The sequence below is a fragment of the Oceanisphaera sediminis genome, assembly GCF_039539745.1.
GTDB lineage: Bacteria > Pseudomonadota > Gammaproteobacteria > Enterobacterales > Aeromonadaceae > Oceanimonas > Oceanimonas sediminis.
In genome coordinates, this window is sequence record NZ_BAABDS010000027.1 from 56,669 (window position 1) to 114,339 (window position 57,671).

Below are 57,671 nucleotides of genomic sequence, written 5' to 3' on the forward strand. Positions count from 1 at the left end.
CAGCCATGGCCGTCACGGCCTGGAAAAACGGCTGCTGGGCTCCACCACCGAGCGCGTTATTCGTCAATCATCGATTCCGGTATTAACGGTACCCGAGCGCGGCTGAACGGCCGCCTCCCCTTTCTCGAGGGAAGACAACGAGAAATACAACCATAAAGAGGAAACAACCATGATACTGAATAAAATGTGCAAGCCTGCCAGGACGCTGACATCCATCACCCTCGTTGCCGTGACCACCCTGGGTACGGGCATGGCTCATGCCCAGACCGAGCGGCTGGCGTTTTCCGGTGGCCCGGACGGCGGCACCTTCCAGTATTTCTCCAACGGCATTGCCACCCGGCTGTCGCGCACCATGGCGGGTGTGGAAGTCTCCAACATGGCTTCCGCCGGCTCGGTGGAAAACCTGCGTCGGGTCAACTCCCGCGACGCCGACTTCGGTATCGTCTACTCCGGCGACATGTATCTGGGGCTGACCGGCAAGCTGACCAACGACACCCGCAAGTATCGCAATGTGCAGGCCATGTCCTATCTGTACGGCGCCCCGGCGCACCTGATAGTGCTGGACGGCTCCGGCATTACCGATGTAGCCCAGCTGGCAGGCAAGAACATCGCCGTGGGACCCGCCGGGTCCGGTGCGGCCGCCTCCGCCCAGCGCTTCTTCGAGGGAGTGGGGCTGTGGGACAAGATCACGCCCCAGTACATCGGCTACAACCAGGGCGCCTCGGCACTGGGCGACCGCCAGATCGACGCGCTCTGGGTATTTGCCGGCTTCCCCAATGCGTCGGTGATCCAGGCCGCCTCCAGCAACAAAATTCGCCTGCTGCAGGTGAACGAAGCTGCCGAAAAAGGCACCCTGTTCAATGACCACCCCTACTACGCCGCGGTTACCATTCCTGCCGGCACCTACGCCAACGTGGATTATGATGTGGTGACCATTCAGGACTCCGCCCTGTGGGTGGCCGGTCGCCATTTGTCCGAAGAAAAGGTGCGCGACAGCCTGCAGGAGATCTATTCATCCGACGGCCTGAAGTTCATGTCCTCCGTCTCCCAGGCCGCCAAGTCCATGAGTATCGACAGCGGCATCATGGGTATCGTGACCCCGATGCACGACGGCGCCAAGACATTCTGGACCGAACAGGGCAAGACGCTCACCGAAGCTCAGCAATAATCCCTTCACCTTCAGTCAGTTAAACCCCGCACTAGCGGGGTTTTTTATCACTAGACTGGCCGCTCAGGCTGTTTATCCTCCCTCTTTACTGCAATTTAATATATTGTTATTGCTGTTGTTTTTGTTGGAGTATCCCGATTTTTGATCAGCGTTGAGCGTAAAGATGGCTTCGCCCTCAAGGTATCTCGCATTCTGCGGGAGGCAACCGAACACCGGTTGGATATGTACCTCTTTATTCCCGGCGAACTGGGGCTGAACACCAATGTAGTGCCGGAAGAAGAGTTTTACCACAGCGCCATTCAGGTACAGCGCACCTATTTCAGTGACCAGCCGCTGCTGCCACTGGTACACAGCCGACTGGCCCGCCGGGGCAAGCTCACCACCGAGCAATACCGGCTCAGCCTCAGCCTCTATGCCTATCAGTACGTGGTGGGGCTGGAGCAGTCCTGTCACAAGCTGCGTAACGAAAAAGACGGCGCCGGCCAGGAGGCGATAGAAGAGGTGATCGCCCTGGCCCAGGATATTCTGCGCCGCCTGCGCCGCAATGTGCCCACCGATCAGACCCTGCTCAAGTACTACGCCAATATCGACAACTATCTGTCCTGGTTTACCGAGCAGCGGCTGTTGTCGCTGGTCGCCCATCTGCCCCGCAACGGCGACTACAAGACCACCAAGTCACTGCTGCTGGAAGTGTGTGATATCGAACGCCGGCATCGTGAACGGCAGCAATATAATTCCAGCCACACCACGGAGGCGCTGTCGCGCATCTCCAACAAGATGCGGCTGCTGCGCAGATTGATCGAATATCCGGTAACGCTCAAGGAGAAAACCCGGGAGCTGGGTGGCGGCGAGCAGAAGCTGCTCAAGGCCGGGGTCACCGCCGTGGTGATGACCTCGGTGTCGCTGGCCGCCTACGAGGTGCGCGAAACCCTGGGCGGTATCTCGCTGATGGTGATTTTCGCCCTGGCCCTACTTTATGCTCTGCGTGAACTGTTCAAGGACGACTTGCGCAACACCCTGTGGCGCTGGCTGCGCAAGGGGCGCCCCAAATGGCGACGACAGTATTTTGATGTGCACAGCACCCAACTGGTGGGCCGCCAGCTGGAGTGGTTCGACTACCGGCGCAGCTCGCGACTGGATGACGATATTCTGGCCGCCCGGCGCGCCACCATCAGCCAGCGGGAAGAGGTGATCATGCACTATGGCAGCCACTCCCGCATGTTGCCCACCCGTTTTCTGAGTGGCTACGAGCAGACACGCGAAGTACTGCAGCTGGACTTGAGTCTGCTGTCCAAGCTGATGGAAAAGGGCTCGCATCATGTCTATCAGTTGAACGAGGGGCAGGTGTCCCGCCAATCGGTGGAAAAACGCTATCTGATCAACCTGGTCACCCGCGAAATACAGGGCCAGAAGCCGCCGGTTATTCAGCGCTGGAAGGTGGTGATGAGCCGCTCCAAAATCGTGGAAATAGAGGAAATTCCGCAACGAAAACCCGCCGGCTCTTCTTCACAAGCATAATAACCCTCCTTGTCTCAACCCCGTTCGACCACGAACACCGGGCGACTCAATCATCCTGACTCGACTATTGGCCCTTACACTTTGGCATGATTAATGCCTGTTATTTTATGTGAGCGACATCACACGACACCTCGCACTATTCTGGCCAGGCAACAACGGCATTGCACCATAGTAATGCAACACCTGCACCACCACGGAGCATGAAGGAGAAGAGATTCATGGACAGTATCAGTACCGCCATCGACACCCTGGCACAGAGTGCCAACACCCTGTTTATTCTGATGGGGTCTGTCATGGTGTTTGCCATGCACGCCGGCTTCGCCTTTCTCGAAGTGGGCACGGTGCGCCACAAGAACCAGGTCAACGCCCTGGCCAAGATCATGACCGACTTCGGCTTTTCCGCCGTCGCCTACTTCTTTGTCGGCTACTGGGTGGCCTATGGCGTCACCTTCTTTCAGGACGCCGAAACCCTGTCTGCCGGTCAGGGCTACGAGCTGGTCAAGTTCTTCTTTCTGATGACCTTTGCCGCCGCCATTCCCGCCATCGTTTCCGGCGGCATCGCCGAGCGGGCCAAATTCTGGCCCATTCTGTGCGCGTCATCGCTGTCGGTGGCCCTGGTCTATCCGTTTTTCGAAGGCATCGCCTGGAACGGCAACTTCGGCCTGCAAGCCTGGCTGGAAAACACCTTCGGCGCGCCCTTTCATGACTTTGCCGGCTCTGTGGTGGTGCATGGCGTTGGCGGCTGGATAGCCCTGGTGGCGGTATTGCTGCTGGGTGTACGCCGGGGTCGTTACCGCAACGGCAAGCTGGTGGCCTTTCCGCCGTCCAACATTCCCTTTCTGGCCCTCGGCGCCTGGATACTGTCCATCGGCTGGTTCGGCTTCAACGTGATGTCGGCCCAGACTCTGGACGGCATTTCCGGCCTGGTGGCACTGAACTCCATGATGGCCATGGTCGGTGGCATTATCGCCGCGCTGATCCTGGGCAAGAATGACCCGGGCTTCATCCATAACGGTCCGTTGGCCGGCCTGGTGGCGGTGTGTGCCGGCTCGGATCTGATGCACCCCATCGGAGCCCTGGTGGTGGGCATGATCGCCGGCGGCCTGTTCGTGTGGCTGTTTACCCTGCAGCAGAACAAGTTGAAGATCGACGATGTGCTGGGTGTCTGGCCGCTGCACGGCATTTGCGGCGCTTGGGGTGGCATTGCCGCCGGTATTTTTGGCCAGCAGGCACTGGGTGGCCTGGGCGGCGTCAGCATTCTCTCTCAGCTGCTGGGCACCGCCGCCGGTATCCTGGTGGCCCTGTTGGGCGGCCTGCTGGTGTACGGCAGCATCAAGCTGCTGGTGGGTATTCGTCTGACCGAAGAGCAGGAGTTCAACGGTGCCGATCTCAGCATCCACAAGATTGCCGCCACCTTCAACGACTGAGTCATCCCAATCTAAATAAAGATATGATCTATTTTAGAACCGGACACGAGAGGCAACAGAGTCACCTCCCACAGGCGACGCCGCAGCAGAGGGGCGGATGAAGGGTTCTACTTCAGCGACCATCACATGACAGGACGTCATGTGCTGAGCGCCACATGGAGGTGCTTGCAGCGTGTCGGTGGAGTTGACCCTTCGTTCGACCTTTACCGGGCAGCTAAACAGACCCGTTAGTTTTACAGATTGATATAAGACCATCACGTCTTTCACAGCAGGCGCTACCTTAATGTAAAGGTGGCGCCTGTTGCGATTCGGACTATCAGCATGATCTCACACAAAGTTTGATTTCAGTAGTAAAAAAGAGAATCAATGAGCACTCACAAAGCAGAAAACTTCACGCCAAGACAAAAAAATGGCATTCTGCGCGCCGCTCCGCCACACCCGACCCGCTCGGTGTGACGAATCAGAGGCTCCAAACCTCACCTCAGGGCATCCTTGATGCCACCGTTTTGCTCCCTTATATCGGATAAGGAGAATCCATCTGATGACTACCGACAAGAAAAAAATGTCGCTGACCGGCAAGGTCCTGCTGGGCATGAGCCTGGGTATTGTGGCCGGCTTTATCTTCCGTACCCTGCTGGCCGACGTCACCTTCGTGCAGGAATATATCGTCAATGGTCTGCTGCAGGTGGGTGGCGAAATCTTTATCGCCAGCCTCAAGATGCTGGTGGTACCGTTGATTTTCGTGTCTTTGGTCTGCGGCACCAGCTCACTGAAAGACCTTTCCACCCTGGGACGCCTCGGGGGCAAGACACTGGCGTTTTATCTGGTCACCACCGCCATCGCCATCACCCTGGCGCTGTTGATGGGCAACCTGTTCAAACCCGGTGACGGCGTCGACCTGACCAGCGCCACCACCTTCGCCGCCAAGGAAGCGCCCAGCCTGGGCCAGGTGATTGTCGGCATGTTCCCCACCAACCCCATCAATTCGATGGCCGAGGGCAACACCCTGCAGATCATCGTGTTTGCGGTACTGTTCGGCATCGCCATCAGCCTGGCCGGCAAACCGGGCGAGCGCATTGCCGCCCTGTTCAATGACTTCAACGAGGTCATCATGAAGCTGGTGACGCTGCTGATGAACGTGGCGCCCTTTGGCGTCTTCTGCCTGATGGCCCAGCTGTTTACCAGCCTGGGACTGGATGCCATCGTCAACCTGCTGGAGTATTTCCTGGTGCTGGCCGGTACCCTGCTGCTGCATGGTCTGGTGACCTACTCCGTCATGTTCCGGGTCTTTACCGGCCTGAATCCGCTGACCTTCCTCAAGAAAATGGAAGATGCGGTGATGTTCGCCTTTTCCACCGCCTCCTCCAACGCCACCATTCCGGTGACCATGGAGACCGCGACCCGCCGCATGGGGGTAGACAACAAGGTGGCCGCCTTTACCGTGCCGCTGGGTGCCACCATCAACATGGATGGCACCGCCATCATGCAGGGCGTGGCCACCGCCTTTATCGCCCAGGCGTTCAACATCGATCTGAGCTTCAACGACTACCTGATGGTGATCATGACCGCGACTCTGGCTTCCGTTGGCACCGCCGGTGTACCCGGTGTCGGCCTGATCATGCTGGCCATGGTGCTGAACCAGGTGGGCCTGCCGGTAGAAGGCATAGCACTGATCATCGGTGTCGACCGTCTGCTGGACATGATCCGCACCGCGGTCAACATTACCGGCGACTCGGTAGTGACCTGCATCGTGGGTAAGAGCGAAGGTGCCATGGATGTGGCGCGCTTCAACAACCCCGACGCCGGCAAGAAAGAAGAAGAAATTCACTTTCCGCACCAGGCCCCGTCGCAAGCCAAAACCGAGGCCTGACCGCCGTTTTCAACCTGCATCACGCCCGGGCCTCGCCCGGGCTTTTTTATCCGCCACCTCCCCATGCCAATCGCATTTCTGCGCACCGACCAGCAAAATGACACTGACAAGCATTGCTCCGGCCTGTCTAACGTCGCATTATGGACTCATGCATCACCGCCTGAGGACAGGGATGAATTCAGTATTGATACTTGCTGTAGGCGGGCTAACGTCAATGTTTCACCGGTTATCCGGTTATCGCCTGCTGTCAGGTTTATGCCTGTTGCTTGCCTTCAGCCACGCTCTGTTGGCGAGCGAATCCCGAGTACCACTCAGCGTCACCCAGCAGGTCTATCTCAATGCCCATCCCACCCTGTCGATGTGCGTGGATCCGGATTGGCTACCGTTTGAAGCAATAGACAAAAACAACCGGCATGTGGGCATCGCCGCCGATCTTATCGCCCTGGTCGCCGCCAAAACCGGATTACGAATACAGCTGTATCCCACCTCCGGCTGGGAAGAGAGCCTGGCCGCCTCCCGTAACGGAGACTGCGTGGCGCTGAGTTTGCTCAACCAGACCCCGGAGCGTGAACAGTGGCTGATCTTTACCGACCCGCTGCTGGACGACCCCAATGTGTTGATCACCCGGGAAGAGTTTCCCTTTATCTCCGATGTCGCCGGCCTGACCGACAAGACCATTGCCCTGCAGCGGGGCACCGCCATGGCCGAATTCTTCGCCCGGGACTTTCCCAACCTGACCATTATCGACACCGATACCGAGCCCGAGGCCCTGCAACTGGTCTCGGATGGCAAAGCCGATCTGACCCTGAGATCCCTGGTGGTGGCCGCCCATACCATCAAGCAGCAGGGCTGGTACAACCTCAAGATTTCGGGACAGATTCCCGGTTACGAAAACCGGCTGCGCATGGGGGTATTGCAGTCGGAACATACCCTGCGCGATATTCTCAACCAGGGTATCAATGCCATTACCGCGCAGGAACGGCAAAAAGTGATGGATCGTCATCTGTCATTGCAGATGGTGTCGGAGGTGATTACCGATTACACCCTGGCCTACGGGCTGGGATTGCTGCTGATTGCCGTTATCGGCACCAGCCTGTTCTGGGCGCGTCGCCTGCGGGCACTGAACCGGCAGCTCGAGTTGACGGCACAGACCGACTCCCTGACCCGCTTGCCCAACCGCCACGGCCTGAATGCAACGCTGGAAAAAGACCTGCAACGCGCCCTGCGTTACCATCATCCACTGGCGGTGATCATGATCGACATCGATCACTTCAAGCACGTCAACGATCAATACGGCCATCTGGTTGGCGACAAGGTGCTGGTTCAATTTGGCGAGCTGTTAAAAACGCATCTGCGCGAAGCCGACTCCATCTGCCGCTGGGGCGGAGAAGAGTTTCTTATTCTCTGCTTTGATACCGACCTCGAGCACAGCCGACAACTGGCCGAACGGCTGCTGCACAGCATACGCCGGCATCGCTTTCCCTGTGGCGACCGCATTACCGCCAGCGCCGGCCTCGCTACACTGGCACCCGGTGATACCGTGGATACCCTGATACAACGAGCCGACGATGCCCTTTACCAGGCCAAGCACAAGGGCCGGGATCAGGCCTGTGCAGCCAGGCCGGCAGCTCGAACCAACGACCACGGCGATAGCGCCGAAAAGTCCTGAACACCGGCCTGCCCGACGAGCAATTCGGTACGACCAGACCCTCTTTAATCGAGTGACGCCACAGAATTCACTCAAGCCCCTTAAGTCCGAGGGGCGATATGTCATACAATGCCGGTCGGAAATTCAATCCAGCGGCGTTGGCCAGCGCCAGCGCCAGCCAAAAGTTGGTGCCACGCTGAGCCGTTGAACCCCCATCTATCAAGCAGGGACAGAGCGAAATAATGACCACCAAAGTACCCACTATCGTATATACCTTGACCGACGAGGCTCCCGCCTTAGCCACTTATTCTTTGCTTCCCATCGTACGTACCTTTGCCAGCTCCGCCGGCATTAACGTGACCCTGAGCGACATCTCGCTGGCCGGCCGTATTCTGGCCGCCTTTCCCGAGCGCCTGAGCGAAGCACAACGAGTGGCCGACGGCCTGAGCGAACTGGGCGAACTGACCCAGGATCCGCACGCCAACATCATCAAGCTGCCCAACATCAGCGCCTCTGTGCCCCAGCTGCGCGCCTGTATCAAAGAACTGCAGGCTCAGGGTTTCGATGTTCCCGACCTGCCGGAAGAAGCCAGAACCGACGAAGAGAAATCCGCCGCCGAACGCTATTCCAAAATCCTCGGCAGCGCGGTCAACCCGGTGCTGCGCCAGGGTAACTCGGATCGTCGTGCCCCGGCCGCGGTCAAGGCGTTCGTCCGCAAGTATCCCCATTCGATGGGTGCCTGGAGCAAGGCTTCCCGCTCTCACGCCGACTACATGAACGGCGGCGACTTCTTCTCCAGCGAGCAGTCGGTCACCATGGACACCGCCCAGACAGTGCGCATCGAGTTCATCGACAAGGCCGGCAAGATCGAGCTGAAGAAAGAGCTGCCGCTGCAGGCCGGCGAAGTACTGGACGGCATGTTCATGAGCGCCAAGGCGCTGGAAAGCTTCTTCGAGCAGACCCTGCAGGACTGTAAAGAGACCGGCGTGATGTGGTCACTGCACGTCAAGGCCACCATGATGAAGGTGTCACACCCCATCGTATTCGGCCATGCGGTCAAGGTGTTCTATCGCGAAGTATTCGAAAAATACGGTGAGCTGTTCGACGAGCTGGGCGTCAATGCCAACAACGGCATGAACAGCGTACTGGAGAAGATCAAGGCCCTGCCCCAGTCCACCCAGGATGAAATCGAGCAGGCGATTCACGACTGTTACGAGCACCGCCCGGAAATGGCGATGGTCGACTCCGTTAAAGGCATCACCAACCTGCATGTGCCCAGCGACGTGATCGTGGATGCCTCCATGCCCGCCATGATCCGCAGCTCCGGCAAGATGTGGGGCCGTGACGGCAAGCTGAAAGACACCAAGGCGGTGATGCCGGAAAGCACCTATGCCCGCATCTATCAGGAAGTGATCAACTTCTGCAAGACCAACGGCGCCTTCGATCCGCGCACCATGGGTACCGTGCCCAACGTGGGTCTGATGGCGATGAAGGCCGAAGAATACGGCTCGCATGACAAGACCTTCGAGCTGAACGAAGACGGCACCATGCGCGTGGTCGATGCCAACGGCCAGGTGCTGATGCAGCACGACGTGGAAAAAGGCGATATCTGGCGCGCCTGCCAGACCAAGGACGCGGCCATTCGCGACTGGGTCAAGCTGGCCGTTACCCGTGCCCGTCAATCCAGCACTCCGGCGGTATTCTGGCTGGATGCCGAACGCGCCCACGACAATGAGCTGCGCAAAAAGGTGGAAGCCTGCCTGCAGGATCACGATCTGACCGACCTGGACATTCACATCATGTCCTACAACGAAGCCATTCGTTTCTCGATGGAGCGCATGATGCGCGGCCAGGACACCATTTCCGTGACCGGCAACGTGCTGCGTGACTACCTGACTGACCTGTTCCCGATCATGGAGCTGGGCACCTCGGCCAAGATGCTGTCTATCGTACCCATGCTGGCCGGTGGCGGCATGTACGAAACCGGTGCCGGCGGCTCCGCGCCCAAGCACGTGCAACAGCTGATGGAAGAAAACCACCTGCGTTGGGACTCACTGGGTGAATTCCTGGCCCTGGCGGTGTCGCTGGAAGAGCTGGGCATCAAGGAAGACAACGCCCGCGCCAAGCTCCTGGCCAAGTGCCTGGACAAGGCCACCGAGCTGCTGCTGGACAACGGCAAGTCGCCGTCGCGCAAAGCCGGCGAGCTGGACAACCGCGGCAGCCACTTCTACCTGAGCCTGTACTGGGCCCAGCAAGTAGCCGCCCAGACCGACGATGCCGAACTGGCCGCCCACTTTGCGCCGCTGGCCAAGGCCCTGGCCGACAACGAACAGCAGATCGTCGCCGAGCTGAATGCGGTGCAAGGTCAGTCTGCCGGCTTGACCGGTTACTACCACGTCGATCAGGCGGCGGTAGAAAAGGTGATGCGCCCCAGCGCCACCCTCAACCAGGCACTGGCAACACTGAACGCCTGAAACTGACCGTCTGAATCGATTCGGTTAAAGAAAACCCCGGTATGCCATGCCGGGGTTTTTTATTGGCTGCAGCGAGAGGTGAAGCGCGCCACCCTGCGCTTGGTATCGGTATACCCACAATGGGCGATGCCATACCGCCATTCGTCGGTCACCCCATCAGACTCATGCTACACTGCCACAAGATCAGGTTCTGCTGATATACGTCGTTTTCGGCCGGTTAACAGTGGGCCTACAGACCTGATTCAAGACAAGCAGATACTCGCCCTGAATCTTTCAGGCTTGCCAGGGAACGGCCGTGACTTAGGGTCTGTTGACCTTTCGAGATGATCAAAAATAACAAGAGGATAGCCATTTTTATGTCTCGTTCATTTCTTTATTCTCTCGCCACCCTGGCTCCGCTACTGGCAGTGCCGGCCCAAGCCCAGTACACCTGGAGCGGCAGCCTGGGTGCTTCTGCCGTCATGGCGCCCGACTATCTGGGCAGTGACGACTACAAAGCGCGAGTATTACCGGATCTCAATGTTAGATATGGTGACCTTTTCTACCTGAACTGGCGTGATGGTCTGGGCTGGAATCTGATTCAGCAGCAGGACTGGTCGCTGTCGCCCTTTATCGGCTATCAACCGGGCCGCGACAACACCGGCGATTTGAGCCGTTTCGACCAGGTGGATGGCGGCCTCTCCGGCGGTGTCAGAGTCAGCTATCAACCGGGCTCCTGGCGCTACAGTCTGCAGGCCGAAACCCCGCTGACCGGCGATGTGGATGGCTACCAGCTGACCGCACGCGCCGGCTGGCGCGAAAAAGTAGCCCCCAACTTGCGTGCGAGCTTTGGCCCCAGTCTGGTTTACAGCAGCAAGGAATGGACGCAGGACATGTTCGGAGTGACCGCCGCCGATGCCGCCCGCAGCGGCCTGTCTCGCTATCGTCCCGACCAGGGTTATCTGCGTCTGGGCCTGAGTGGCAGTCTCAACTACCGTTTTGCCCCCGACTGGAGCATTACCGGCCTGGCCGGCATCACTCGGCTCACCGGTGATGCAAAAGACAGCCCCATCGTTAGTCAGGCGGGTGAGGCCACCCAGGCCCTGGCCGGCGCGGTACTCAGCTACCACTTCTAAGCGGACTTTCCGGTCGTCCATCGACAGGCGGCATACAGAGGCAACCGGGTTGCCTCTTTCATGCTTCCGAAGTCATAATGCGGTAAATACCACCAGCTTGTTTACCGCCGCCCACCGGTCAAATTCATTAGTAATGGAACCATATTGCACCACTCGTCACCCGCATTATTCCAAGCGTGGTCACTTTCGCCGAACAGACCACCTCTGCTAGCCTCCCAGTCAAAAAACATACAACCCCCCTTAAAAACACCAATCAAATATAAAATAAAGAATAATAATCTGCTTTATCAGACGCTTCTTCAGCCACCACCGTCCCGCAACATACACTTGCATGCGTCGACTCCTTGCGTCCTGCCTCGTCTTTTGCCAGTCTATAATGGCCTCAAATGAAATTAGAACTCGAAACGAAGGAGTGCATGGAATGAACAAGCAAAAAGGACTCAAGCTGGCGACCGGGCTGTCGGCGCTGGCGCTGTTCACCTGTAGTGCCGTCCAGGCAGACAACTGGCGCTATGCCCACGAGGAATACGAAGGCGACGTACAGGATGTATACGCGCAAAAATTCAAGGAATACATAGAAGAGCACTCGGATCATACGCTGCAAATCTATCGTTTCGGTGAGCTGGGCGAGTCTGATGACATCATGGAGCAAACCCAGGCCGGTATTCTCAACTTCGTGAACCAGTCACCCGGCTTCACCGGCTCCCTGATCCCCGAAGCCCAGATTTTCTTCATTCCCTACCTGATGCCTACCGACATGAAGACGGTGGTGAACTTCTTTCGCGAGAGCAAGGCCATCAACGAGGACTTTCCCGAGCTTTATGCGCAAAAAGGTCTGGAACTGCTGAAAATGTATCCCGAAGGCGAAATGGTCATCACCCTGGATGAAAAAGCCACCACGCCGGAAGAGCTGAACAACAAGAAAATTCGGGTCATGACCAACCCGCTGCTGTCGGAAACCTATTCCGCCTTCGGCGCCACGCCGACCCCCCTGCCCTGGGGTGAAGTCTATGGCGCCCTGCAAACCAACATGATTCAGGGGCAGGAAAACCCGATTTTCTGGATCGAGTCCGGCGGCCTCTATGAAGTGTCTCCCAACCTGATTTTCACCGGTCACGGCTGGTTTACCACCGCCATGATGGCCAATCAGGACTTCTACAACGGCCTGGCCGATGAGGACAAGGCACTGGTGCAGAAAGCGGCCGATCACGCCTTCGAGGAAATTATCGAGCACATCGATGGCCTCGCCGACCGCTCGCTGGAGAAAATTACCAGCAACAGTAAAAAGGTCACGGTAACTCGTCTGGATGACACCCAGATTGCGGCCTTCAAGGAGCGAGCTCCTCAGGTGGAAGACAAGTTTATCGATATGACCGGAGACAGCGGCAAGGCGCTGCTGAACCAGTTCAAACAGGATCTTGAAAACCTGCAAGCCAACTGATATTTGGCCACAGCCCCACTGCACCACGCCAGTGGGGCCTGACTTTAACCCCTACCCCCGACGTTTTGGCCAAGGGGGGCGAGACTGCTCCGGAGCATCATCATGTCTGAGCACACCCCTGAACTAGAAGATGACACCGCTTCCTATGACTCCGGCCTGCCCGGTGTTCTCGGCGTGATCGACGAGTGGATTGCCCGATTCGAGGCCGTCATGCTGGCATCCGGCGTACTGCTGATGGCCATCAACACCTGCGCCAATGTCATCGCCCGCTTCGTCTTTGGCGAGGGTTTCTTTTTTTCCGGCGAGATCAACCGGATTCTGATTATCTTCATCACCTTTGCCGGCCTCGGCTACGCCGCCCGTCACGGCCGTCATATTCGCATGTCGGCGCTGTACGACGCGCTGCCCGCCCGGGCGCGGAAGGTACTGATGATCTTCATCGCCATCGTGACCGCCCTGATCATGTTTTTTCTCAGCTATCACGCCTACGGTTACATCGAAACGCTACACAGCCGCGGCCGTATTCTGCCGGCCCTGGGCATCGAGATCTGGTGGATTTATCTGTGGGCTCCGGTGGGCTTCGCCGTTACCGGCATTCAATACCTGCTGACCGCCGTCAAGAACCTGACCAGCCCCCATGTCTATCTCTCCACCGGGGTGGTGGATGGCTACGGTGATACCGAAAACCATACCGAAACCAAAGTTTAATTCCGGGCGACAATCGAGCGCCTGGCGTCAATAACCATAAAAAGGCATAACGCATGGCAACGCTGTTAATGGCCATCATGATTGGGCTGCTGCTGTTGGGTTTTCCCATGATGATTCCGCTGATCACCGCCTCCGTGGTCGGCTTTGTGATGATGTTCGACGGCTTCGGCCAGATGGGTACCTTTATTCAGCAGATGATGGGCGGCATTCGTCCGGCCTCGCTGATTGCGGTGCCGATGTTTATTCTTGCCGCCGATATCATGACCCGCGGCCACTCTGCCGACCGACTGGTTAACATGGTCATGGCCTTTATCGGCCACATCAAGGGGGGCCTTGCCATCAGCACCGCCACCTCCTGCACCCTGTTCGGCGCCGTGTCCGGCTCCACCCAGGCCACTGTGGTGGCAATAGGCTCGCCGCTACGGCCGAAAATGCTCAAGGCCGGTTATTCCGACTCCTTTACCCTGGCGCTGATTATCAATGCCAGTGATATCGCCTTTTTGATCCCCCCCAGCATCGGCATGATCATCTACGGGGTTATTTCCGAAACTTCCATCGCCGAGCTGTTTATCGCCGGCATCGGACCCGGCCTGCTGATCCTGGTGATGTTTTCGCTCTATTGCCTGTATTACGCCCACAAGCACCAGGTACCCACAGAGCCGAAAGCCGGCTGGTCGGAACGTATGGTTGCGGTACGAGAAGCACTGTGGCCGCTGTTTTTTCCGGTGATTATCGTCGGCGGCATCTACGGCGGTATCTTCAGCCCTACCGAGGCGGCCGCGGTCTGCGTGCTTTATGCCTTTCTGCTGGAGTTTGTGGTGTTTCGCGCGCTCAAGCTCAAGGAAATCTATCGCATCGCCAAGTCCACCGGCCTGATCACCGCCGTGGTCTTTATTCTGGTGGCGGTTGGTAATGGCTTCTCCTGGATACTGTCGTTCGCCCAGATACCCCAGGCCATTCTGGAGTCGGTGGGGGTTAACGAGGCCGGCCCGGTCGGGGTATTGATTGCCATCTGTGTGGCTTTCTTCATCGCCTGCATGTTTGTCGACCCCATCGTCGTCATTCTGGTGCTGACCCCCATCTTCGCCCCGGCGATTCAAGCCACCGGGCTGGATCCGGTTCTGGTGGGGGTACTCATTACCCTGCAGGTGGCCATCGGCTCAGCCACGCCGCCGTTCGGCTGCGATATCTTTACCGCCATCGCCATTTTCAAACGGCCCTATATGGAAGTGATCCGCGGTACGCCGCCGTTTATTTTCATGCTGGTGGCCGCCGCCGGGCTGATTATCGCCTTTCCGGATATCGCCCTGTTTTTACGAGATATGGCCTTTCCAGATTGATGGCAATCCCATGGAGTCTCTAATCAGATATTCGTTCGGAGCACCAGAGGCGACACAGTCACCTCCCTCGACACGCCATAACCCCATCCATGGGGGCTCGGAAATTCCATCCCTGGCATTTCACGGTCGCGGGAGCCGCTCTCTGTTGCCTCTCTGTTTAGCACCGAGTTGTCTGCAGGTCGATCCACAGGCGACTCCGCAGCATTAGGGAGGATGAAGGGTTCTACTCCAGCGCCCATCACATGACAGGACGTCATGTGCTGAGCGTCGCAGGGATGCGGTTCAGCGTGTCGGTGGAGTGAACCCTTCGTTCGACCTTTACCGTAAATCCAAGCAGATCAGTTGGTTTTCCAGATTGTTATGATATGACAGTCAAAAAGATCGAATGTAATCCAATGGTATGATGCACCAACCTGAGACTCGAGAAGACCTGCAGCCCGATGCTGGGGGATCGAAAAAGGGCCCTTGAGGCCCCTTGAGAGTAACGCGGTTATGGTTCAGAAATGCCAGCTCAGGCCCAGCATAAGACCGTTGATGTCATAGTCGCTGCGGTTGATCAGCTGAGCGTATTCCGCGAAGAAGGCCACACCACCAACAGACATGCTCCCGCAAGACATGCGTTCAGTTTCATATAGACCGTCCTTGTGATTATTATTGGTTGTTGTTGCACCACTGTGCCTGGAAAGCGTAGAACAACAACCCAACTAGCTCCATATGAATTACTTCAATCCCAGTTTTTTCGCCAGCTTGTGCAGGTTGCTGGCGTCGATGTCCAGCAACCGGGCGGCGGCGGCCCAGTTGTTTTTGCTATGCACGAGCGCCTGCTCGATGGCCTGGCGCTGGGCCTGGTGGATAACCAGTTGCATGCTGGCCGGCGGTGGGACGGCCGTGGTTGTGCCGGTGGCCGCACCGGAATCGGGGACGGCGCCGGTCTCGGGGACGGTGCCTGCCGAGTCATGGGGAGCGCCGACCAGATCCAGCAGCTCCGGCTCCAGAGTGATAATGTCTTCCCGTGCCGCGCCGCGACTGAGGGCTTTTATTGCCGCCCGACTGATCACATGCTCCAGTTCACGCACATTGCCGGGCCAGTCATACTGGCACAGGGCCTGTTCCGAAGCCGGCGACAAACGCAGGCTGCGCACCCCCAACCGTGTCCGGTTCAGCTCCAGAAAGTGACCGGCCAGCACCAGCACGTCACCGCCCCGCTCGCGCAAGGGCGGTATCGGCACCGGGTACACCGACAGCCGGTGATAGAGATCGGCACGAAAATGACCATCACGCACGCTGTCGTGCAGTTGGCGGTTGGTGGCGGCAATCACCCGCACATTGACCTTGCGCGGCTTGTCTTCCCCCAATCGCTGGATTTCACCGTTCTGCAATGTCCGCAGCAACTTGGCCTGAATACCGAGCGGTAACTCGCCCACCTCGTCCAGAAACAGGGTGCCGCCGTCGGCGGCCTCGAAGCGCCCGGGCCGGGCGCTGTCGGCACCGGAAAAGGCCCCCTTTACATGACCGAACAGCTCGCTCTCGGCCAGGGATTCGGGCAGGGCGGCGCAGTTGACCTGCACCAGGGACTGGTTACGGCGGGGGGAGCACTGGTGCAGGCGACGGGCGAACAGATCCTTGCCCACGCCGGTTTCGCCGGTCAGCAGCACCGGCAGCTCCGAGTCGGCCACCACATCCAGCTCGTGCAGCAGCCGCTTGAGCTGGGGGCTCTGACCCAGTATTTCGCCTTCCAGCCGTTCGCCGAGCGGCGCCGGCGCTCCCTGCCGGGCCAGCCGAAGCGCCCGCATATCCTGCTCCAGCCGGGTCATGCGCACCGCGGCGGCGGCGGTAAGAGCCAGGCGCTGCAACTGCTCCCGGGCATCCCGATCAAAAGTACCCGCCGTCAGCGCGTCCAGCGTCAGCGCCCCCCACAGCTCACCGTCCAGATACAGGCTGATCCCCATGCAGTCATGCACCGGCAACGCCTCGCCCACGTGGTGCTCGAGCAGGCCATCGTAAGGGTCGGGCAGCGGTGAGTCGGGAGCAAAGGCAACGGTGCTGCGGCTGGCCAGAATGGCCGCCAGCCGGGGATGCTGAGTCACCACGAAGCGGCGGCCCAGGGCCTCGCGCACCAGGCCGTCTACCGCCACCGGGCTCAGCACCTCACCATGCAGCCTGAGCAAACAGACGGCCCCGCAACGAAAGTGCTCGCGCAACAGGCGCACCAGACTTTGCAGCCGCACCGCACTGGGCAGCTCGGTAGCCAGATCTGCCAGCAGAATCTCATAAAGCATAGGGTATTAATCACCATCAAAGGGTTTTAAATACCCTACACGGACAAGGTAAAAATAACCATAAAAACAAAAATACCATTTATATCAACAATTTAAAAAGTGGCATGTTGATTGCAATTTATTAGATAGATTACCACCGCCAAGGAGCAACATCATGAGCCTGCTTAATCACTCCCTCGGCTCGCTGGCCAGGGACATTCCGGGCGCCACCCGATTATTTCATCATTATCAGCTGAATTATTGCTGCGGCGGCAAGGCCTTGCTGAGCGAAGCACTGGCCGAGCGCGGCCTGGACACCGCCGAGGTCATTGCCCGGCTGGAGTTGCTGGCGGCTCGCCATCAGGACGACACCAACTGGGCCGAGGTCGGTATCGACCCGCTTATCGACCATATTCTTGAGCGATATCACGCGGTTCATCGGGAGCAGTTGCCGGTGTTGCTGCAATTGGCCCGCCGGGTGGAAGCGGTACACGAAGCGCATTCTCTTTGCCCATCGGGTCTTGCGGATCATCTCGACGCCATGCGCCAGGAGCTGGAAAGTCATATGCAAAAGGAGGAGCAGATCCTGTTTCCCATGCTGCGCCGAGGCCTGTTCACACCGGCCCGGGCGCCCATCGAGGTGATGCGCATGGAACATGACGACCACGGTCAGGCGCTGAACCGGCTGCTGGAACTCACCCACCAACTCGCCCTGCCCGGCGATGCCTGCACCAGTTGGCAGACGCTGTATGCCGGCATTACCGAGCTGAAAAACGATTTAATGCAACACATTCACCTGGAAAACAACCTGCTGTTCCAGGCGGACTCTCTTAACCCTTCCTCTCGGCACCAGGAGGTGCACCATGGCTAATTATCGTCGCCTGTGGACGATACTACTCGTCGTTCTCGGCCTTACCTTTTCCGTACTCGGCTATTTTGGCCGGGAAGTCTATCGCCAGGCACCGCCCATACCCGCTCGGGTCGTGACCGAAAGCGGCACCCTGCTCACCACCAAAGACGGCATTCTCGACGGTCAGACCGCCTGGCAATCGGTTGGCGGCATGCAGCTGGGCTCGGTCTGGGGCCACGGTGCCTATCAGGCGCCGGACTGGACCGCCGACTGGCTGCACCGGGAGCTGATGGCCTGGCTGGACCTGGCGGCGATCGATGATTTCGGCAGTCACTACGGCGAGCTGGACGACGAGCAGCAGGCCCTGCTGCAACATCGGCTTAAAAAAGAGTACCGCACCAATGGCTATAACGCCGCCGACGATGTGCTGGTGATCTCAGAACGCCGCGCTCAAGCCATGGCCGATACCGCCGACTATTACAGCCGCCTGTTCGGTAACGACGCGGACTATCAGGCTACGCGCCAAAGCTATGCCATGAAGGAGAACACACTGCCGAGCGCCGAGCGCCGCGCGGATCTGAACAACTTCTTCTTCTGGACCGCCTGGGCCGCGGGTACCGAACGTACCGCCGGTGAGGCCACCTATACCAACAACTGGCCTCATGAGCCGCTGATCGACAACCAACCCACCGCCGAGAATATCGTCTGGTCCATCGTCAGTGTGGTGCTGCTGATTGCCGGTGTCGGCGGCCTGATCTGGGCCTGGGCCTTCCTGCGCAAGGAAGACGAGAAAGAGCCCGCAGCCCCGGCCAAAGATCCGCTGACCAGCTTCAAGCTGACCCCCTCGCAAAAGGCGCTGGGCAAGTACCTGTTTCTGGTGGTCGCCCTGTTTACCTTCCAGGTGATGATGGGCGGCGTGACGGCTCACTACACGGTGGAAGGGCAGCATTTTTACGGCATTGAACTGTCCAAGTGGCTTCCCTATACCCTGACGCGCACCTGGCACCTGCAAAGCGCGCTGTTCTGGATCGCCACCGGTTTCCTGGCCGCCGGCCTGTTTCTCGCTCCCATGATCAACGGTGGCAAGGATCCCAGGTTCCAAAAACTGGGCGTGGATGTGCTGTTCTGGGCGCTGGTCGCCGTGGTGGTCGGCAGCTTTGCCGGTAACTACCTGGCCATTGCGCAGATCATGCCTGCCAACCTCAACTTCTGGCTGGGCCATCAGGGCTATGAATATGTCGACCTGGGTCGCCTGTGGCAGATTGGCAAGTTCACCGGCATAGTGCTGTGGCTGGTGCTGATGCTGCGCGGCATAGTGCCGGCCCTGCGTCAGCCCGGTGACAAACACCTGCTGGCCCTGCTGACCGCCTCCTGTGCCGCCATCGGCCTGTTCTACGGTGCCGGTTTCTTCTACGGCGAGCGCACCCATATCTCGGTCATGGAATACTGGCGCTGGTGGATAGTGCACCTGTGGGTAGAAGGCTTCTTCGAGGTGTTCGCCGCCACCGCCCTGGCCTTTATCTTCTGCAGCATGGGCCTGGTGTCCAAGCGCATGGCCACCACCGCCAGCCTGGCCTCCGCCTCGCTGTTCATGCTGGGCGGCATTCCGGGTACCTTCCACCACCTGTACTTCTCCGGCACCACCACTCCGGTGATGGCAGTGGGTGCGACCTTCAGCGCACTGGAAGTGGTACCGCTGGTGGTACTGGGTTATGAAGCCTGGGAAAACTGGCGCCTGAAACACCGCGCGCCCTGGATGGAAAGCGTGAGATGGCCGCTGATGTTCTTCGTGGCCGTGGCCTTCTGGAACATGCTGGGTGCCGGGGTACTGGGCTTCATGATCAATCCGCCGGTCGCGCTCTACTATATTCAGGGGCTGAACACCACGGCCACCCATGCGCACGCGGCCCTGTTCGGTGTTTATGGCTTCCTGGCTCTGGGCTTCACCCTGCTGGTGCTGCGCTACATTCGCCCCAATCTGGTGTTTAACGAGTCGCTGATGAAAACCGCCTTCTGGTGGCTCAACGGTGGTCTGGTGCTGATGCTGTTCACCAGCGTGCTGCCGGTGGGGGTCATCCAGTTTGTGGCCAGCGCCAGCGAAGGTCTCTGGTATGCCCGCAGCGAAAGCTTCATGCAGCAAGGCCTGCTGCAAACCCTGCGCTGGGTGCGCACCTTCGGTGATGTGGTGTTTATCATCGGTGCCCTGGCCGTGACCTGGCAGGTGGTGATTGGCCTCTGGCCCCGCGGCCGCCAGGCAGAAGAAGGGGTGGCAGAGCTGGCATCCAAATAACGGATAAACCGGCCGGCTTCAGCGTGAAGCCTGTGATTCGCCTACAGAAAAAGAGGACCGCCATGGCGGTCCTCTTTATTTGTGCTTACCGGTTTATATTCATATCGATGTTCTTTGCTGCCCTCTTTGCCGTGCCATCAAGGGCCCGGTTTTATACCAATTTGAATAAAGATCTGATCAATTTTAAACCTAAGATCAGAGGCAACACAGCCGCCTCCCACGACACGCCATAAACTCATCCCTGAGGGCTCGGGAAATGCCGTCCATGGAATTTCACGGTCGTGGTAGTCGATCTCTGTTGCCTCTTCTCGAGCACCGAGTTGTCTGTAAACAACGCCAACAGTCAACTCCCTGGCATCAGGGAGGATAAAGGGAACTGCTCCGCCGACCATCACATGACAGGGACGTCATGTGCTGAGCGTCACAGGGAGGTGCTCGAAGCGGGTCGTCGGAGCAGGCCTTTTGTCCGACCTTTTGTAGAACAACCAAATAGATCAGTTATTTAATCTGTTTGGTATTACCTTGAGTAGCTTATCCTGATTAGGTTACGCCCACCCCTGAATCTGTTCGACGGTCAGCAGCTGCTCCAGCGCCGGTTTGGCAAACAGATAGCCCTGCAGATAACGCACCCCGGCGTTGACTAGAAAGTCCCGTTCTTCCACCGTTTCAATGCCTTCTGCCAGTATCACCACCCCAAGCGTGGCACAGGCCCGCTGAATTTCGGCCAGGCGCTGCTGAGATGCTGGCTCCTGGTGAATATTGCGGATCAGGCTCATGTCCAGTTTCAGAATATCGGGCCGCAGGCTGTGCAACCAGTCCAGGCTGGCAAAACCGGCGCCAAAGTCATCGATGGCGGTGCGAAAGCCATGACGGGCATAAGATTCGAAAATACGTTTGAGCTTGTTTTGACTCACAATCTGCTCACCCTCGATCACCTCGAAGATGATTTTTTCGAGATCAAACTGATACAGGGTGGCCGCCTCTATGGTGGCCCGAATACAGGTATCCGGGTTATAAATGGCGTTGGGCATAAAATTGATACTGAGCAGGGTGTCACACCCCAGCCGGGCCGCCGTTTCTATCGCCTTCACCCGGCAGGACTGATCGAAGTAATATTTATTGTCATCGTTGATACGCTCGAAGACCCAACCCGCCCCCTGCCCTTCGGCGCCGCGTACCAGCGCCTCGTAGGCAAATATTTCCTGTTGCTGCCAGTCGATGATTGGCTGAAAGGCCATCTTGATTTCAAACCCCAGCGACTGGCCACTCAGGCAATCCATGCAACTGTGTTGCTTTATCTGTGTCGGAATATCCATTGCCCTGCCTTTTGCGTCGATAAGCTATTCAGTTGTAGCCGATTTTTTCGGCGTGGAACAAGGAACTACGCCACCGGCTGACAACATGGCGGCGACAGATCACGAAAATCACGGTCTCACTTAATTCCAAAATAAAATTATCTTTTTAATGAAAGGCTTGCGTAACAAGCTCGGTCTAACCGCAAGCCCGCTGATGATTTCCGCCGTCTGGTGACCCAGGTATCGCGGTCAATGGCCATCAAGGCCTCGCAGAGCCTGGACAAATGAAACCACAGACTGCCTTACTCCCGCCACCATCTTTGGGGCGGGTAACGGAGAAAATCGATGTTGACCGTATTTTATGATGGCCGCTGCGTCCTGTGCGACCGGGAAATTGCTTTTTATCGTCGCCACAGCCGCCCCGACTCGGTTCGCTGGCTGGATATCTGGCAGCACGAGCAGACGCTGGCAACGGCTAACCTGACTCCCGCCCAGTGCCTGCAACAACTGCACCTGCTGGATGAGCATCAACGGCTGCATACCGGGGTGGCGGCTTTTATCCTGATGTGGCGCACCGTGCCCCGACTGAACTGGCTGGCGACACTGGCACGGCTGGCACCGGTACGCTGGCTGCTGAGCCTGGGCTATCGGATTTTTCTGTACTGGTATCGACGCCAGCCTCATGTACAGCAATGCAAACTCGGAAAATGACAAGGAACAAGATGAAACCAAACATTGCCATTATCGGTGCCGGCCTGGCCGGCTTGACCCTGGCCCGCGAGCTGGCCGAACACGCACACATCACCCTGTTCGAAAAGGCCCGTGGCCTGGGCGGACGCATGTCGACCCGCCGTAACGACACCCACCAGTGGGATCATGGTGCCCAGTTTTTTACCGCGCGCACCCCCGCGTTTCAGGCCATGCTGGCGCCCTTTATCGACAACGGCACCGTGGCCGAGTGGCAGCCCAACATCACCACTCTGAGCCCGAACAAGGCACCGTTCAAGCGCCCCTGGTTCGAACCTCACTATGTGGCCACCCCGGCCATGAACCGACTGCTCAAGGACATGGCCGAAGGGCTGGATGTTCGCCTGCAAACCCGAGCGGCGGCCCTGGTGCAACAGCAGGAACAATGGCAACTGCTGGATGAAAATGAACAGCTACTGGGAGAATATGACTGGGTGATAAGCTCGGCCCCCCTGCCCCAGACTCAGGAACTGCTGCCCGCCGAATTACTGGGCAACCGCCTGGATGCTTACCAGATGCTGCCCTGTTATGCCCTGTTGCTGGCGGTGGACGATGCCGCGCTGCCGGTGTGGGATGCGGCCAGCGTCAACGACTCGCCGGTTCGCTGGGTTGCCTTCAACCACCGGCTGCCGGGTCGCAATCATCAGGCCGGTGCCGTGGTGGTACACACCACACCGGAATGGTCCACCACCCACCTGGAAGACGATCAGGAACAGGTAAAGCAGCAGTTGATCGACACCTTCTGTACCTTGACCGGGGTCAGTGCCGACGCCATTACCCAGGCCCAGCTTCACCGCTGGCGTTATGCACTCAGTGCCGAAGTAGAAGCGCCGGAGGCCGGTTTTGTGCTTAACCCACACCACCGACTAGCCGCCTGCGGTGACTGGTGCCTGGGGGGCCGGGTAGAAGCGGCTTTTACCAGCGCCAGACAACTGGCCGAGGCGCTGCAACGCCAGCTGTAACCGTTCGACTAACGCAACAAGATGACAACATGATGACGTGGTGACGCTGATGTCGTTGACATACGAAGGTCCATATATATGATGTGCCCATCATTCAGGATTCAGATTCCGTCATGACTCGTGTGCTTTTTGTCTGCCACAGCAACGCCGTCTGCTCTCCTATTGCCGAGGCGCTGCTGAAACATTTTGCCGCCGACCGCTATCAGGTAATGAGCGCCGGCATTCAGCCAACCGAGATCGAGCCCAGGGCCCTGGACGCCTTGCAACGTCTCGGTGTTGGTACCGAGGGGCTGTTCAGCAAGGGGCTGGATGCCGTTGAAGAGCAGTATTTCGACATCGTGATCAGCCTGTGCGAACAGGCTGAACAGGTTGCCAGAACCATACCCGCCAGCCAGTTGATGGCCTGGCACTTCGACGGCGCCTGTTGCGACTCTCCCCAACTGGCGGCCAAGGTGGTGCACGAAATCTTCGAGCGCATCAAGCTGCTGGTACTGGTACAGGACCGCCAGGTCAAATCGCTGTGGTAACCGACAGCCACCCGCTCGGCCTGTTCAAGGCCCTGTCAGACGACACCCGGCTGCAGCTGATGCTGCTGATCATGGCCGAGCAGGAAATGTGTGTCTGCGAAATGACCCATGCCCTGAATGAGAGCCAGCCCAAAATATCCCGCCACCTGGCCTTGTTGCGCCAACACGAACTGCTGCTCGACCGCCGAGAGGGCCAGTGGGTCTATTACCGGCTGTCTACTACTCTGGATGCCGGCGTGCAGGCGATTCTGCAACATACCCTGCGTCATTATCGCCACTATATTCGGTCCGCTCAGGAACGACTGACCACCATGGGCAATCGCCCCGAGCGCCAGCGACTGTGCTGTTGAAGCTAGCGCTAGTCCTCGGGCAACGAGCTACGAATGTGTGCCAGCAAAGCCGTCACTTTTTTAGGCTGGCGACCAAAAGAATAAAGCAGCCCTACCGGCCTGGAGGCCAGCTGCCAGTCGGGCAGAACGCTCTGCAATCGTCCCGGGTGCGCCTGCTGATAACCTTCGGCAAAACGCACCGGTAACATTCCGATGCCCACGCCGCGGGTAATGGCATCCAGCTGCAGCGTCTGATTGTCGACCATAAACCGTGATGGCGGAGGTTGAAAACTGTATTCGCCTTCGGTCGCATTACGCAGTACCACACCTTCACCTGCCTCGCATAGCCAGTCTACCCAGTCATGAGCCAGCAAGTCCTCGGGATGCTCGGGGGCTTCCTGCCGGGACAGATAGTCCGGGCTGGCATAGAGCCCGCAGGGCCAGTGACAAAGCACCTCGTGGCGCAGCCCGCACTCCGGATCTCGCCCCTGCCACAGCCAGATTTCTCCCTGACCCTCGCCAGGAGCGGGAGGCCGGGTTTCGGTATGAAAGCGAATACGCAGTCCCGGATAAGCATCGAGAAAACTTTCCAGCGCACGGGGAAACCAGCCCCGCGCACAACTGTTGTGTGCCCGAACCACCAGTTCGCCGCTCACCTCTTCCCGCAGATCATCCATTGCCTGCCGGCTCTGCTCGGCCAGCCGCAGTATCTGTCTGCCATAGCGCTCAAGCAGCAGCCCGGCTTCGGTTGCCTGCAACCGGTTCCCCTGACGATGCAATAACGGCTGGCCCAGCCGGGCCTCCAACTGGCTCAACCGCCGGCTCAGGGTCGATTTGGGCAAGCCCAGACAACGTGCAGCCCCGGTCAGACTGCCACAGCGTAGGACGGTGGCAAAGCCTTCCAGCTCCAGTAAATCCTGCATCAAGACACCATGAAACGGAATAGTAAGTGGGATATATATAAATGATAATAACAATCACAACTAAAAATCTTTATTTTATATACCAAGGGAAGCGAGATAGTTCCCAAATTCGGACATCAACATGGCTCCTTGATAAATAATGAATTTCCATTTAACGGTTGAAACAGCCTTGCTGACTCATCAACTGCGAAAAAAACAAGTAATAATGATTATCATTAATTTATAAAATCCAATTGCAGGGACATGTCGTTGCAAAAAACGGAACAGCTTGAAGAAAGAAAAACGGGGTTTTGATACAGATAAAAACACGTCAGCTACGCGATGTAGAGCAACCGGTCATGGCTCCCGCACGGGAGCCATGAAAGCAGCGATAACATTTTTGCTTACTGCCTTGCCAGCGCCTGCTTCAGCCCCCTGCTCTGGGCATTCAGCCAGGCGACGAGATCCCCCTGAGCCGGGCGGGCAAGCGGGTTAAGTTGCCAGACTCGGCCCTGCCCCTTGTCGGCACTGAGCAGCAAATCCGCCTCGTCGGCATGCACCAGTGGTAGCGCCAGTCCCATGGCCAACGGCATCAGTCGCTCATCGTCCGTGGCCAGGGTACCGATATCGGCGTTCAGCAGCAGCTCGTCGATATCGATGGCATACTGCTGAATGTGCCGCTGCAATGACCGCCGGTTGTCCTCTATCCGTTCGGCCTGATCCGGCCACAACCGACTCACATCCCGGGCCGCCACATTGGTCATCAGCAGCAGGTTGTTGAAGTCGAGCCAGAAGTAACCGGGCGTATCCAGATCCGGTCTCAGTGTGACCTGGGCTCCGCCCGGTGCCAACTCCCGAGCCACATCCACCGGCACCACCCGAATATCGGCCTTGCGCAGCAACGGATACAGGCCGAGATCCGGCCATACCGACTCAATGGTCAGCAACCCAGCCGCCGATGGCAGCTTGCCGGCATCGGCCTTGCTCAGCCAGCCGGGAATGCGGTTTACCGGCAGTCGCCGGGGCGGCAGATACACGGCTTCGATGCCGGTGTCTTGCAACAGTGACAGGCCGAGCGCATGCAGCACGGGCACGGCACTGACCAGCCTGACGGCAGCGGATGTCGGCTGCCGCTCAAGCGTCTGGCCGTCGGCCTGAGCGACCGGTGGCAGACACAACAGCAGCAGGATAAAGAGTCGTTTCATTCCATTTTTCTCCAGCGGCGCACTCCCAGTGCCAGCACAAAGCCGGCGGAGGCGATAATGACGATGGCCGCACCAGAGGGTATCGGCAGGGTCCCGGCCATCGGCAGCAGAATACCGAACAGACAGCTCAGGGTAGAAAACAGCACCGACAGCCAGAAGAACTGGCGTCCGTTACGGCTGATCATGCGGGCAGTAGTGGCGGGAATAAGCAGCAGCGCGCCAACCAGAATGGCCCCCACTACCTTCACCGAAGCCACCGTGACCAGAGTGATCAGCATAATGAACAGGTAGTCGTACAACCGCACCTTTATACCCCGGGTGCGTGCCAGTTCCGGCGACAAACTGGCCAGCAGCGCCCGGTTGGCCCCTCTTGCCAGCAGCACCAGCGCCAGCACGGTAATGATCGCCAGTATCAGAATATCGATGTCTTTCACCGTCAGAATGGAGCCGAACAACACATTTTCCAGAATGTGTACATTCACCCGCTTGGCCACATACAGCAGCAGTGCGGCGCCCAGCGCGATGGCGAAAGAGAGAAACACCCCGACCAGGGCGTCATAGGGCACCTGGGTGCGGCTCTTTACCCAATGCAGCAAGAGGGCAAAAATAATGCAGAAGCAGAACAGTCCCACCAGTGGCTGCGTGGCCGGTTCACCCAACAGAATGCCGATGGCCACACCGGTGAGCGCACCGTGCCCCACCGCCTCGGAGAAAAAGGCCAGTCGCTTGACCACCACCAGCGGCCCCAGCGCCCCCAGCAGCGGCCCTATCAGCAGCGCCGCCACCAGGGCGTTGGTGAGAAAGGCATACTGAAACATCTCGGGCAGCCAGCCATCCTGATAGAGCGCAAACACGCCCTGACGCAAGATTTCCATCAGGCACAGGCCTCCAGTTTGGGTGGCGCGTATTCCTGCAGCAACTGGTCCGGCCGACCGTGAGCCTTGAGGCCGCCATCGATCAACCAGACTTCATCGGCAAAGCGACGCACCCAATTCATGTCGTGGTGGATCACCAGCAGGGTGGTGCCGGCGCCTTTCAAGCGGGCGATTTCGCCGTTGATCAGCGACTCGGCATCATGATCCAGTCCGGTCATCGGTTCATCCAGAAACCAGAGGCTGCTTTCCCGCTCCAACGCCTGTGCAAACAGCAGACGCTGACGCTCGCCACCCGACAGCTGGCCCAGCCGCAGCTGCAGCTTGTCTTCCAGCCCGACCCGCGCCAGCAACTGTACAATGCGCGCTCGGCAACGCCGGCGACTGATACCGAACAAGGGCCGCCGGCTCAGGGTCGAGAGCATGAACTCTTCGATGGTAATCGGCAGTGACGGCTCAAACTGGGCCTGCTGGGGCACATAGGCCACGGGGCCGGGTCGCTCCGGCCAGTGGCGCACTATGTTTCCCTGATGCGGCAACAGTCCCAGCAGGCATTTCATCAGTGACGACTTGCCGGCGCCGTTGGGCCCGATAATGGCATGCAGTCGCCCGCCGTCCATGTTGGCCGACAGCGGTGCCAGTATGTCGATCCGGTTCAGGCTCAGCGCCAGCCGGTTCAGGGCGATGCCGGGTCCCATCAGGCTGCTCCGCTGGCAAAACGCAACGCCTGTACCAGCGTCTGCAGGTTGTGTTCCATCTCGCGACTGACCAGTTGCGGGTCATAGTCGCCAAAGGTCATGTGCGAAAAATGATAAATGCGAATGCCGGTGGCCTGCTCTATGGTCTCGACGTAGCGGTTGGCCATGTCCAGCTCGGTGAACAGCACATGAATGTTGGCATCCCTGATGCGCTCTATGGTCTTTTGCAGCTGACTGGCGCTGGGCTCAACCCCGTGGGCCGGCTCAATCACCGTATCGATACCGATGCCGAATTCCTGCAATAGATATCCGTAGGCGTTGTGGGTGCTGGCAATACGGATACCGGACAAGTCCAGCTCCAGCAGCTGGCGCCGATAGCGGTTCTTGAGTGCTCTCAGCTCCCGGCCATAGGCCAGCGCATTGGCCTGAAAATAATCGGCGTTGTCCGGATCCAGCTTGCCCAGCTCGCGGGCTATGGTATACAGCTGTCGAATGGCGGCATCGATCGAGACAAAGGTATGCGGGTTGTAGTTGTTGTCGCCATGGCCGCTGGTCAACAACGGCAGATCCTGATTGGCCGGGATCAGGGTGAGATTGGGCAGCTCGAGTCCCTGCAGGGCATGCATGGCAAACTCGTCATGGCCGATGCCGTTCAGCACCAGCGCATCCATTTCCAGCAGCCGCTGCAGATCGGACGGCTGCAGTTCATAGCTGTGCGGGTTGAAACCGCTTTCAATCAGCGGCAGCACTTCGCCCCTGTCGCCCAGCACCTTGCTGACATAGCTGTAGTAAGGATGCAGGGTAATACCCACCACCAGCGGTTTGGCCGAGGCATTAAAGGCCAACAGCAGGCCGGTACAGAGCAGTAGCCAGTTTTTCATCGGGATTTATCCATTCGTGTCCAGTGAGCCAGGTCGTGACAGTGGTGCGGCGGTTTGCCGTCGGGGTGATAAAACAGCCCTCCTTCCGGCGCCAGCCAGAGCGCAAAAGCCGCCCCGGTGGTGGGCTCGGTGGTGGCATAACAGGTCATCTCCGGCTGTTGCCAGCGCAACCCGGCGCGGTCGAAAGGCGGCACACCGGCAGCGGTCAGCTGTGCCGGTGTGGGCCAGGGCTTTCCATCGGGAGTCATGAAGCGGATCTCCTCGCCGGCGATGGCCAGTTCGGTCAGCAGCCGACTGTCTTGTGTATTAAGGCCGGTGTGAGGCGGGGCCGCCGGTGCGGCCTGCTGGCGCCAGACCATGCCGAAGACGCCGGTCAGCAACACCAGCACCAGAGTCAGCATGACCCAGCGGGTTTCTTCCCGGCCGTTGTCGGGCAATACCCGTTCACAGCATTCAGAGCTCGACATAATCGAATTCCGCCGGTTGCTCATGGCCGACGTCGAACTGAATGTAGAACTCCAGCTCGCTCCAGGGGAAGCGCACTTCGGAGCGGGCGTCGGCCTTGGCCCGGCCGATTTCCTCATCGTCGTAGCTGTACATCACCACCTCGGCGCCGCTGGCCAGGGTGCCGTCGCTGTAGCCGACCCGGCAGTCCACACTCTCGCCGTCACGACTGCAGTCCATCACCGGGTAATGCGCCAACGCCGGGGCTGACAGTCCCAGCCCCGCACACAGCAGCAGAGCTCGCAACATGGGTTTTCTCCTTATTCGGGCATGGCTTCAAAGGTAAGCAGGTAGCTGACCCTGGCCTGATCGGCCAGCGGGCTGTCGATGGGCCGGCTCAGGCTGGTGCTCAGCAGATGTGGTCCGCCCTTTGCGGGGGTAAAGTACACTTCACCGTTTTCGTCGGTCACCAGCTCGGTCTGCTGGCGGGAGTCACGATATGCGGTGCCACTGGGAACGACCTCTACCTTGAGATCCGCCACCGGTTTACCGTCGAAGGTGAAACGAAACGCGGCTTCTTCTCCGGCAACGATGTCACTGGGATGAGTCAGGGCATCCAGCTCGAAGCCTTTGCCGGTCGCGGTCAGCACCTCGCGGGTGGGTGCCTGCTTGGTCACGTAAAAGGCGCTGATGCGCTGCGTGGCGTAGGTGGTCACCTCACGGGCAGCCGCAGGCAGTTGCTCCTGCACTTCGCTCTTGCTGCCGAAGATGCGCCGCTGAGTGTTGCGCTTGCCCACCACATAGTGGGTGACATAGCGCTCGGGGGTACGCAGCTCCACCTTGTAGGTGCCGCTGCCGGTCAGCTCCAGATCGAACACGCTGCGGCGGTGCCCCTTGAAGTAGGCACCAAGGCGTCCGGGTTCGTTGGCCGGGTTGTAAATGGTGACGTCATCGAGTCCTACGGGCTTGTCGAAGCTGAACACGCCATGGGAGGCGGTGGCATCCACGGTGATCCACTTGGCGTCTTCGGTAGACAGGCTGAATTCGCTGGGCAACATCCACAACGGATGGGCAACGGCGTTACCGGCCAGCATGGCCAGCCCGGCAAGAGAGGAAGTCCAGATTTTCACGTTATGGTGCTCCTGTGCTGATAATAATGTCGCCCAGCTCTTCGGTGGGCTTGAGGTGATAGCGGGCGGCCTCGGCCCCCAGCTGAATACGCTGACGAACCAGACTGCGGTTGCCGTGCTCGCGAGACGCTTCCACATTAATGATGTATGTGCCCGGCGCCACCGGCTGTCCGCTCTGATCGGTACCATCCCAGCTCAGCTGATATTGGCCCGGTTTGCGGGTGGCAGAGGTCACCGCATCCAGCTCGCCGCCGTCATAACGGCCGGCCTTGCGCCACCAGCGACGCATGTCTTTCAGCCAGTCGTCTTCCTTACTCCACACCGCCAGGGTGTTAACGGACTTTTGTTGGGCGTCCTCCACCCACACCGCCACATAGGGACGGTATTGGGTACCGCCGGGCAGCGTGAGGGTGATGTCGACTTCCTGGGCTTGCGCCTGGGTGCAACCCAGCAGCAACAATGCCAGCAATGATTTTTTCATCCGTGCTTCTCCTGCACTTAAAACACCATCCAGACATAGATACCGGCCATCAGCACGGCTCCCAGTCCGGTTAACGACAGCATGCGACTCCGTCGGCGCCGCATGGGCAGTACCAGCCAGAAGCCGGTCAGGGTAAACAGCAGCATCACGACCGCCGAAGCATCGATAAACCAGCTCCATCCCGTGCCGCTATTACGCCCCATATGCAAATCGTTGAGCGCCGCCATCCAGCCGTAATGCTGCTCTTCGATCAGCACCGTTTCATCTTCCAGACTAACCTCCACCAGGCTGTAGCCCCCCGGACGCTTGATATCAATCAGCAGCAGCGCCTCGTCAGCAGACCAGTCGAAACGCACTTCTCCACCGGCCAGCTGTTGTTCTTGCTGCAACCACTGCCAGACCTGGGCGGCGGCGAGTAGCGAGTCCTGCTGCCACAGTGCTGTGCTGACGAGTGGCTCGGGCAACGTCAGCGCCAGGCTCTTTTCCGGTGTTGGTGCCGGCAACCACTGCCGGTTATTCAGCGTCAGCCCGGTCAGGGTGAAAAACAGCATGATGGCCAGCATCAGCATCGAGCTGTAGGTATGCACCGGGCGCACCCAGCGCGGCACCGGCCCGGGCCGAGAAGATTTGATCGACATAAAACAGGACAGCTCCGTACCGCTGGCAAGATAAAAACGCCAAGATAGTGATGAAAATGATAATCGTTGTCAACTGCATTTAGGTGTCTGTATCTTGTTCTTCATCCCGATCGCAATGCGGCTGGAAATCGAAAAAAGCACCAAAAAATAGACTAAGAGACTGATTAATAATGTTTTTTTGGATTTGTTTTTCATGGAATCTGCTGCTTCCCGCCTTCCGGATCGGCATTCCGACCCACTGTTCCACTTTATGGAACAGTGGGTTCCATAAACTTCACTCCCGATTTGATACAGATAGCCTTAGAATACCGCCGCTTATGACAATAGGTATCATTTGTCTTTATGTTACTAACCTGTATCCCTACTCGGAGAGTTGAAATGTCCCTGCCCAAGACCACCTACCTTGCCAGCGCCATATCCATGGTCTTGTTGAATGCCACTCTGGTGGCTCCCGTACAGTCACAAACGCATGAGCTTGATACCGTGGTAGTCAGTGCCGCCGGTTTTGAGCAAGACATGAAAGATGCACCGGCCAGCATTACGGTGGTGACGCGAAAGCAGCTGGAAAGCAAGCGGGTATCCAGTATCGCCGAGGCGCTGAAGGATGTTGAAGGCGTTGATGTGGGCGGTCAGGTTGGTAAAACAGGCGGCATGAATATCAGCATGCGTGGCATGCCCAGTACCTACACCCTGATTCTGATCGATGGCCGTCGTCAAAATACCGCGGGTAACGTTACTCCTAACGGCTTTGGCGACACCGCCACCAGTTTCATTCCACCGGTGTCGGCCATCGAGCGCATCGAGGTCATCCGTGGCCCCATGTCTACCCTGTACGGTTCGGACGCCATGGGCGGAGTCATCAACATCATTACCCGCAAGGTAGGCCAGGAGTGGAACGGCTCCCTGACTCTGGAAACCACTTTGCAGCAAGATGATGAATTTGGTAACAGCAATGCCACCAGCCTGTATGCGAGCGGCCCCTTGATTGAAGACCGGCTCGGCCTGCAGGTGCGCGGCAAGCTGTTTAGCCGCAACGCCTCCGACCTCACCTTCAAGGACACCAACGGCGATACAATGGAAGTCAGCAAGCGAGGTCCAAGCCCGGTTGAAGGCGAAAACTATAATATCGGTTCTCGACTTACCTTGACCCCGAATGATGACCACGAACTCTGGCTGGATGGAGAGATAAGCCGCCAGCGTTACAACAATGACGAGGCCCAGCTGGGCACCCTCGATATTCCTGGCGGCACGGCGCGGGGTTATTCCGATGAACTGCGCTTTGAACGGGAACAAATAGCCCTCGGTCACAAGGGGCACTTCAACATCGGTACCCTGGAATCCAGCCTGATGCAGAACTCCACCGAAACGCTGGGCCGTACCATCCCCGGCAACCAGGCGGGACAGTCTTTTCCCGGCTTTCCCGACATGATTGTCGGCAACGCCCGCGAACTGAACACCACCAACTGGGTGCTGGACAGCAAACTGGTCTCGGAACTGGGTGACAGCCATATAGTGACCCTGGGCGGTCAGTATTGGGATGCAGAAATGACCGACGGACTGGCCGGCGAAACCTTCGAACAAACCACCTGGGCATTGTTCACCGAAGACGAGTGGATGTTACGAGACGACCTGTTTCTCACCCTGGGCGCACGCTACGACCGGCATGATGCCTTCGGCGGTCATGTCAGCCCGCGGGCCTATCTGGTGTGGAACACGACCGATAACTGGACCTTAAAGGGCGGCATCAGCCGTGGCTATAAAACCCCCGAGCTCAACCAGCTGCATGACGGCATCAACGGTATTACCGGCCAGGGAACCGTGATCACCATCGGTAACCCCGATCTGCAGCCAGAGACCAGTACCAGCACCGAAATTGCAGCCCACTACGACAACCTGGCCGGCTTTACCGCAGGAGTGACCCTGTTTTATAACCAGTTTGAAGACAAACTCGCCGACGGGCCGGATACTGTCGTGAGCGGCCATTCCAGCATTCCCGATGGCATCTACGCCCAGACCGTCAATATCGATGAAGCCATCACCCAAGGGGTGGAGCTGGCTGCCCGGCTGCCCTTGGCCACCGACTGGAACCTGAAAACCAGCTATACCTTTACCGACAGCGAACAAAAGAGCGGTAGCGAGCAGGGGCAACCGCTTACCGACACGCCAAAACACATGCTCAATGCCACCCTTGGCTGGCAGGCAACAGAACAGTTCAATGCCTGGTTGTCCGGCGAATACCGCAGCGAACGTTTTCGGGCCCGTGAACGCTCGCGGGGGGAAGCTTCTTTTGATGATTTAGGCGACTTCAAGGCATATACCTTGTTCAACCTCGGCGGCAGCTATCAGGTATCGGACAAGGTTGCGCTCAACGCCACTATCTATAACCTGTTCGACAAGGACTTTATCGATTACCGCCCCTTCGATAACGGCAGCAGCTACGGTAATACCTACGCCAATATAGAAGAAGGTCGTCGGCTCTGGTTATCAACCAACATCAGTTTCTGATTATTATCTTTTCCGGCGGCCTGCTCAGGCCGCCTTTTGGTTTATGCGGAGGTATGCCGCCGCTCTCGCCGACCTTTCTTCCGCATCGCCGACCCCGTTAGCTGAAGGCCGGGTCAACAGTCTAAACGGCCAAGGTCGCTTTCAATTATGGTCGTTATGGTGAATAATTAAACGTCCTGAATGAAGCCTATCCGCGAGGTTCGATGAACATTCAATCTGCCTACTCTGCCGGTTTGCAAGGCTATCAGCGCGCCGCCGACAGCGTGACCGAAGCCTCGGTCAATATCAGCCGGCAAAATATCAACCAGCTGAACAATGCATCCCGGGTTAATCCGGAGGTCAATCCAGATCAGTTCGTGGATGCCAGCAAGCCGTCCGGCACCGACCATCTCGTTCAGCTACAGCAGGCCGAGCTTCATGCCCAGGCTAACGTCAACAGCATCAAGAGTGCCGATGAAATGCTCGGCACCCTGATCGATATTCGGGTGTAACATGCAGCTTGGTACTTCACTCCCCGAGTTTTCGGCCTTTGCCGCGCCGCCTCCCCTGCGCCAGGTTGAACAGGCTAACGACCGGCGCGCGCCCATTGCTCCCGCCGAAGCCACGGATAGCTTTACCTCATCGGATCGTCGGCAGCAGGATACCTCGCCCGAACTGTACGATCGCTTTGGCCGGGCCCGCAGTGATGACGCGGCACAAGCCGGTCAAGAGCCGAAAATGACGACTGGCGAGCAGCCCGCCAATGGCGAAACCCAGGCCTTGGCCGGGGAAGAAACGCAGGCCGAAGCCGACACCACCAAGGAAACGGCGGAAGAACAGGCCGAGAAAGCCGCCGCCGAACAAGACGATGAGGCGCTGTCGCCCGAGCAGGAAGAGCAATTACGCGCGCTGCAGCTGAGGGATCGGGAAGTACGGTTGCACGAGCAGCAGCACGCCGGAGTCGGTGGCCAGCATGCGGGCGCGCCCAGCTATGAATACGAAACCGGCCCGGATGGCAAACAATATGCCGTAGAGGGCGAGGTGCAGATAGACCTGTCCCCCGTCGCCGACGATCCGCGTGCCACCATCGACAAGATGCAACAGATAAAGGCGGCAGCACTGGCGCCCGCCGAGCCTTCGCAAGCCGACAAGAACGCCGCCGCCCGTGCCGATCAGTACATCCGCGAAGCTCAGGCCGAATTGCAGCAGCCATCATCAACAGAGGCCAAAGCCAATGCCGCCGGTCGCCATACCGAAGAGTCCAGCCACGCTCAGAGTGCCGACTCGGCATCGGCAACAACCTTGCCACCGGCGCAAGTCACGGCAACGGATACGATGGTGGTCAGAAATCAGGTGATTGCCGGCGTGTACGGCAAGGCCGCACAAGCCGAATCCCGCAGCCTGCTCAACCTGGCCTGAAGCTTGTTGAACTCCCCTTGATCGCTTTACCGCCTTCCCGCCTCGGGAGTGGCGGACAAACCGCCACCGTCATTTTATAATGAGCCTCGATTTATACGACGCGAGGCTCGGCGTGCACTCCCTGAAATACCTGACCGGTTACCCGGAATCCATTCAACGACAGGCTGGTGAGCTGATCGACAGCGGTCGGCTCGGAGCTTATCTTGAACGCAAGTATCCCTCCCGGCATGCCATTCAGAATGACAAGACGCTGTATGGCTATATCAATGAACTGAAAAAGCAGTATCTACGCAAAAGCCCGCCGCTCAGCCAGGTGCGCTACGACAGCAAGCTGAATGTACTCAAACAAGCCCTTGGCATGCACAGCTACCAATCACGGGTACAAGGCAGCAAGCTCAAGGCGCATAACAGCATCACGGTGGCCGCGCTGTTCAAGGAGGCACCGCCGGAGTTTCTGCGCATGATAGTGGTACATGAGCTGGCGCACTTTAAGGAAAAAGAGCACAACAAGGCGTTCTACCAACTATGCTGCCATATGGAACCTGACTATCACCAGCTGGAGCTGGATACCCGGCTGTGGTTGCAGTGGCGGGAGCAGCAGTGAGAACCTTAAGTTCTTCTGTTAAAAGATAAATCCATCATGGTTATGTGGAATATACGTATATCTCCCCACGCGGCTCACTCCTAGAATATGTATCAAGCATAACCTCGGGATTACCACCATGAAAAAATCGCTATTGCTGGCCAGCGCACTGGCCATGAATATGTTACCCGCCGTCGCCGACATGCCGCCTCAGGCGGCGGTATGTGTCAGCTGTCACCAGGCCAACGGGCTCGGCATGCCGAACCTCGCCCCCTCCATCGCCGGCATGCCGGCGCCCTATCTGGCGGCGCAGTTGCAGCATTTCAAAGCCGGTGAGCGTAATAACGCCATGATGCAGCCGATGGCCATGATGCTGGACGATGCCGGTATCAAGGCCACCAGCGAGTGGTTTGCCAGCCTGACGGTTGAGTTGCCCGAGGAGCCCGCTTTTCGTGGCCAGAAGTCACCTCAAGACATGACCGGCGGAGAGAAGCTGGCTTATCAGGGTGACTGGCAGCGTGATTTACCCAGCTGTGTGGCTTGCCACGGCCCGGAAGGCGTTGGCGTGGGTGACAGCTTTCCCCGTCTGGCCGGTCAGCATGCCGATTATATCGAGAGCCAGCTCAAGGCCTGGCAGGCCGGTACTCGCAGTGGCGACACCCACGGCCTGATGGGGTCGGTGGCCAGTAAACTGACGGCGGAAGAAATTACCGCCGTTGCCAGCTATTTCGCCGGCGTGGGAGCAAAATCATGATGAAACTCTCTTCTTCCCTGTTACTCGGCCTGTCGCTGGTATCCATCGGCTCGGCTCAGGCAGTCGGCTCTGCCCAGGCCGTCCACCCCGGCAAACTGGCCGTTCAGGATGAACTGCCGGTCGGCAAGGCCGCCAGCGAGCACCCGCTTCCTCCCGGCTGGGACAAGCTGCCGGCCGGTGAGTTTGGTGAAAAAATCATTCGCGGCTATCGGTATTTCGTCGATAGTCAGTCTCTGAGTCCCCGGTTCGTGGGCAACGGCCTCAACTGCATCAACTGTCATATGGATGCCGGTAAAAAAGAGAACGCCGCTCCTCTGTGGGCCGCCTATATGAGCTATCCGGCGTTCCGCAAGAAAAACAACAAGATCAACGACTATCAGGAACGGCTCCAGGGGTGCTTCATGTATTCCATGAACGGCACCCCGCCCGCACTCGGCGATCCGGCGCTGGTAGATTTGTCCGCCTACGCCTACTGGCTGGCGCAGGGCACCCTGACCGGTGAAAGCTTCGATCCGTCCGCCATGGTCATTCCGAGCGATGCGGACCTGCTCAAAGGCGGCAAACGCGACGATTTTCCCTTCATGCTGTCCTATCTCGACGCCGGTGGCAGCAAAGAGCCGGCGTTGCCCGATCGCGGTTATCCCAAGTTAGATGAACCGAAGCAGGCTCCGGATATCGCCCGCGGCAAGGCGGTCTATGAGCAGGAATGTTCTGTGTGCCACGGCGCCAATGGCGAAGGACAGCAGGTAAACGATCGTTATGTATTCCCGCCGCTGTGGGGTCCGCACACCTATAACTGGGGTGCCGGCATGCAGCGAGTCAATACCGCCGCCTACTTCATCAAGCGCAACATGCCGCTGGGCCAGCCCGGCAAACTGACCGATCAGCAGGCCTGGGACGTGGCCATGTATCTGGATACCCGGGAACGTCCACAGGACCCTCGTAATCACGGCGATCTGGAAAAGACCCGCGAGCAATACCACGGTGGCAACAGCTACTACGGCACCGAAGTGGAAAGACGGACACTGGGCGTAGAAAGTTATCCCAACCATCCGAACAAGCCCCGGTAATACGAGCAGCTAAATGGAAAGGGCCGACGGCCCTTTTCTTATTTGTTCACTATTCTTTTTAAGATTCATATCAAAACATAATAGGCATACCAAAATTCACCTGCACATCTGGTGCATCCTCGGTAAGACCTGCCTGCAAACTCATATTTATTGATGTTTTTTCGGTCATCGCCAGCGAGAAACCGGTCGTCAGGCTATCTATCTGTAGCATATCTCCAGACTTCCTGCCGTTTACCGTTGATTTAAACACGGTTCTGTGGTTGACACCTAGACTGAAAGAAAGACGATTATTGACGGCAAAACCCATCCCCATGCCCAGAAAGAAGCTATCACCTAAATCATACTTATCATTACCACTTTCACCATTACTGGAATCAATATCCACGCCTGCATCCGCTTCCATATTCCAGGTGTAACCAGCCGTACCAAACAACACTGCCGGATCAGTGGGGTAAATCATGGTCAGGCTGGGTTCAAGCGCCCAAGCACCGGATCCAGTTGGTGGGTCATCATAAACACGGGTAATGTTATTCAATTCTTTATCAAAAGGCGATTCGCCTGTATCTGATTTAACCCTTAAGCCACCAATCCAGAAAGGTGCCGATTCCAGATTGAACTGATAACGTATTGCCGCTTCAACATCGCCTAAACCACCACCATTAGAGGTAAAGGTTCTAGTTTCATCTCCACCATTTCCCCCAGTGGGCACTAATCTGGTGAATTTGTCATATCGGTAAACCCACGGCACTCTTAATTCCAGTTCAATACGATTGGTCAACCCGTAACGTGCCGCCAGCCCCCAGGTAAAGGTGGTCAAATCTGCATCTTCGGCTTCAATTATTCCTACAAGCAAAGTAGGCACCTGAGTAAAACCAAGGATAGAGATACGATCAGATGTATTTTGCGAATAACTGAATGATGGCTCTATTTCTAATTTTCCTTTCGGTGTCATCACCCCTTGGGTCTCGAGAGCCCGAGCAACGGCATCAACAACTTGTCTGTCTTGTGCCTGAGCTGTCACTGTTAGAGAAAGCAGCAAGCCGGCAGATAGTATCCTTTTTTTCATCTTTATCTCCTGATTCCATATCTTGCTATCAATCGATGCAACGATGCTCTGGAAATACAGAGCAGCTCCGCAGCTCTTCCTGGTCTACCCGACACCAGATTAAGCACCCTCTTTATAGCCAGTGATTCCGCTTCCTCCCTTGCCTGCTTCAGGCTCAAATTACTATATTCTTCAGGAGAAACACTATTTTTCAAGCCCATCATTTCCGAGTTTAGATAATCTTCCTCACAACAAGACACTCCGGCAGCCACTTTATTTATCAACTCAGTAACATTCCCAAGCCAATCATAGTCAATTATAGCCATTTCAGCATCACTGGAAAAACCTAAAATTCTCTTTCCCTGTTGCCTACTTAACTTATAAAGATAATGTTTTGCCAATAAAACCTTGTCATGCCCTCTACTTCTTAATGGTGGTATATTTATCCATTTATTCTTTAACAGCAGGTGAAAATCGGAAACAAATAACTCAGCGTCGGTTACTTCATCATAACTCAACTCACAACCGAAAATAACCTCGCTACTACTCGCCTCATTTTTTAAAAAGCTGAAGACTTTAAATTGAAGGGGTTGTGGCAACTCTTCGACATGACTGATATACAGACACACATGACCCCATTCAAACATTGATGCAAGGTTATCAAACATTGATATATAATCATTGCATTCGACAAGGATTTTATCCAGCTCTACAAATTTTAACCCTTTCAACTGCGCCCATCTTTCAGCAAGCAATCGCTTCCCCGTTGCCTCTTCGCCGGCAAGTGTTATATTACCACTTGCACAACCATGTATTTCTTGTAACACATGTTGAAAGCTATCATGGCGCCCTATAATCTCTCCTCGTTGAAATGACAGACTTAATTTACTTTTAAGCTTTGTCATTCCATACGCTCGCCCGATAGTAATGAATAATTTCTCTTCAGATATGGGAGTAGTGTGGTAGTCATAACAGTGAGCAGCCACAAAGAGCTGCCATTCTTTCTTTAAAAGCTGACGTTTTGAAAGTACAGCTATCCAGGATACTCCCTTATAACTATCCAACCAGCATTCAAGCTTACAATCCGGTTTCTCTGCACCATTGCAGTCAATAATTCCGATTGGTGCTTCTGTGTTATCAAGATACAAACCTGCTGCTTCCAAATTTTTATATCTTATCAAGGACCAGTCAGAGTACTGATTACCTAACACTCTTAAGCCAGAAGAATACTGAAGAACCAAGATCTCCCTTTCTGAGGTCATCTTGCACCGCCACCTTCATCATCCAATGATGCTTATAACTGTAGAACAGAATCGAGCATCGACAACAAAGACAACAATGAATAACCATAAGCATATGAAAAATATGAAAAAATAAAAACGACGAGTAGTATAATCTTCTCGTCGTTTTTACATGATGTTTTAACGTCAATACCCTGCCTGCCTTACGGCATCACGAACTCGGCTTGATATTCTCTGACTTTCTCTATATGTATTGATATTTACAGGCGTGACGACATCTATACGTAAATTAACATCAGTTCTGATAGAATTACCTGCGTTTTCCACTATGTAACCCAATTTACCATTTCCGAGCAAAGGTGTGATCTTCAAACCCTCGGCACCAGAGATATTGCTTATCACGGGAGGAAGAGGGCTATTTCTGTCCATATTGAACATATTGCTAAAAAAAACATGTTCACCATTAACCAAAGCCTCCATCTTTAGTCCTATTGAAAAATTTGCACCAGGTAAGAAAAAACCACCCCGTTGCTGCTCCAACACGCTTTCCGATAAGACTGGCGCATTATCAAGAGAGACGTCATAACTTTTCGAAAAGGCTATAGCAGGAAAAATGAGCACTGTGACTATCAGCCATTTCATAACACTACCTCACTCTCATTATAGAACAAGTTTCAGTAATCATACTCAGACGGCAACATCAAATCTGTTAAATGAGGTAGCCTCTGTATCAATGCCATTCTCGACGGTGCATTAGGTGCCGAATGCTCCCAATCTTCTCTTTGATTAAAGCTGGCCTTTGCAATTTCAGTCTTATCTCTGATAAAAAGAAAGATACCATTACTGCTTTTATCGAAGTCCTTTCCTTCCATTATATGTAATCCCATAGCAGGATCACCGACAAGCACCTTACTATCCTTCATACCTTTAACCACTACAAAGTGGTTATACCCATTGTAATTAACCAAAGCTATAGAGGGTATCCCCAAGTTTGCTATATCATCTCTTTTCAATCTATACCCGTCAGCCTTCACTCCTCGTCTGGCTAGAAAATTTTTCATATCCAGCATGGAAAAACCTTTTGTTTCTATTTTTTCTTCATCTCCAAATTTGAACATCTCCTCGAAAATAGCAGCCTCAGTGTACGGCATATTATAATGATGAGTAAGCAAAGAGGCCAAGGCTGCAGAGCCACAACTAAAATCATATTTCTGCTTAACAACCTCACCAAACTTGATTTCACCAAAACTCTTGACTGGTACCCTAAGGTGTCCCCCTCCAGCTCCTGGCAAGTTTAATGCAAAACTTACCACTGGAAAGAACAATAAAAGTAACAATGATTTTTTCATATCATTTAGCCGACATTATGTTAATGGATGTACTCATATTGGTAATGTTATTATTACCTGAAGACAGGTTGATCATAATAATACCATTGGAACCAGACAAGGCTCCGGCTGATACATTGTTAGCGCCTGTCAGCACAATAGCCCCAGACATATCATTCCCTGCGATGAGTCCTCCCTGCCCCGTTATATTATCTTGATCAACCAGATTAGCCATACCTCTGCTATCATCCAGCAGCGCATTGTCGGCAACTGGTAGCATATCCAAGTCTTGACCGGCAAAGACAGAAACACTAATAAAAGCCGATAACAATATTACCCTTTTCATATTCCCTCCTGGAAATAAGCCAGCCCGAAGGCTGGCATAAAAGGTTAGAACTGCATGCTAGCATTTACGTTAACACTCTGTTGCCCCATGGCACTTTGCCCAGAGATGGCTTGCTGAGTATTAATACCATGGGTTGCTGCAGCGTTACCCACGGTGTTATTACCAGACCTGATTTGAGAAACAGAGTAAACAGCCACATTGGCATTAGCCGTAGCTGTCTGATCCAAATCCTGGTCGGGCATCAAACCAGCCAAACCGAGGCCTGAGCCGGCACCAGCACCAGCACCGGCACCTTGGCCAACACCCAAACCATCGCCATCATTAGAGCCATGACCAAAGCTCAGGCCCAACCAGCTCAGTCCCAGTCCGTTGCCACCATCACCGCCTTCACCATTACCAAAACCGACACCAACACCCAAACCTAAGCCCAAGCCCAAGCCCGCGCCAAGGTTGGCACTTTTCTGTTTAGCATGTGCATAATTGTCATTATAAGCGTCGGCATAGGCAGATACATAAGATTTGGACTTGGTATCACCGGTATAACCCATTTGGTAAGTAGTATTGTATTGCTTGTTTATCTTGTACTCTTTGTTTATTTTATAAAAGGTTGTATAGTCCAGATCATACTTCCAGACATACTTGTCATAATCTATGACAACACTATCATCGTTTGCCTGGTTACCAGCCCCGTTATAATTGTGACTGCCGTCGTCATAATGCTTGTCACCGCCTTTTTTGTAATCGTGACCATAACCAGGTTTTTTGTAATCGTGACCATAACCAGGGTTACCATAGCCTTCTGCCGCTGCACCAAACGAAGCACCTACCGACAGAGCCACCAATACCGCCAATGTTTTCTTTTGCATAGACATAATAAATTCCCTCTTCTTTCATCTTTGTGCATTTAATTATTCCGCCATCCATATCATAAATCCTAGGCGGGTTCAGGGTTTCGTCTTAACCCTGAGTTAAATATTAGCCGAGGCAAACAGATGAGATGTATCAAAAATAAATTATGACAAACCACTTTGATATATATCTCATTTAAAAAACAAAAATAATGAATATCATGTCTCAAATTTAAGACGCAACACCAAAACTTAGAGGGGTGGATTCATAGGAAACTATTTAACTATAGAGACATTAAAAGGACAAAATTAAAATATTGATAAATATAACTTTTTCAACTTTCAGGGTACTTACGTTACATCATAAGGAATCAATCGAACCTTATACGGCTAGCGTAAGTTATCGAATTTTATGACTAATTTTAAATAAAGAAAGGCGAAATACTTTATCTTTTTTATACTCAGGATGACATAAAAAAAGGGCCAATTGGCCCTTTGTTGTTTGTTACTCAGCGTCATCCTGCTTGGCGAATACCTTTCTGCTCGGCTTCTACTGCTGGTTCACGCCCCAGGGATCGCATGTCGTATCCGCTGGGTGCCTGATGTACCCGCAAGCCAAACTCCTGCAACACCGCAAAGACATGATCGAAGATATCACTTTGAATACCCTCGTATTTAACCCAGCTGGTGGTGTTGGTAAAGGCGTAGATTTCCATCGGTATGCCGTTAGCCGTTGGTGCGAGCTGGCGCACCATCAGCGTCATCTGCTGATGGATGTCGGGGTGATGTTTCAGAAACACATCAAGGTAGGCACGAAAGGTACCCAGGTTGGTCAGCCGCCGGCCATTGACCTGTGACGACAGATCCAGTTGCTGCTCGCTGTTATAGCGACTGACTTCCTGTATCTTCTGCTCCAGATAAGGCGCCAGCAAATGCGCGCGTTGCAGACGGCGTACATCTTCTTCATCCAGAAAACGCACACTGCTGCTGTCTACAAGCAGGCTGCGCTTGATACGCCGTCCGCCCGACTCACTCATGCCACGCCAGTTCTTGAACGAGTCGGAGATCAACGCATAGGTAGGAATGGTGGTAATGGTGTTGTCCCAGTTTTGCACCTTGACCGTGGTCAGCCCAATGTCGATCACGGCGCCATCGGCGCCATATTTGGACATCTCCAGCCAGTCACCCACCGACAGCATGTCGTTGGCCGACAGCTGAATACCGGCCACCAGGCCCAGAATCGGGTCCTTGAACACCAGCATCAGTACCGCCGTCATGGCGCCCAGCCCACTGAGCAGGATCAGCGGTGACTTGCCGATCAGAGTGGAGATGATCAGCAGGCCGATAAAGATACTGGCGATCAGCTTCACGCTCTGAAAAATTCCCCGAAACGGAAAGTTCCGCATGGCCGGTTTCTGCTTGAATATGTCCAGCAGTGCATCGAGCAACGAAAACAACGACAGCAGACCATAGAGCAGAATCCACAGGTTGGTCATCGTCTGAATAACCGGTAAAAGTACCGAACTGCTGCTCAGCCAGAGTCCGGCCTGAATATAAATGATGATCCCCTGCAGGGTCAGCGCCAGCCGGTTGAACAGCTTGCGCTCAAAAAACGCCTGCCGCCAAACCTGGCGGGCAATTCTGGCCCGGCTGCCCACCCAGGTCAGTACAACCCGATGCAGAATGAAATGAATCGCTACCGATATAATACCAATCAACAACAGCACGGCCGCGGTATAGGCCAGCGCCGAGTATTCTGGAATATAGGCTTTAAGCCAGGGCATGATCAGCCCCTTCAGATCCTTTACCTCATCCATCCTGGTTTCCCGTTCACTAACAGTCAGGCCGACATGCTAAAGGCTAATAGCAGCACTATCAAACCTCCGCTTTGGGCCCGTAAAGATAGGGCCCACCCGCCTCGAGCGCCTTCAGGTAGGCAGGCCGGGCCTGCAAGGCAGAGACATAAGCCCGTAGTCGGGGATAGCTGTCGGCCAGTTCGCTCCGGTGCATGGCGGCTTCCAGCGGAAAGCTCATCTGAATATCGGCCGCACCGAAAGCATCACCGGCAAACCAGTCATGACAGGCCAGGTGATCGGCCACAAAGTTCAGGTGGGTTTTTATTTGCTTGTGCAGAAACGCCTTGTCCACTCCCGCCACAATTTTATTGACGATGGGCCGAACAAAAAACGGCACCGGCGCCTGCTGCACCTTGTCGAACACATGACGCATCAGCAGCGGCGGCATCAAGGATCCTTCCGCGTAGTGCAGCCAGTACACATAATCCCACCAGTCGGGGGTATTCATGGCCGGTAACAGGGTCTGACGGCCATAGGTCTGCGCCAGATAATCGATAATGGCGCCGGACTCGGCCAGGGTAATGTCGCCGTCGGTCAGTACCGGCGCCTTGCCGAGCGGATGCACCCGCCGCAGGCTGTCGGGCGCCAGCTGCGAGTCGGCGTCGCGCTGGTAATGCTTGATCTCGTAGTCCAGGTCCAGCTCTTCCAGCATCCAGAGGATGCGCTGAGAACGGGAATTGTTCAGATGATGCAGCTGTATCACGTCATGTCTCCCTTGAAATAACTCACTCTCGCAGAGCCGCAGAACGAATGAGCAAAACGATAACACAGGGGATGTCGGCTGGCTTTTCCGCATTCTTGACCGGTCTGGCATAGCGACTACCCGCGATGAATCACACGGCGTCATGCTTCTGACCACTCTCATCCGGCACGGGATATTAAGACTTATGTCGAATATAACAAAGTGATAACAAGTCATATGATGAACCCCGCAATGACACCATTGAGATGGTTACCATCAAGGAGACGCCCGTGTCACAACCCAACAACCCGAGTTATCGCGACCAGCGCAAGCCGCGTCGCGACTTTGACAGCCGTGCCGCCTATCTGGAGCACGAACTAACGATCATGGCGCCCAAACGCTGGCGTATCAACCTGCCGTTTAAAGACTACAGCTTCGAGCTGGAAGATCTGGTGCCGGCCCTCGCCGCCACCATCGGTAAAATCGTGATGGTCGCCGCCGTGGTGGCCGCCTTCGCCGGCCCTCTGGGGCTGTCCGATGCCTTCGTGGTGGAAAACGTCCGCTTCGAAATGCTGATTGCCGCCATTTTGTTCGTCATTCTGTTTTCCGGATTTATCAACCCGACCGCCAACCTGGCCGGCACACACGGCCCCATGATTCCGCTTATCCCGCTGATCGTTGCCTCCGGTGGTCACCCGCTGGCGCTGGGGCTCCTGGTCGGGCTGTTCGGTTTGCTGCTCAGTATTACCAAAGGCGGCAGTAAGCTGATGGCACTGACCAGTGACGGGGTGCGTGGTGGCCTGCTGATTTATCTCGGTGCCGTGGGGCTTCTCAGCCAGATCAAGGCACTCACCGCCTGGGCCAATGGTATCGATATGGGCTATGTGGCGTTTGTGGTCATCCTCAGCACCATTATCATGTATGCGCTGCTGGCCCGACTGGAAATGCGCTGGCTGTCCATTCCACTCGGCTCCGGCATCGCCTTTATCATTGCCATCGCCCTGGGTGCGCCGTTCGAGTTTGTGACCGAACCCGGCATGCCGCACCTGAGCCCTTCTTACTGGTGGGGTGAAAATACCGGCTGGCAGATGGGTTGGCCCGAGTTTCATCACTTCATCAGCGTGGCTCCCTTCGCCGTACTGGCTGTCGCCATGTGGTCACCCGATTTCATGGGTCACCGGGTGTTTCAGGAACTGAACTACCCGAAAAAGGCCACCAAGGTACTGATGAACGTGGATGACACCATGGGTATCGCCTCGGTTCGTCAGGCCGTCGGTAGCGTGCTCGGTGGGGGTAATCTGGCGTCTTCGTGGGGTACTTACATGATTCCCGCCGCCATCGCCAAGCGCCCCATTCCGGCCGGTGCCGTGCTGACCGGTATCATGTGTATCATCGCCGCTCTCTGGGGTTACCCGATGGATCTGGCGGTATGGGCACCGGTACTGCGCGTGGCACTGATTGTGGGTGTATTCATGCCGCTGCTGGAAGCCGGCATGCAGATGACCCGCAACACCACCAGCAGCCAGTCTGCCGGTATCGTGGTGTTCGCTTCCGCCTTCGTTAACCCGGTGTTCGGCTGGTCCATGACCATGCTGCTCGACAACCTGGGCCTGATTGGTGACAAGGAACGCGGCAAGACACTGCGCCGCACCGATCGCTGGGTCATCCCCGGTATCACCTTCGTCATTCTGCTGGGCATCATGGCCGCGGTAGGTATGCTGCCGGGGATTCCGGCGCTGATCACCGCCGATTGATGGTGATACCACCGTCGATAAAAAGCCGGAGCCATGCTCCGGCTTTTTTGTTGGCTAACCTGGTGAAGGATGAGGGGCTTTACTCTCCTCACTCCTCCCACCTCACTTCTTACCGACCCTTCACAGCCACTTACACCGCAAACTCCGGTGCTAGCCGGCTCAGCCCCAGGCCCTGGCTCTTGCTCAGCTTGATCTGCACCGGCACCCGTTCCTTCAGCGCCTCGATATGACTGATGATCCCGATCATCTTGCCACTGGCATTGAGCGCATCCAGCGCATCCAGCGCCACCTCCAGCGTCTCGGCATCCAGGGTGCCGAAGCCCTCGTCCAGAAACAGCGAGTCGATGCGGGTCTTGCTGCTGACCAGATCCGATAGCGCCAACGCCAGCGCCAGACTGACCAGAAAGCTCTCGCCGCCGGACAGGGTCTGGGTATCGCGCGCCACGTCGGCCTGCCAGGTGTCGATCACCGACAGCTCGAGCTCCCCCCCCGTCTTGCGCCCCAGCCGGTAGCGACCGTGCAGTCGCACCAGCCGCTGATTGGCCAGCTGCACCAGATGATCCAGGGTCAAGCCCTGGGCGAAACGGCGATACTTGGCGCCGTCCGCCGAGCCGATCAGGCTGTTAAGCTGTTCCCAAAGCTGCAGTTGCTGCCGTTGTGCCGCTATATCGGCAAACAGCGCCCGCTGCTGCTCCCTTTGCTGTCGATCCCGGTCCAGCCGCTCTCCGAGTCCGCCCAAACGTTGCAGCAAGTCGCCCTCTGCCTGCTGCAGCTCGGTAACCCGGCTGGACAGCACGGCCAGGGCGTCGGGCCGGGGGTCGCCCAACCCTTGCCATTCCAACTCTGCCCGCTCCAGCAGGGTGCCGGCCCGTTCGAACCGCTGCCGCAGCTGTGCGATCTGCGTTTCCAGTCGCTCCCGCTCTGCATCACTCAGCAGCGCCGCCATAAAGGCCGCTTCGTCGGCAAAGTCGCTTTGCGCCAACGCCTGCAGCCATTGACGCTGTCGTTCGCCGAGCTCGGCTTCCTGCTCCGCCAGCTGATGTTGCAGTAACGCCAGTGTCGAGCTCTCTTGATGACACCCGGCCTCCAACGTCGGCAGCCGGGCTTCCAGCTTGGCGACCGCCTCCTGTGGCTCGACCGTGGTAACGGCTTCCCGTTCCGCCAGTCCCAGCGCCTGCCAGCGTCGTTGCCACTGCTGCACCAGTATGTCGGCTTGTCGCTGATCCGCCGCCCGCCGCTGCCGTTGTTCCGCCAGTTGCTGCCAGTGCTGTTGCTGACGCTGCCAGTCTTGCCATTGCCGCTCGGTTTGCTGCAGCCAGCCGGACCAGTCGGCAGGCGCCTCCCAACCGTGAGCGGCCAGCTCGGCGGCAAGCCGCTGTTGCGCATCGGCACTCTGTTGCCGACATTTCTGCAGTTCATCCTCAAGTTGCTGCAGCTGCTGCATCAGGCTCTGATCCTGTTGCTCCAGCAACTGCTGCCGGTGTGCGAGATCATTCACCTGCTGGCGAACATTCCGCTGGTCCAGCTCGGCCCGGGCCAGCGCCTGTTTTGCGGCATCAAGCCGCTCTGCCAGTTGTTCCTGCTGCTGTAATTGCTGCCGACGTTGTGCCAGTTGTTCGGGCCAGTCCACAGCAGTCATGGCCAGTTCCGTCAGCTGCTGCCGATGCCGAGCCGTCAACTCCTGATGCTGTTGGCTCAACTCGATCAGACGCTGCTCACCCTGCTCCAGTTTCAGCTTCTGCGCCAGCTGCCGGTGACCCAGCTCCTGACCCTGCTGCTCCAGCTCCTCACGCTGTTGTCGCTTCTCTGCCAGCTCGTTGGCGGTGCTGTCATCCAGCGCCTGGTAGGCCTCGATGGCCGGATGTGACTCACTGCCGCACAGGGGACAGGCTTCTCCCGGCTGCAGCCGGACCCGGTGCTGCTCCAGATCCCGAATGCGTTGCTCCTGCGCCAGCAGCCTTTCCTTGTCGCGGATCAGCTCCTTGAGCTGGGCGTATTGCTGGCGAAACTGCTTGAGCTGCAGCTCGCCCTGCTGCCAGCGAGGCGTGAGCTCCGTCAGCTCTTCGGTCAACGATTGCTGTTCAGTCTGCAGTTGCTGCAGTAATTCCGCTCCCTGCTCCAGCGCCGACCACAACGGCTGCTGGCGATACAGGCTCTGCAGCCGGCTGTGGAACGCGGCTTCTTCTTCACCATCCAGCAGTTGCGTTTGGGCCTGCTGCCGAGCCTGATGACGCTGCTGTGCCTGTACCAATGCCTCTGCAGCGTCTTTCTGCTCCCGGGCGAGCTGTTGCAACCGTGCTTCGGCCTGTTGCCGCTGCCGTTGGCTGTCTTGCCGTTTGGCTTGCAGGTTTCCCAGCCGGTGCTGCGTGTCGGCCAGTTGCCCAATGCTTCCGCGCCAGCCCGCCAGCAGCTCTCCCAGCCGGGCACCGGCCGGGTTATTGGCCATGGCCTGTTCCAGCTGTTGCTGAGCGGCCTCCAGCTCTGTCTGTTGCCGCGCCAGCTCACCCTGATACTGACGGCTGAACGCCAGTCCCTGCCAGCAAGTATCATTACGCTCATCCTCCAGCGCCGTCAGCCTTGTCTGCTGAGACGCCAGCTCCCCCACCAGGCTCTGCTTACGCTTGAGTCCCTGTTGAGCTTGCAGCCAGAGGGGATGCAGACGGGCCGCCGGCCCCGCCGCGTTCAGCCGGGCCTGCTCGGGGGCGGCCTGCTCCAGCGCCATGTCCGCCTGTTGCCGCTCCTGCCGAGCGCTGACCAGTTGCTGTTCGCATCGGTCCCACTCCTGCCGGTGCTGCAGTGCCGTACGGGCCAGCTTTAACTCGCCCTGCCGCGCCTTCAGCTCCTGCCCGAGCCCGGTTTGTTCTTCGCTGATTTGCCGTCGCTCTTCTTCAGTCAGCAACGCCATGCCTTCAGCCCTGGCCTCTCGCTGCGCCAGAGTGTTTTGCTGCTCGCGGGTCTGCTCGAACACCCGCCTGGAGATCTGGGCATAGATATCGGTGCCGGTCAGCTCTTCGAGCAGTTCGGCCCGCTCGTTGGCATTGGCGTGCAGAAAGGCGGCAAAGCCACCCTGGGCCAGCAGCATGGATTTGGTAAAACGGCCAAAATCCAGCCCACTCAGTTGTTCGGTCAGATTCAGCTTGTCGTTGATTTTGTTGGTGATGATGGTGCCATCGAGCCGGGCCAGCTCCACCTTGGGATTCTGCAGCTTGCCGTCCAGCTTGTCCCGGGAGCGCCGCTGGCTCCAGAAAGCGCGATAACCTTCCCCTTTGATCTCGAATTCCACCTCCGCCAGGCAGTCGGCGGTATGACGGGTCATCAGCTCGTTGCCACCGGCGGAAATGTTCTTCATGCGCGGCGTCTGGTGATAAAGCGCCAGACAGATGGCATCGAGCAGGGTAGTCTTGCCGGCACCGGTAGGCCCGGTGATGGCAAACAGGCCGCTATCACTGAACGGCGACCGGGTGAAGTCGATTTTCCACTCCCCTTTCAGGGAGTTCAGGTTCTTCAGGCGCAGACTGAGGATCTTCATGCGGGTTCCTCCATCTGCAGCAACAGCTCACGGTACAGGCTGCTCAATGCCTGCTGCCGCTCATCCTCTATTGGCTCCGGTGCCAGCCGCCGCTCGAACACCTCCAGCGGCGTCAGCTCGCTCAGGGTCACCCCCTGCTCGGCGGTCAGGCCGTCACGGCGCTGGGTGCGCTGCCGGCGCACCAGCAATATCTCCAGCGGCAGTCCTTCCGCCAGCTGCTCCACCCGCGGTTGCAGGTCGCTCAGGTAATCATCTTCACTTACCGTCACTTCCAGCCAGACCGATACCTCATGGTCGGCGGCGAGCTGCTGCATCGCCTCCGCCAGTTGCTCCAGATTGCCGCTGACCCTGGCCAGAGGTTGAAATACCGGCACCGGCAGCGGGGTCACCGCCTGCAGTCCCTCGTCATTCATCTCGACCAGCAAGACTTCTTTCTGTTGCCCCACTTCATCGAAGCTGAGCGGTATGGGCGAGCCGCAATAGCGAATGTGCTCGTGGCCGCCCACCTTCTGTGGCCGGTGAATATGCCCCAGGGCAAGGTAGTCGACCGGCGGAAAGGCGCTGGCGGGAAAGGCGTCCAGGGTGCCGATGTAGATTTCCCGTACCGAGTCGCTGCTGCTGGCGCCCACAGTGGTGAGGTGGCCGGTGGCCACAATCGGCAATGGCGGCTCCGCCAGCCCGGCCTGCTGTTGCGCCAGCTCAAACAATTGCCGGTAATGGTCGGCAATGGCCTGTTGCAGGGCCTGCTGCTTGTCGGCGGCACTCTGCCCGGCCTCGCTGGCCATCACCTCGCGGGCCCGAATGAAGGGCACGGCACACAGCACGGCACCAGGCCGGCCATCCCGCTCCAACAAGGTCAGTACCTGATGCTCAACGTCGTCCAGCATGCCGGGAATCACCTGCACGTTCAGGCAGCCCAACAAGGTGCGAGACTCGTTCAGCATGGCCACCGAATCGTGATTGCCACCCAGAATCACCAGCTGGGCACCGGTGTGCTGCAGTTCGACAATAAAGCCGTTGTACAGCTCACGGGCATAGCTGGGCGGGGTGCCGGTATCGAACACATCCCCCGCCACCACCACCGCCGCCACTTCATGTTCCTTTACCTGCTCAATCAGCCAGCGCAAAAAGGCCTGGTGTTCATCGAGGCGGGTTTTACCCATAAAATGCTGGCCAAGGTGCCAGTCGGAGGTGTGCAGTAGGCGCATAATGACTCTTGTGATTGACGGCGGTGACCGCTATTAGACCCGCTAAGCCGATGGCTGGCAAATCTCCCTTGGCGGTTGGGTAAAAGTTGCTAGACTGGGCTTTTCCCGCTGATTTGTACTCATTCATGTCTTTTTCTTATGATTACCTCGCCCTGGCGGCGGCGGCCTGCTGGGCCACGGCCAGTTTGCTGTCGGCCAATGCCGCCCGCCATCTGGGCGCCTTTGCCTTTTCTCGCTGGCGCATGTTCTGCGTCAGTCTGATGTTGTGGTCGGTGGCCTTGCTGACCGGGGGTTGGAGCAGCCTGAACGGTCACAGCCTGAGCATCATGGCGCTGTCCGGCCTGATCGGTATTTTTATCGGCGATACCGCCCTTTTTGCCGCCATGAACCGACTCGGCCCCCGCCGGGCGGGGGTACTGTTTGCCACCCATGCACTGTTTTCTGCCGTACTGGCCTACCTGGTGTTTGGTGAAACCATCACCGGTCTGACGCTGGTGGGTTGCCTGTTGCTGGTAGGTGGGGTGATGACCGCCATTTTCATGGGCAGGCGCAGCAATGAAACCCACGCCTGGGAGCAGGACAATGGCAGCCCATGGCCGGGCATTGCCCTCGGCCTGCTGGCGGCCTTATGTCAGTCGGTGGCCACGCTGATGGTGAAGCCGGTAATGATGAGCACCCAGGATCCACTCGATCCGGTGGCGGCTTCGGCGGTACGCATGAGTATCGCCTTTCTCGCGCATCTGGCACTGCTGTGGTGTGGCTTGTCGGTTGCCAGGCCGTTGCAGCGCATCAACTGGCCAATTTTCGGCATGGTGGCGCTGAACGCCTTTCTGGCGATGGGGGTGGGTATGACCCTGATTTTGCTGGCCTTGCGCCATGGCGAGGTGGGCATGGTGGCCATGCTGAGTTCGGTGAGTCCGGTGCTGGTGCTGCCGTTGCTGTGGCTGATCATGAAGCGCCGCCCGGCCAATGGAGCCTGGCTGGGCGCGCTGGCAACGGTAATAGGTACCTTGCTGATTGTGGCGCGTCATTAACGACGTCGACCAGAGAACTTAAAGCGGGAGTCCTTCCTTATCGAGTACCTGGCGCACCGCCGGGTCCTCTTTCATGTCCTGAAAATGTCGTGCCACATGCGGATAAGCATTGAGTCCGTCGGGCATCACCCGTACGGCCCAGTAGGTAAAGGCAAAGGCGCAGGCGTCTACAATGCTGAGGTGTTCGTCCATATACCAGGTTCGGCTGGCCAGGTGGTTATCCATTCGCTGCAGCAAGGGCGCCGCCTGGGCCGGTACCGCCGCCTTGATGGCATTCAGGGCGGCGTCACTGGTATCTGTGGTGTATTTACCGGGGGCAAAGTAGGGCACAAAAGCGCGATATACGTCGGTGTTGAAAAAGCTCAGCCAGTAATCGCACTGATATAGCAGCACCGGATCGGTACCCGGTCCCAGATGCTCGCCCTGTGGCAAACGCGACAAATAACGCAGAATGGCGCTGTTCTGGTACAGAGCCCCCATTTCTTCGGTAAACAGCACCGGCACCGCGGCCAGATAGTTAATCTTGAGGAACGCCGGATCCCGGGTATCCGCCCGTTCCAGCTCATAGGGGAGGTCCAGCCAGGACAACACGATATGAGGGGCGAGTGAACAAGCGCCAGGCCTGTAATATAACTTCATTCAATAACCTCCTTGATGGCCATTAGGCCGCTCGGCCTGTCTGAATTCATAGGGTCTGTTGACCTAGTATGAAGCCGGCCCGAGCCTCCGGCTTCATCTTGATTGAGTATCAGCAGGAAAACGGAAATTCGCGACGTCATGCCGTCAAATCTTCCGGTAAATGACCAGAAAGTTGAAGCAGGCCTCAGTCTTCCACCGCCAGCAGCATTTTCTTTAACAGAACGGCAAACTGTTGCTGCTCATCATTCGACAAGGTACCGGCCAGCTCGGCCTCGGCGGCCAGGTGATGCCCGACCGCTTCTTCTACCACCCTGAACCCTTCTTCGGTCAGCGTGACAATGACACCGCGCCGGTCGTGATCCGCCTGGGCCCGACTGACCAGCCCCCGGCTTTCCAGGCGATTGATGCGGTTGGTCAGGGCACCGGACGAAATCAGCACCATGGTCTGTAACTGGTTGGGGGACAACTGGAAAGAAGGCGGATGACGACGCAATGCTGCCAATACATCGAATTCACCCACATTCAGTCCGTAATGCGCCAAATCCTGCAACACACGGCGGGTAATGAAATATTCGAGCCGTACGATACGGCCGATGACCTCGGTACTGTCAAAGTCCAGATCGGGGCGAACCCGGTTCCAGAGGGTAACGATGCGGTCGATTTGATCCATCACCTGATCGCCGGTGCCGGAAGGGGTATTCTGCGTGTGATTATCATTCATTGGTATCGGATGCTCCGTTATGCTCGCAGCCATTTTCATATCAAGAGATATTGATAATAACATAAAGAATTCCGTCGCTGCGCGGCCGTCATGCATACCGGGTCGACTCAAACGTGGTTTTTCAGGCCGTTCCGGGTTTCACCAGATCGTTTAATGACCGCCACACTTGGGGTATACTCGACGGGTTTAATGAAATTCAATGGAAATAAATAAGCCAACTGGGAGAATAAAAAGGTGAGCCTGTTAAGAAACCTGTTGCTTGCCGGCGTTGCCGCTGCCTCTTTGAGTGGTATGGCCTACGCCGCCAATGATATGTCGCCCGAAGCGGTTGCCGAGCGCACCAAGCCGGTAGGCAGCGTCTACACTGCCGCCGATCTGGAAGGCATTGTCGATACCGCCGCCGCCGGTAGCAGCGATGAAGCCGCCGGGCCGCGCAGTGGTGATGCCGTATTCACCGCCGCCTGCTCTGCCTGTCACTCCACCGGCGCCGCCGGCGCGCCCATCAAGGGTGATGCCGCCGCCTGGGAACCTCGTGTCGCCAAGGGCCGTGACACTCTGCTGAACCACGCGCTGAATGGCTTCAATGCCATGCCGCCTCGCGGTGCCTGCGGTGCCTGCTCGGATGAAGAGATTGCCAACGCCGTTGATTACATGCTCGACGCCATCTGAGTAAAACGACGCCTTGAAGGCATCATTGATACAAAAGCCGCAGAAATGCGGCTTTTTTGTTGCCTGCAATAAAAAGCAGTAGCAGGGCCGTCTTCGCCGACACGCTTCGAGCCCATCCCTGGGACGCTCGGCAAATGCCTTCCCTGGCATTTGATGGTCGGCTACGGCAATCCCTGCTACTGCTTTGTGCAGCCCGCACACCACCGCATCCCCAACGGCGATTAGTTGAGTTACAGCTGACAGCTTACCGCATTATTTTTTGTCGAACATGGCCCGCAGGTTGGCGATGCTGGCCTGGCCCTTTTCCATGCGCTCACCTTCGCTCGGCGGTTTGCGGTTGTGCTCCCAGTCCAGATCCTGCTGCGGCAGCTCCAGCAAAAAACGACTGGGCTCGGGCCGGATCTGCTCGCCAAACTGACGGCGCTCCCGGCACAGGGTAAAGGTCAGCGCCTGCTGGGCCCGGGTGATGCCCACATAGGCCAGCCGCCGCTCTTCCTCTATGTTGTCTTCATCGATGCTGCTCTGGTGCGGCAGCAAGCCTTCTTCCATACCCACCATGAACACATAGGGGTATTCCAGCCCCTTGGAAGAATGCAATGTCATCAGCTGCACCTGCTCGCCGTCGTCTTCGTCTTCACCCCGCTCCATCATGTCGCGCAGGGTCAGCCGAATCACCACCTGCGGCAGGGTCATGGCATCGTCCAGATCCGAGCCTTCCAGCATCTGGCTGACCCACTTGAACAGGGTAGACACGTTCTGCATGCGCATCTCGGCGGCCCGCGGGCTGGGCGAGCTCTCGTAGAGCCATTCTTCGTAGTTGATGTCCTTGATCATGTCGCGCACCGCCTCGACCGCATTGCCGCGCGCCGCCTCATCCCCCCGGCGCACCAGCCAGTCGCTGAAGGCGCGTATCGATACCAGGCCGCGGCCGGTCAGGGTCTGCTCAAGCCCCAGCTCGAAACTGGCGGCAAACAGGCTCTTGCCCCGATTATTGGCGTAGGTACCCAGCTTTTCCAGACTGGTGGGCCCGATTTCCCGCCGCGGGGTATTCACCACCCGCAGAAAGGCGTTGTCGTCATCCGGATTCACCAGCAGCCGCAGGTAGGCCATGATGTCCTTGATTTCGGCCCGCGAGAAAAACGAGGTGCCGCCGCTGATCTTGTAGGGAATGCGGTTGGTCATCAGTGTTTTTTCCAGCGTGCGCGACTGATGATTACCCCGGTAGAGAATGGCGTAATCGCCGAATTTGCTGCCGTTCATGAACTTGTGACCCATGATCTCGGCCACCACTCGCTCGGCCTCGTGCTCCTCGTTCTTGGCGAACAACACCCGTACCGGCGCCTCGTAGGCCATCTCGGAAAACAGCTGCTTCTCGAACACGTGAGGGTTGTTGGCGATCAGAATATTGGCGCACTGCAGTATCTGCCCGCGGGAGCGATAATTCTGCTCCAGCTTGATCACCCGCAGGTTGGGGTAGTCTTCTTGCAGCAGCACCAGATTCTGCGGCCGGGCGCCCCGCCAGGAATAGATGGACTGATCGTCGTCCCCCACCACGGTAAAGCGGGCCCGCTCGCCGGCGATCAGCTTGACCAGCTCGTACTGGCTGGTGTTGGTATCCTGATATTCGTCCACCAGCAGATAGCGGATCTTGTTTTGCCAGAAGGCCCGCACCTCGTTGTTGGTCTTGAGCAGCAGGGTCGGCATCAGGATCAGATCGTCGAAGTCCAGCGCGTTGTAGGCCTTCATCTGCCGCTGATAGCGCTCGTAGCACTGGGCAAACAGCACCAACTCCGGATCGTTCGCCAACCGGGCCGCCCGGGCCGGCAGCACCAGATCGTTTTTCCAGTTGGAGATGGTGCTGATCAAACGGGCGATCTTTTCCTTGTCACCGTCCAGCTCCTGCTCGGTGAGATCCTTGATCAGCGCCAGCTGATCCTGATCGTCGAACAGCGAAAAACCGGCCTTCAGACCCAGCGTCTTGTGTTCGCGACGGATGATATCCAGCCCCAGAGTATGAAAGGTGGATACCATCAGTCCCCGGGCTTCACCCTTGCCCAGGGTCTGGGCCACCCGTTCCTTCATCTCCCGCGCCGCCTTGTTGGTAAAGGTGACGGCGGCGATGTTGCGCGCCTTGTAGTCACACTGGCGCACCAGATAGGCAATTTTATTGGTAATGACCCGGGTCTTGCCGCTGCCGGCGCCGGCCAGTACCAGGCAGGGGCCGCCAATGTAGCGTACGGCATCGTCTTGGGCTGGATTGAGTTTCATGGCATTTCCGACGGCTAAACAGGGGCGCTCATTCTACCGGCTGCAGCCAAAGGGTGAAAGGACGGGGATTGGGGATTAGGCATCTTGTCATCGCTCCGGCTTTGGCTCATGATCCCGGTCAGCGCTCATTCACCAGACAGGCACATGGCACCGGACATCCCTACCCTCAGACGCGACTTCCCCACCCTGGCCCAAATCGTCAACGGCCATCCGCTGGTGTATCTGGACAACGCCGCCACCACCCAGAAGCCGCAGCCGGTGCTGGACGCCCTCAATCACTATTACCGGGACACCAACGCCAATGTGCACCGCGCTTCTCATGCCCTGAGCGGCCAGGCCACCCGCGCCTTCGAGGCGGCCCGTGGCAAGGTGGCCCGCTTTATCAATGCCCCCGCGCCCGAGCAGGTGATCTGGACCCGCGGCACCACCGAAGCCATCAATCTGGTGGCCCACAGCTTTGGCATGCACCATTTGCAAGCGGGTGACGAGATTGTGCTCTCTACCCTCGAGCATCACGCCAATATCGTGCCCTGGCAGCAGGTGGCGGCAGCAACCGGTGCCGTCATCAAGGTGATACCGCTTACCGCCGGCGCCGAGCTGGATCTGGAGGCCGCCGCCCGGCTGATATCGCCCCGCACCCGGCTGCTGGCCGTGGGCCAGGTGTCCAATGCGCTGGGGGTGATCAACCCGGTCAGAGAGCTGATTGCCATGGCCAAGTCCGTGGGCGCGGTCACGCTGATCGATGGCGCTCAGGCGGTCGGGCATCTGCCGGTGGATGTGCAGAGCCTGGACTGTGATTTTTATGTGTTCTCCGGCCACAAGATGTTCGCCCCCACCGGCATCGGCGTGCTCTACGGCAAGCGGGAGTGGCTGGAGAAAATGCCGCCCTGGCAGACCGGCGGCGAAATGATCAAGAGCGTGAGTTTCGAGCACACCAGCTTCGGCGAGCTGCCGTTCAAGTTCGAGGCCGGCACC

52 protein-coding genes (2 of these 52 running past the window's edge) are annotated in these 57,671 nt (G+C 57.2%); 27 read left to right on the forward strand and 25 right to left on the reverse strand.

What is annotated here, in order from left to right; translation table 11 throughout:
* From ABD827_RS09345 to ABD827_RS09395, 11 genes are all read left to right on the forward strand, one after another.
* Positions 1 to 106: the final stretch of a universal stress protein gene (locus tag ABD827_RS09345; RefSeq protein WP_344964380.1), read on the forward strand. The gene continues 344 nt to the left of window position 1, outside the view; the window shows 106 of its 450 coding nt (coding positions 345-450); its start codon lies beyond the left edge, outside the window; the stop codon is at positions 104 to 106.
* A 63-nt stretch (positions 107 to 169) separates the two neighbouring features.
* Positions 170 to 1,168, forward strand: a complete 999-nt coding sequence (locus ABD827_RS09350) for a TAXI family TRAP transporter solute-binding subunit (RefSeq protein ID WP_344964382.1) — start codon at positions 170 to 172, stop codon at positions 1,166 to 1,168.
* A 141-nt stretch (positions 1,169 to 1,309) separates the two neighbouring features.
* On the forward strand, positions 1,310 to 2,686 hold the full coding sequence (locus tag ABD827_RS09355; RefSeq protein WP_344964385.1) for a hypothetical protein: 1,377 nt from the start codon (positions 1,310 to 1,312) through the stop codon (positions 2,684 to 2,686).
* Positions 2,687 to 2,904: 218 nt separating this feature from the next.
* Positions 2,905 to 4,113, forward strand: a complete 1,209-nt coding sequence (locus ABD827_RS09360; protein ID WP_344964387.1) for an ammonium transporter — start codon at positions 2,905 to 2,907, stop codon at positions 4,111 to 4,113.
* Positions 4,114 to 4,654: 541 nt separating this feature from the next.
* On the forward strand, positions 4,655 to 5,983 hold the full coding sequence (locus ABD827_RS09365) for a dicarboxylate/amino acid:cation symporter (RefSeq protein ID WP_344964390.1): 1,329 nt from the start codon (positions 4,655 to 4,657) through the stop codon (positions 5,981 to 5,983).
* Between the two features lie 214 nt (positions 5,984 to 6,197).
* Positions 6,198 to 7,652, forward strand: coding sequence for a diguanylate cyclase (locus ABD827_RS09370; protein ID WP_344964392.1), 1,455 nt, complete (start codon positions 6,198 to 6,200; stop codon positions 7,650 to 7,652).
* Positions 7,653 to 7,873: 221 nt separating this feature from the next.
* Complete coding sequence (locus ABD827_RS09375) at positions 7,874 to 10,105, forward strand: NADP-dependent isocitrate dehydrogenase (RefSeq protein WP_344964394.1); 2,232 nt, start codon at positions 7,874 to 7,876, stop codon at positions 10,103 to 10,105.
* 356 nt (positions 10,106 to 10,461) lie between these two features.
* On the forward strand, positions 10,462 to 11,220 hold the full coding sequence (locus ABD827_RS09380; RefSeq protein WP_344964396.1) for a MipA/OmpV family protein: 759 nt from the start codon (positions 10,462 to 10,464) through the stop codon (positions 11,218 to 11,220).
* Between the two features lie 421 nt (positions 11,221 to 11,641).
* Positions 11,642 to 12,661: a TRAP transporter substrate-binding protein gene (locus ABD827_RS09385; protein ID WP_344964398.1), complete on the forward strand. Its 1,020-nt coding sequence runs from the start codon at positions 11,642 to 11,644 to the stop codon at positions 12,659 to 12,661.
* A gap of 102 nt (positions 12,662 to 12,763) precedes the next feature.
* The gene (locus ABD827_RS09390) at positions 12,764 to 13,369 is read left to right on the forward strand and encodes a TRAP transporter small permease (protein WP_344964400.1); all 606 of its coding nucleotides are present in this window, start codon (positions 12,764 to 12,766) and stop codon (positions 13,367 to 13,369) included.
* 53 nt (positions 13,370 to 13,422) lie between these two features.
* Positions 13,423 to 14,709 carry a TRAP transporter large permease gene (locus tag ABD827_RS09395; RefSeq protein ID WP_344964402.1) on the forward strand — a complete coding sequence of 429 codons (1,287 nt, stop codon included), beginning with the start codon at positions 13,423 to 13,425 and terminating at the stop codon, positions 14,707 to 14,709.
* 719 nt (positions 14,710 to 15,428) lie between these two features.
* Here ABD827_RS09395 and norR read toward each other — a convergent pair.
* Complete coding sequence (gene norR, locus ABD827_RS09400; protein ID WP_344964404.1) at positions 15,429 to 16,988, reverse strand: nitric oxide reductase transcriptional regulator NorR; 1,560 nt, start codon at positions 16,986 to 16,988, stop codon at positions 15,429 to 15,431.
* Positions 16,989 to 17,142: 154 nt separating this feature from the next.
* On the opposite strand from norR, the gene ytfE reads away from it, so the two are divergent.
* Both ytfE and ABD827_RS09410 read left to right on the forward strand, forming a co-directional pair.
* The gene (gene ytfE, locus ABD827_RS09405) at positions 17,143 to 17,838 is read left to right on the forward strand and encodes an iron-sulfur cluster repair protein YtfE (RefSeq protein ID WP_344964406.1); all 696 of its coding nucleotides are present in this window, start codon (positions 17,143 to 17,145) and stop codon (positions 17,836 to 17,838) included.
* Positions 17,831 to 20,107: a nitric-oxide reductase large subunit gene (locus tag ABD827_RS09410; RefSeq protein WP_344964408.1), complete on the forward strand. Its 2,277-nt coding sequence runs from the start codon at positions 17,831 to 17,833 to the stop codon at positions 20,105 to 20,107. The genes ytfE and ABD827_RS09410 overlap by 8 nt, the downstream gene beginning before the upstream one ends.
* Positions 20,108 to 20,652: 545 nt before the next feature.
* Here the strand turns inward: ABD827_RS09410 and ABD827_RS09415 are convergent.
* Positions 20,653 to 21,423: an EAL domain-containing protein gene (locus ABD827_RS09415; RefSeq protein WP_344964411.1), complete on the reverse strand. Its 771-nt coding sequence runs from the start codon at positions 21,421 to 21,423 to the stop codon at positions 20,653 to 20,655.
* Between the two features lie 324 nt (positions 21,424 to 21,747).
* Here ABD827_RS09415 and ABD827_RS09420 point away from each other — a divergent pair, with 324 nt between their 5' ends.
* The 4 genes from ABD827_RS09420 to ABD827_RS09435 all read left to right on the forward strand — a co-directional run bounded on the left by ABD827_RS09420 (position 21,748) and on the right by ABD827_RS09435 (position 23,988).
* The gene (locus ABD827_RS09420) at positions 21,748 to 22,113 is read left to right on the forward strand and encodes a thiol-disulfide oxidoreductase DCC family protein (protein ID WP_344964413.1); all 366 of its coding nucleotides are present in this window, start codon (positions 21,748 to 21,750) and stop codon (positions 22,111 to 22,113) included.
* An 11-nt stretch (positions 22,114 to 22,124) separates the two neighbouring features.
* Positions 22,125 to 23,111, forward strand: coding sequence for an NAD(P)/FAD-dependent oxidoreductase (locus tag ABD827_RS09425; RefSeq protein ID WP_344964415.1), 987 nt, complete (start codon positions 22,125 to 22,127; stop codon positions 23,109 to 23,111).
* 113 nt (positions 23,112 to 23,224) lie between these two features.
* On the forward strand, positions 23,225 to 23,638 hold the full coding sequence (locus ABD827_RS09430; protein WP_344964417.1) for an arsenate reductase/protein-tyrosine-phosphatase family protein: 414 nt from the start codon (positions 23,225 to 23,227) through the stop codon (positions 23,636 to 23,638).
* Positions 23,632 to 23,988 (forward strand): metalloregulator ArsR/SmtB family transcription factor, encoded by a 357-nt coding sequence (locus ABD827_RS09435; protein WP_344964419.1) that lies wholly within the window; start codon positions 23,632 to 23,634, stop codon positions 23,986 to 23,988. The genes ABD827_RS09430 and ABD827_RS09435 overlap by 7 nt, the downstream gene beginning before the upstream one ends.
* Before the next feature lie 8 nt (positions 23,989 to 23,996).
* Here the strand turns inward: ABD827_RS09435 and ABD827_RS09440 are convergent, their stop codons facing one another.
* The 10 genes from ABD827_RS09440 to ABD827_RS09485 all read right to left on the reverse strand — a co-directional run bounded on the left by ABD827_RS09440 (position 23,997) and on the right by ABD827_RS09485 (position 31,218).
* The gene (locus ABD827_RS09440) at positions 23,997 to 24,890 is read right to left on the reverse strand and encodes a LysR family transcriptional regulator (RefSeq protein WP_344964420.1); all 894 of its coding nucleotides are present in this window, start codon (positions 24,888 to 24,890) and stop codon (positions 23,997 to 23,999) included.
* Positions 24,891 to 25,273: 383 nt separating this feature from the next.
* Complete coding sequence (locus ABD827_RS09445) at positions 25,274 to 26,074, reverse strand: hypothetical protein (protein ID WP_344964422.1); 801 nt, start codon at positions 26,072 to 26,074, stop codon at positions 25,274 to 25,276.
* Complete coding sequence (locus tag ABD827_RS09450; RefSeq protein ID WP_344964423.1) at positions 26,071 to 26,949, reverse strand: metal ABC transporter permease; 879 nt, start codon at positions 26,947 to 26,949, stop codon at positions 26,071 to 26,073. The genes ABD827_RS09445 and ABD827_RS09450 overlap by 4 nt, the downstream gene beginning before the upstream one ends.
* Positions 26,949 to 27,644 carry a metal ABC transporter ATP-binding protein gene (locus tag ABD827_RS09455; RefSeq protein ID WP_344964426.1) on the reverse strand — a complete coding sequence of 232 codons (696 nt, stop codon included), beginning with the start codon at positions 27,642 to 27,644 and terminating at the stop codon, positions 26,949 to 26,951. Before ABD827_RS09455 ends, ABD827_RS09450 begins: the two co-directional genes overlap by 1 nt.
* Entirely contained in the window at positions 27,644 to 28,525 is an 882-nt protein-coding gene (locus ABD827_RS09460) for a metal ABC transporter solute-binding protein, Zn/Mn family (RefSeq protein WP_344964427.1), read from the reverse strand. The genes ABD827_RS09455 and ABD827_RS09460 overlap by 1 nt, the downstream gene beginning before the upstream one ends.
* Positions 28,522 to 28,992: a DUF6162 family protein gene (locus tag ABD827_RS09465; RefSeq protein ID WP_344964429.1), complete on the reverse strand. Its 471-nt coding sequence runs from the start codon at positions 28,990 to 28,992 to the stop codon at positions 28,522 to 28,524. Before ABD827_RS09465 ends, ABD827_RS09460 begins: the two co-directional genes overlap by 4 nt.
* On the reverse strand, positions 28,979 to 29,278 hold the full coding sequence (locus ABD827_RS09470) for a hypothetical protein (RefSeq protein ID WP_344964430.1): 300 nt from the start codon (positions 29,276 to 29,278) through the stop codon (positions 28,979 to 28,981). The genes ABD827_RS09465 and ABD827_RS09470 overlap by 14 nt, the downstream gene beginning before the upstream one ends.
* Positions 29,279 to 29,289: 11 nt before the next feature.
* A complete protein-coding gene (locus ABD827_RS09475) occupies positions 29,290 to 30,099 on the reverse strand; it encodes a DUF4198 domain-containing protein (RefSeq protein WP_344964432.1) in 810 nt (269 codons plus the stop codon).
* 1 nt (position 30,100) lies between these two features.
* Positions 30,101 to 30,580 carry a DUF2271 domain-containing protein gene (locus ABD827_RS09480; protein ID WP_344964434.1) on the reverse strand — a complete coding sequence of 160 codons (480 nt, stop codon included), beginning with the start codon at positions 30,578 to 30,580 and terminating at the stop codon, positions 30,101 to 30,103.
* A 17-nt stretch (positions 30,581 to 30,597) separates the two neighbouring features.
* Positions 30,598 to 31,218 carry a PepSY-associated TM helix domain-containing protein gene (locus ABD827_RS09485; RefSeq protein ID WP_344964436.1) on the reverse strand — a complete coding sequence of 207 codons (621 nt, stop codon included), beginning with the start codon at positions 31,216 to 31,218 and terminating at the stop codon, positions 30,598 to 30,600.
* A gap of 378 nt (positions 31,219 to 31,596) precedes the next feature.
* Here ABD827_RS09485 and ABD827_RS09490 point away from each other — a divergent pair, with 378 nt between their 5' ends.
* The 6 genes from ABD827_RS09490 to ABD827_RS09515 all read left to right on the forward strand — a co-directional run bounded on the left by ABD827_RS09490 (position 31,597) and on the right by ABD827_RS09515 (position 37,528).
* Complete coding sequence (locus ABD827_RS09490) at positions 31,597 to 33,723, forward strand: TonB-dependent receptor domain-containing protein (RefSeq protein WP_344964437.1); 2,127 nt, start codon at positions 31,597 to 31,599, stop codon at positions 33,721 to 33,723.
* A 203-nt stretch (positions 33,724 to 33,926) separates the two neighbouring features.
* Positions 33,927 to 34,214, forward strand: a complete 288-nt coding sequence (locus ABD827_RS09495) for a flagellar biosynthesis protein FlgE (RefSeq protein WP_344964439.1) — start codon at positions 33,927 to 33,929, stop codon at positions 34,212 to 34,214.
* A 1-nt stretch (position 34,215) separates the two neighbouring features.
* Positions 34,216 to 35,121, forward strand: coding sequence for a putative metalloprotease CJM1_0395 family protein (locus tag ABD827_RS09500; protein WP_344964441.1), 906 nt, complete (start codon positions 34,216 to 34,218; stop codon positions 35,119 to 35,121).
* 112 nt (positions 35,122 to 35,233) lie between these two features.
* Entirely contained in the window at positions 35,234 to 35,725 is a 492-nt protein-coding gene (locus ABD827_RS09505; RefSeq protein ID WP_344964443.1) for a M48 metallopeptidase family protein, read from the forward strand.
* A 118-nt stretch (positions 35,726 to 35,843) separates the two neighbouring features.
* Positions 35,844 to 36,458, forward strand: coding sequence for a c-type cytochrome (locus tag ABD827_RS09510; RefSeq protein ID WP_344964445.1), 615 nt, complete (start codon positions 35,844 to 35,846; stop codon positions 36,456 to 36,458).
* Entirely contained in the window at positions 36,455 to 37,528 is a 1,074-nt protein-coding gene (locus ABD827_RS09515) for a c-type cytochrome (protein ID WP_344964447.1), read from the forward strand. Before ABD827_RS09510 ends, ABD827_RS09515 begins: the two co-directional genes overlap by 4 nt.
* Positions 37,529 to 37,598: 70 nt before the next feature.
* Here ABD827_RS09515 and ABD827_RS09520 read toward each other — a convergent pair whose 3' ends face one another.
* From ABD827_RS09520 to ABD827_RS09555, 8 genes are all read right to left on the reverse strand, one after another.
* Complete coding sequence (locus ABD827_RS09520) at positions 37,599 to 38,594, reverse strand: transporter (protein ID WP_344964448.1); 996 nt, start codon at positions 38,592 to 38,594, stop codon at positions 37,599 to 37,601.
* 2 nt (positions 38,595 to 38,596) lie between these two features.
* Positions 38,597 to 39,835, reverse strand: a complete 1,239-nt coding sequence (locus tag ABD827_RS09525; protein ID WP_344964449.1) for a VpsR-related response regulator — start codon at positions 39,833 to 39,835, stop codon at positions 38,597 to 38,599.
* A gap of 165 nt (positions 39,836 to 40,000) precedes the next feature.
* Entirely contained in the window at positions 40,001 to 40,456 is a 456-nt protein-coding gene (locus tag ABD827_RS09530; protein ID WP_344964450.1) for a hypothetical protein, read from the reverse strand.
* Between the two features lie 32 nt (positions 40,457 to 40,488).
* Positions 40,489 to 41,163, reverse strand: coding sequence for a C39 family peptidase (locus ABD827_RS09535; protein WP_344964451.1), 675 nt, complete (start codon positions 41,161 to 41,163; stop codon positions 40,489 to 40,491).
* Position 41,164: 1 nt separating this feature from the next.
* The gene (locus ABD827_RS09540) at positions 41,165 to 41,488 is read right to left on the reverse strand and encodes a hypothetical protein (protein WP_344964453.1); all 324 of its coding nucleotides are present in this window, start codon (positions 41,486 to 41,488) and stop codon (positions 41,165 to 41,167) included.
* A 44-nt stretch (positions 41,489 to 41,532) separates the two neighbouring features.
* Complete coding sequence (locus ABD827_RS09545; RefSeq protein ID WP_344964455.1) at positions 41,533 to 42,360, reverse strand: hypothetical protein; 828 nt, start codon at positions 42,358 to 42,360, stop codon at positions 41,533 to 41,535.
* 491 nt (positions 42,361 to 42,851) lie between these two features.
* Entirely contained in the window at positions 42,852 to 44,135 is a 1,284-nt protein-coding gene (locus tag ABD827_RS09550; RefSeq protein WP_425567982.1) for a mechanosensitive ion channel family protein, read from the reverse strand.
* A gap of 76 nt (positions 44,136 to 44,211) precedes the next feature.
* Complete coding sequence (locus ABD827_RS09555) at positions 44,212 to 44,895, reverse strand: glutathione S-transferase family protein (protein ID WP_344964459.1); 684 nt, start codon at positions 44,893 to 44,895, stop codon at positions 44,212 to 44,214.
* Between the two features lie 269 nt (positions 44,896 to 45,164).
* Here ABD827_RS09555 and ABD827_RS09560 point away from each other — a divergent pair, with 269 nt between their 5' ends.
* Positions 45,165 to 46,628 (forward strand): DUF3360 family protein, encoded by a 1,464-nt coding sequence (locus ABD827_RS09560; RefSeq protein ID WP_344964461.1) that lies wholly within the window; start codon positions 45,165 to 45,167, stop codon positions 46,626 to 46,628.
* A 130-nt stretch (positions 46,629 to 46,758) separates the two neighbouring features.
* On the opposite strand, the gene sbcC is transcribed toward ABD827_RS09560, so the two are convergent.
* Positions 46,759 to 50,157, reverse strand: coding sequence for an exonuclease subunit SbcC (gene sbcC, locus ABD827_RS09565; protein ID WP_344964463.1), 3,399 nt, complete (start codon positions 50,155 to 50,157; stop codon positions 46,759 to 46,761).
* Entirely contained in the window at positions 50,154 to 51,365 is a 1,212-nt protein-coding gene (gene sbcD, locus ABD827_RS09570) for an exonuclease subunit SbcD (protein ID WP_344964465.1), read from the reverse strand. Before sbcD ends, sbcC begins: the two co-directional genes overlap by 4 nt.
* Before the next feature lie 125 nt (positions 51,366 to 51,490).
* Here sbcD and ABD827_RS09575 point away from each other — a divergent pair, with 125 nt between their 5' ends.
* Positions 51,491 to 52,399 (forward strand): DMT family transporter, encoded by a 909-nt coding sequence (locus tag ABD827_RS09575; RefSeq protein ID WP_344964467.1) that lies wholly within the window; start codon positions 51,491 to 51,493, stop codon positions 52,397 to 52,399.
* 18 nt (positions 52,400 to 52,417) lie between these two features.
* On the opposite strand, the gene ABD827_RS09580 is transcribed toward ABD827_RS09575, so the two are convergent.
* On the reverse strand, positions 52,418 to 53,038 hold the full coding sequence (locus ABD827_RS09580; RefSeq protein WP_344964469.1) for a glutathione S-transferase family protein: 621 nt from the start codon (positions 53,036 to 53,038) through the stop codon (positions 52,418 to 52,420).
* 184 nt (positions 53,039 to 53,222) lie between these two features.
* Positions 53,223 to 53,759, reverse strand: a complete 537-nt coding sequence (locus tag ABD827_RS09585; RefSeq protein WP_344964471.1) for a MarR family winged helix-turn-helix transcriptional regulator — start codon at positions 53,757 to 53,759, stop codon at positions 53,223 to 53,225.
* A gap of 291 nt (positions 53,760 to 54,050) precedes the next feature.
* Here ABD827_RS09585 and ABD827_RS09590 point away from each other — a divergent pair, with 291 nt between their 5' ends.
* Positions 54,051 to 54,428 (forward strand): c-type cytochrome, encoded by a 378-nt coding sequence (locus tag ABD827_RS09590; RefSeq protein ID WP_425567983.1) that lies wholly within the window; start codon positions 54,051 to 54,053, stop codon positions 54,426 to 54,428.
* Between the two features lie 252 nt (positions 54,429 to 54,680).
* On the opposite strand, the gene rep is transcribed toward ABD827_RS09590, so the two are convergent.
* Entirely contained in the window at positions 54,681 to 56,696 is a 2,016-nt protein-coding gene (gene rep / locus ABD827_RS09595; RefSeq protein WP_344964474.1) for a DNA helicase Rep, read from the reverse strand.
* A gap of 144 nt (positions 56,697 to 56,840) precedes the next feature.
* Here rep and ABD827_RS09600 point away from each other — a divergent pair, with 144 nt between their 5' ends.
* On the forward strand, positions 56,841 to 57,671 hold the 5' portion of the coding sequence (locus ABD827_RS09600; RefSeq protein WP_344964476.1) for an aminotransferase class V-fold PLP-dependent enzyme. Its footprint extends 384 nt past the window's final position; 831 of the gene's 1,215 nt are visible here — the first part of the coding sequence; it begins with the start codon at positions 56,841 to 56,843; its stop codon lies off the right edge, out of view.

Excerpts from the sequence above, each read along its gene's own strand:
- ABD827_RS09445 (WP_344964422.1), bottom strand. The coding sequence starts at position 26,074 with ATGAAACGACTCTTTATCCTGCTGCTGTTGTGTCTGCCACCGGTCGCT.
- ABD827_RS09430 (WP_344964417.1), top strand. The coding sequence starts at position 23,225 with ATGACTCGTGTGCTTTTTGTCTGCCACAGCAACGCCGTCTGCTCTCCT.
- ABD827_RS09380 (WP_344964396.1), top strand. The coding sequence starts at position 10,462 with ATGTCTCGTTCATTTCTTTATTCTCTCGCCACCCTGGCTCCGCTACTG.
- ABD827_RS09425 (WP_344964415.1), top strand. The coding sequence starts at position 22,125 with ATGAAACCAAACATTGCCATTATCGGTGCCGGCCTGGCCGGCTTGACC.
- ABD827_RS09510 (WP_344964445.1), top strand. The coding sequence starts at position 35,844 with ATGAAAAAATCGCTATTGCTGGCCAGCGCACTGGCCATGAATATGTTA.
- ABD827_RS09495 (WP_344964439.1), top strand. The coding sequence starts at position 33,927 with ATGAACATTCAATCTGCCTACTCTGCCGGTTTGCAAGGCTATCAGCGC.
- ABD827_RS09460 (WP_344964427.1), bottom strand. The coding sequence starts at position 28,525 with ATGAAAAACTGGCTACTGCTCTGTACCGGCCTGCTGTTGGCCTTTAAT.
- ABD827_RS09450 (WP_344964423.1), bottom strand. The coding sequence starts at position 26,949 with ATGGAAATCTTGCGTCAGGGCGTGTTTGCGCTCTATCAGGATGGCTGG.
- ABD827_RS09415 (WP_344964411.1), bottom strand. The coding sequence starts at position 21,423 with ATGGATATTCCGACACAGATAAAGCAACACAGTTGCATGGATTGCCTG.
- ABD827_RS09390 (WP_344964400.1), top strand. The coding sequence starts at position 12,764 with ATGTCTGAGCACACCCCTGAACTAGAAGATGACACCGCTTCCTATGAC.
- ABD827_RS09585 (WP_344964471.1), bottom strand. The coding sequence starts at position 53,759 with ATGAATGATAATCACACGCAGAATACCCCTTCCGGCACCGGCGATCAG.
- ABD827_RS09385 (WP_344964398.1), top strand. The coding sequence starts at position 11,642 with ATGAACAAGCAAAAAGGACTCAAGCTGGCGACCGGGCTGTCGGCGCTG.
- ABD827_RS09370 (WP_344964392.1), top strand. The coding sequence starts at position 6,198 with ATGTTTCACCGGTTATCCGGTTATCGCCTGCTGTCAGGTTTATGCCTG.
- ytfE (WP_344964406.1), top strand. The coding sequence starts at position 17,143 with ATGAGCCTGCTTAATCACTCCCTCGGCTCGCTGGCCAGGGACATTCCG.
- ABD827_RS09535 (WP_344964451.1), bottom strand. The coding sequence starts at position 41,163 with ATGAAAAAATCATTGTTACTTTTATTGTTCTTTCCAGTGGTAAGTTTT.
- ABD827_RS09360 (WP_344964387.1), top strand. The coding sequence starts at position 2,905 with ATGGACAGTATCAGTACCGCCATCGACACCCTGGCACAGAGTGCCAAC.
- ABD827_RS09365 (WP_344964390.1), top strand. The coding sequence starts at position 4,655 with ATGACTACCGACAAGAAAAAAATGTCGCTGACCGGCAAGGTCCTGCTG.
- ABD827_RS09440 (WP_344964420.1), bottom strand. The coding sequence starts at position 24,890 with ATGCAGGATTTACTGGAGCTGGAAGGCTTTGCCACCGTCCTACGCTGT.
- ABD827_RS09515 (WP_344964447.1), top strand. The coding sequence starts at position 36,455 with ATGATGAAACTCTCTTCTTCCCTGTTACTCGGCCTGTCGCTGGTATCC.
- ABD827_RS09410 (WP_344964408.1), top strand. The coding sequence starts at position 17,831 with ATGGCTAATTATCGTCGCCTGTGGACGATACTACTCGTCGTTCTCGGC.
- ABD827_RS09525 (WP_344964449.1), bottom strand. The coding sequence starts at position 39,835 with ATGACCTCAGAAAGGGAGATCTTGGTTCTTCAGTATTCTTCTGGCTTA.
- ABD827_RS09395 (WP_344964402.1), top strand. The coding sequence starts at position 13,423 with ATGGCAACGCTGTTAATGGCCATCATGATTGGGCTGCTGCTGTTGGGT.
- ABD827_RS09490 (WP_344964437.1), top strand. The coding sequence starts at position 31,597 with ATGTCCCTGCCCAAGACCACCTACCTTGCCAGCGCCATATCCATGGTC.
- ABD827_RS09590 (WP_425567983.1), top strand. The coding sequence starts at position 54,051 with ATGGCCTACGCCGCCAATGATATGTCGCCCGAAGCGGTTGCCGAGCGC.
- ABD827_RS09545 (WP_344964455.1), bottom strand. The coding sequence starts at position 42,360 with ATGTCTATGCAAAAGAAAACATTGGCGGTATTGGTGGCTCTGTCGGTA.
- ABD827_RS09480 (WP_344964434.1), bottom strand. The coding sequence starts at position 30,580 with ATGAAAAAATCATTGCTGGCATTGTTGCTGCTGGGTTGCACCCAGGCG.
- ABD827_RS09520 (WP_344964448.1), bottom strand. The coding sequence starts at position 38,594 with ATGAAAAAAAGGATACTATCTGCCGGCTTGCTGCTTTCTCTAACAGTG.
- rep (WP_344964474.1), bottom strand. The coding sequence starts at position 56,696 with ATGAAACTCAATCCAGCCCAAGACGATGCCGTACGCTACATTGGCGGC.
- ABD827_RS09465 (WP_344964429.1), bottom strand. The coding sequence starts at position 28,992 with ATGTCGAGCTCTGAATGCTGTGAACGGGTATTGCCCGACAACGGCCGG.
- sbcD (WP_344964465.1), bottom strand. The coding sequence starts at position 51,365 with ATGCGCCTACTGCACACCTCCGACTGGCACCTTGGCCAGCATTTTATG.
- ABD827_RS09420 (WP_344964413.1), top strand. The coding sequence starts at position 21,748 with ATGTTGACCGTATTTTATGATGGCCGCTGCGTCCTGTGCGACCGGGAA.
- ABD827_RS09455 (WP_344964426.1), bottom strand. The coding sequence starts at position 27,644 with ATGGGACCCGGCATCGCCCTGAACCGGCTGGCGCTGAGCCTGAACCGG.
- ABD827_RS09375 (WP_344964394.1), top strand. The coding sequence starts at position 7,874 with ATGACCACCAAAGTACCCACTATCGTATATACCTTGACCGACGAGGCT.
- sbcC (WP_344964463.1), bottom strand. The coding sequence starts at position 50,157 with ATGAAGATCCTCAGTCTGCGCCTGAAGAACCTGAACTCCCTGAAAGGG.
- ABD827_RS09470 (WP_344964430.1), bottom strand. The coding sequence starts at position 29,278 with ATGTTGCGAGCTCTGCTGCTGTGTGCGGGGCTGGGACTGTCAGCCCCG.
- norR (WP_344964404.1), bottom strand. The coding sequence starts at position 16,988 with ATGCTTTATGAGATTCTGCTGGCAGATCTGGCTACCGAGCTGCCCAGT.
- ABD827_RS09485 (WP_344964436.1), bottom strand. The coding sequence starts at position 31,218 with ATGTCGATCAAATCTTCTCGGCCCGGGCCGGTGCCGCGCTGGGTGCGC.
- ABD827_RS09500 (WP_344964441.1), top strand. The coding sequence starts at position 34,216 with ATGCAGCTTGGTACTTCACTCCCCGAGTTTTCGGCCTTTGCCGCGCCG.
- ABD827_RS09575 (WP_344964467.1), top strand. The coding sequence starts at position 51,491 with ATGTCTTTTTCTTATGATTACCTCGCCCTGGCGGCGGCGGCCTGCTGG.
- ABD827_RS09580 (WP_344964469.1), bottom strand. The coding sequence starts at position 53,038 with ATGAAGTTATATTACAGGCCTGGCGCTTGTTCACTCGCCCCTCATATC.
- ABD827_RS09530 (WP_344964450.1), bottom strand. The coding sequence starts at position 40,456 with ATGAAATGGCTGATAGTCACAGTGCTCATTTTTCCTGCTATAGCCTTT.
- ABD827_RS09350 (WP_344964382.1), top strand. The coding sequence starts at position 170 with ATGATACTGAATAAAATGTGCAAGCCTGCCAGGACGCTGACATCCATC.
- ABD827_RS09540 (WP_344964453.1), bottom strand. The coding sequence starts at position 41,488 with ATGAAAAGGGTAATATTGTTATCGGCTTTTATTAGTGTTTCTGTCTTT.